This window comes from Streptomyces sp. NPDC054047 (assembly GCF_055585065.1).
The window spans coordinates 1-56,525 of the sequence record NZ_JBVJKV010000006.1 but is presented as its reverse complement, the minus strand read 5'-3'; the positions used below and the strand labels follow the sequence as shown (position 1 = coordinate 56,525).

Annotated in this window: 51 protein-coding genes (1 of these 51 running past the window's edge); 16 read left to right on the top strand and 35 right to left on the bottom strand. The window is 70.4% G+C overall.

The genetic code is table 11. The features are described 5' to 3' along the window. The 4 genes from ACZ6ZP_RS22315 to ACZ6ZP_RS22300 form a co-directional block, all read right to left on the bottom strand. A protein-coding gene (locus tag ACZ6ZP_RS22315; RefSeq protein ID WP_469407991.1) for a glycoside hydrolase 5 family protein crosses the window boundary here: on the bottom strand, positions 1 to 356 show its beginning. 904 nt of this gene lie to the left of the window's left edge; the window shows 356 of its 1,260 coding nt (coding positions 1-356); its start codon is at positions 354 to 356; the stop codon falls past the left edge of the window. 91 nt (positions 357 to 447) lie between these two features. Next, complete coding sequence (locus ACZ6ZP_RS22310; RefSeq protein WP_351164464.1) at positions 448 to 1,269, bottom strand: carbohydrate ABC transporter permease; 822 nt, start codon at positions 1,267 to 1,269, stop codon at positions 448 to 450. Positions 1,270 to 1,403: 134 nt separating this feature from the next. After that, positions 1,404 to 2,342 (bottom strand): carbohydrate ABC transporter permease, encoded by a 939-nt coding sequence (locus tag ACZ6ZP_RS22305; protein ID WP_351164102.1) that lies wholly within the window; start codon positions 2,340 to 2,342, stop codon positions 1,404 to 1,406. Positions 2,343 to 2,369: 27 nt separating this feature from the next. After that, positions 2,370 to 3,653: an extracellular solute-binding protein gene (locus tag ACZ6ZP_RS22300; protein ID WP_351164463.1), complete on the bottom strand. Its 1,284-nt coding sequence runs from the start codon at positions 3,651 to 3,653 to the stop codon at positions 2,370 to 2,372. 275 nt (positions 3,654 to 3,928) lie between these two features. Here ACZ6ZP_RS22300 and ACZ6ZP_RS22295 point away from each other — a divergent pair, with 275 nt between their 5' ends. Continuing rightward, entirely contained in the window at positions 3,929 to 4,945 is a 1,017-nt protein-coding gene (locus tag ACZ6ZP_RS22295) for a LacI family DNA-binding transcriptional regulator (RefSeq protein ID WP_399983063.1), read from the top strand. A 60-nt stretch (positions 4,946 to 5,005) separates the two neighbouring features. Next, the gene (locus tag ACZ6ZP_RS22290) at positions 5,006 to 5,470 is read left to right on the top strand and encodes a hypothetical protein (protein WP_399983060.1); all 465 of its coding nucleotides are present in this window, start codon (positions 5,006 to 5,008) and stop codon (positions 5,468 to 5,470) included. A 347-nt stretch (positions 5,471 to 5,817) separates the two neighbouring features. Here ACZ6ZP_RS22290 and ACZ6ZP_RS22285 read toward each other — a convergent pair whose 3' ends face one another. The 8 genes from ACZ6ZP_RS22285 to ACZ6ZP_RS22250 form a co-directional block, all read right to left on the bottom strand. Continuing rightward, complete coding sequence (locus tag ACZ6ZP_RS22285; RefSeq protein WP_351164098.1) at positions 5,818 to 6,216, bottom strand: nuclear transport factor 2 family protein; 399 nt, start codon at positions 6,214 to 6,216, stop codon at positions 5,818 to 5,820. Between the two features lie 127 nt (positions 6,217 to 6,343). Continuing rightward, positions 6,344 to 7,990, bottom strand: coding sequence for an alpha-L-fucosidase (locus tag ACZ6ZP_RS22280; RefSeq protein WP_469407990.1), 1,647 nt, complete (start codon positions 7,988 to 7,990; stop codon positions 6,344 to 6,346). A gap of 68 nt (positions 7,991 to 8,058) precedes the next feature. Then, on the bottom strand, positions 8,059 to 9,945 hold the full coding sequence (locus tag ACZ6ZP_RS22275; protein ID WP_469408375.1) for a family 20 glycosylhydrolase: 1,887 nt from the start codon (positions 9,943 to 9,945) through the stop codon (positions 8,059 to 8,061). Between the two features lie 142 nt (positions 9,946 to 10,087). Next, the gene (locus tag ACZ6ZP_RS22270; RefSeq protein WP_351164096.1) at positions 10,088 to 10,354 is read right to left on the bottom strand and encodes a DUF4235 domain-containing protein; all 267 of its coding nucleotides are present in this window, start codon (positions 10,352 to 10,354) and stop codon (positions 10,088 to 10,090) included. After that, positions 10,351 to 10,788 (bottom strand): DUF3618 domain-containing protein, encoded by a 438-nt coding sequence (locus tag ACZ6ZP_RS22265; RefSeq protein ID WP_351164095.1) that lies wholly within the window; start codon positions 10,786 to 10,788, stop codon positions 10,351 to 10,353. Before ACZ6ZP_RS22265 ends, ACZ6ZP_RS22270 begins: the two co-directional genes overlap by 4 nt. Beyond that, positions 10,785 to 11,231: a phage holin family protein gene (locus ACZ6ZP_RS22260; protein WP_469407989.1), complete on the bottom strand. Its 447-nt coding sequence runs from the start codon at positions 11,229 to 11,231 to the stop codon at positions 10,785 to 10,787. Before ACZ6ZP_RS22260 ends, ACZ6ZP_RS22265 begins: the two co-directional genes overlap by 4 nt. 84 nt (positions 11,232 to 11,315) lie before the next feature. Continuing rightward, positions 11,316 to 12,302, bottom strand: coding sequence for a YihY/virulence factor BrkB family protein (locus ACZ6ZP_RS22255; RefSeq protein WP_351164093.1), 987 nt, complete (start codon positions 12,300 to 12,302; stop codon positions 11,316 to 11,318). A 156-nt stretch (positions 12,303 to 12,458) separates the two neighbouring features. After that, positions 12,459 to 12,632 (bottom strand): hypothetical protein, encoded by a 174-nt coding sequence (locus ACZ6ZP_RS22250; protein WP_351164092.1) that lies wholly within the window; start codon positions 12,630 to 12,632, stop codon positions 12,459 to 12,461. 307 nt (positions 12,633 to 12,939) lie between these two features. Between ACZ6ZP_RS22250 and ACZ6ZP_RS22245 the strand changes: the two genes are divergently transcribed. Further along, positions 12,940 to 13,773: an SDR family oxidoreductase gene (locus tag ACZ6ZP_RS22245; protein ID WP_469407987.1), complete on the top strand. Its 834-nt coding sequence runs from the start codon at positions 12,940 to 12,942 to the stop codon at positions 13,771 to 13,773. 16 nt (positions 13,774 to 13,789) lie between these two features. On the opposite strand, the gene ACZ6ZP_RS22240 is transcribed toward ACZ6ZP_RS22245, so the two are convergent. From ACZ6ZP_RS22240 to ACZ6ZP_RS22220, 5 genes are all read right to left on the bottom strand, one after another. Next, a complete protein-coding gene (locus ACZ6ZP_RS22240) occupies positions 13,790 to 15,277 on the bottom strand; it encodes an SDR family NAD(P)-dependent oxidoreductase (protein WP_469407986.1) in 1,488 nt (495 codons plus the stop codon). A gap of 70 nt (positions 15,278 to 15,347) precedes the next feature. Beyond that, the gene (locus ACZ6ZP_RS22235) at positions 15,348 to 16,712 is read right to left on the bottom strand and encodes a wax ester/triacylglycerol synthase family O-acyltransferase (RefSeq protein ID WP_351164460.1); all 1,365 of its coding nucleotides are present in this window, start codon (positions 16,710 to 16,712) and stop codon (positions 15,348 to 15,350) included. A 180-nt stretch (positions 16,713 to 16,892) separates the two neighbouring features. Beyond that, the gene (locus tag ACZ6ZP_RS22230) at positions 16,893 to 19,244 is read right to left on the bottom strand and encodes a GH92 family glycosyl hydrolase (RefSeq protein ID WP_361471842.1); all 2,352 of its coding nucleotides are present in this window, start codon (positions 19,242 to 19,244) and stop codon (positions 16,893 to 16,895) included. A gap of 165 nt (positions 19,245 to 19,409) precedes the next feature. Beyond that, the gene (locus ACZ6ZP_RS22225; protein ID WP_469408374.1) at positions 19,410 to 20,132 is read right to left on the bottom strand and encodes a hypothetical protein; all 723 of its coding nucleotides are present in this window, start codon (positions 20,130 to 20,132) and stop codon (positions 19,410 to 19,412) included. Between the two features lie 85 nt (positions 20,133 to 20,217). Beyond that, entirely contained in the window at positions 20,218 to 22,836 is a 2,619-nt protein-coding gene (locus ACZ6ZP_RS22220) for a PA14 domain-containing protein (RefSeq protein WP_469407985.1), read from the bottom strand. A 194-nt stretch (positions 22,837 to 23,030) separates the two neighbouring features. Between ACZ6ZP_RS22220 and ACZ6ZP_RS22215 the strand changes: the two genes are divergently transcribed. From ACZ6ZP_RS22215 to ACZ6ZP_RS22195, 5 genes are all read left to right on the top strand, one after another. Further along, positions 23,031 to 24,044, top strand: coding sequence for a LacI family DNA-binding transcriptional regulator (locus tag ACZ6ZP_RS22215; protein WP_351164084.1), 1,014 nt, complete (start codon positions 23,031 to 23,033; stop codon positions 24,042 to 24,044). Positions 24,045 to 24,188: 144 nt separating this feature from the next. After that, entirely contained in the window at positions 24,189 to 25,286 is a 1,098-nt protein-coding gene (locus ACZ6ZP_RS22210; RefSeq protein ID WP_351164082.1) for an ABC transporter substrate-binding protein, read from the top strand. Between the two features lies 1 nt (position 25,287). Then, positions 25,288 to 26,808 carry a sugar ABC transporter ATP-binding protein gene (locus ACZ6ZP_RS22205; RefSeq protein WP_469407984.1) on the top strand — a complete coding sequence of 507 codons (1,521 nt, stop codon included), beginning with the start codon at positions 25,288 to 25,290 and terminating at the stop codon, positions 26,806 to 26,808. A 197-nt stretch (positions 26,809 to 27,005) separates the two neighbouring features. After that, the gene (locus tag ACZ6ZP_RS22200) at positions 27,006 to 27,968 is read left to right on the top strand and encodes an ABC transporter permease (RefSeq protein WP_366464738.1); all 963 of its coding nucleotides are present in this window, start codon (positions 27,006 to 27,008) and stop codon (positions 27,966 to 27,968) included. Between the two features lie 29 nt (positions 27,969 to 27,997). Continuing rightward, positions 27,998 to 28,987: an ABC transporter permease gene (locus tag ACZ6ZP_RS22195; RefSeq protein WP_351164458.1), complete on the top strand. Its 990-nt coding sequence runs from the start codon at positions 27,998 to 28,000 to the stop codon at positions 28,985 to 28,987. Positions 28,988 to 29,009: 22 nt separating this feature from the next. Here the strand turns inward: ACZ6ZP_RS22195 and glgC are convergent, their stop codons facing one another. Genes glgC through ACZ6ZP_RS22175 form a run of 4 tightly spaced genes read right to left on the bottom strand, consistent with a single transcriptional unit; the run spans position 29,010 to position 32,961 of the window. After that, a complete protein-coding gene (glgC, locus tag ACZ6ZP_RS22190) occupies positions 29,010 to 30,230 on the bottom strand; it encodes a glucose-1-phosphate adenylyltransferase (protein WP_351164077.1) in 1,221 nt (406 codons plus the stop codon). A 22-nt stretch (positions 30,231 to 30,252) separates the two neighbouring features. Then, positions 30,253 to 31,419 (bottom strand): glycogen synthase, encoded by a 1,167-nt coding sequence (gene glgA / locus ACZ6ZP_RS22185; RefSeq protein WP_383821590.1) that lies wholly within the window; start codon positions 31,417 to 31,419, stop codon positions 30,253 to 30,255. Between the two features lie 52 nt (positions 31,420 to 31,471). Further along, a complete protein-coding gene (locus tag ACZ6ZP_RS22180) occupies positions 31,472 to 32,212 on the bottom strand; it encodes a (2Fe-2S)-binding protein (RefSeq protein WP_383821593.1) in 741 nt (246 codons plus the stop codon). A gap of 11 nt (positions 32,213 to 32,223) precedes the next feature. Beyond that, positions 32,224 to 32,961 (bottom strand): class I SAM-dependent methyltransferase, encoded by a 738-nt coding sequence (locus ACZ6ZP_RS22175; protein ID WP_351164074.1) that lies wholly within the window; start codon positions 32,959 to 32,961, stop codon positions 32,224 to 32,226. 423 nt (positions 32,962 to 33,384) lie between these two features. Between ACZ6ZP_RS22175 and ACZ6ZP_RS22170 the strand changes: the two genes are divergently transcribed. Beyond that, positions 33,385 to 34,401 carry a DMT family transporter gene (locus ACZ6ZP_RS22170; RefSeq protein WP_366464740.1) on the top strand — a complete coding sequence of 339 codons (1,017 nt, stop codon included), beginning with the start codon at positions 33,385 to 33,387 and terminating at the stop codon, positions 34,399 to 34,401. 99 nt (positions 34,402 to 34,500) lie between these two features. Here the strand turns inward: ACZ6ZP_RS22170 and ACZ6ZP_RS22165 are convergent, their stop codons facing one another. Then, positions 34,501 to 35,682 carry a transglycosylase family protein gene (locus ACZ6ZP_RS22165; RefSeq protein WP_361471868.1) on the bottom strand — a complete coding sequence of 394 codons (1,182 nt, stop codon included), beginning with the start codon at positions 35,680 to 35,682 and terminating at the stop codon, positions 34,501 to 34,503. A gap of 115 nt (positions 35,683 to 35,797) precedes the next feature. Beyond that, on the bottom strand, positions 35,798 to 36,769 hold the full coding sequence (locus ACZ6ZP_RS22160; RefSeq protein ID WP_351164070.1) for an acetylxylan esterase: 972 nt from the start codon (positions 36,767 to 36,769) through the stop codon (positions 35,798 to 35,800). A gap of 99 nt (positions 36,770 to 36,868) precedes the next feature. Between ACZ6ZP_RS22160 and gndA the strand changes: the two genes are divergently transcribed. After that, a complete protein-coding gene (gndA, locus tag ACZ6ZP_RS22155; RefSeq protein WP_351164069.1) occupies positions 36,869 to 38,311 on the top strand; it encodes an NADP-dependent phosphogluconate dehydrogenase in 1,443 nt (480 codons plus the stop codon). A 34-nt stretch (positions 38,312 to 38,345) separates the two neighbouring features. Here the strand turns inward: gndA and ACZ6ZP_RS22150 are convergent, their stop codons facing one another. The 8 genes from ACZ6ZP_RS22150 to ACZ6ZP_RS22115 form a co-directional block, all read right to left on the bottom strand. After that, entirely contained in the window at positions 38,346 to 38,540 is a 195-nt protein-coding gene (locus tag ACZ6ZP_RS22150) for a hypothetical protein (RefSeq protein WP_351164068.1), read from the bottom strand. Positions 38,541 to 38,635: 95 nt separating this feature from the next. Beyond that, a complete protein-coding gene (locus ACZ6ZP_RS22145) occupies positions 38,636 to 39,082 on the bottom strand; it encodes a nitroreductase family deazaflavin-dependent oxidoreductase (protein WP_351164067.1) in 447 nt (148 codons plus the stop codon). Between the two features lie 65 nt (positions 39,083 to 39,147). Beyond that, a complete protein-coding gene (locus tag ACZ6ZP_RS22140) occupies positions 39,148 to 39,807 on the bottom strand; it encodes an aspartate/glutamate racemase family protein (protein WP_383821599.1) in 660 nt (219 codons plus the stop codon). Next, the gene (locus ACZ6ZP_RS22135) at positions 39,801 to 40,148 is read right to left on the bottom strand and encodes a GNAT family N-acetyltransferase (protein ID WP_469407980.1); all 348 of its coding nucleotides are present in this window, start codon (positions 40,146 to 40,148) and stop codon (positions 39,801 to 39,803) included. The genes ACZ6ZP_RS22140 and ACZ6ZP_RS22135 overlap by 7 nt, the downstream gene beginning before the upstream one ends. Further along, entirely contained in the window at positions 40,145 to 40,585 is a 441-nt protein-coding gene (gene panD, locus ACZ6ZP_RS22130; protein WP_351164063.1) for an aspartate 1-decarboxylase, read from the bottom strand. The genes ACZ6ZP_RS22135 and panD overlap by 4 nt, the downstream gene beginning before the upstream one ends. Before the next feature lie 148 nt (positions 40,586 to 40,733). Next, on the bottom strand, positions 40,734 to 41,567 hold the full coding sequence (locus ACZ6ZP_RS22125; RefSeq protein ID WP_361471885.1) for an amino acid ABC transporter ATP-binding protein: 834 nt from the start codon (positions 41,565 to 41,567) through the stop codon (positions 40,734 to 40,736). Positions 41,568 to 41,572: 5 nt separating this feature from the next. Next, a complete protein-coding gene (locus ACZ6ZP_RS22120) occupies positions 41,573 to 42,358 on the bottom strand; it encodes an amino acid ABC transporter permease (protein ID WP_351164059.1) in 786 nt (261 codons plus the stop codon). 41 nt (positions 42,359 to 42,399) lie between these two features. Continuing rightward, positions 42,400 to 43,155 (bottom strand): ABC transporter substrate-binding protein, encoded by a 756-nt coding sequence (locus ACZ6ZP_RS22115; protein WP_366463627.1) that lies wholly within the window; start codon positions 43,153 to 43,155, stop codon positions 42,400 to 42,402. 445 nt (positions 43,156 to 43,600) lie between these two features. Between ACZ6ZP_RS22115 and ACZ6ZP_RS22110 the strand changes: the two genes are divergently transcribed. Beyond that, positions 43,601 to 44,212, top strand: coding sequence for a VOC family protein (locus ACZ6ZP_RS22110; protein WP_351164058.1), 612 nt, complete (start codon positions 43,601 to 43,603; stop codon positions 44,210 to 44,212). Between the two features lie 98 nt (positions 44,213 to 44,310). On the opposite strand, the gene ACZ6ZP_RS22105 is transcribed toward ACZ6ZP_RS22110, so the two are convergent. Further along, positions 44,311 to 46,206 carry an ABC transporter ATP-binding protein gene (locus tag ACZ6ZP_RS22105; RefSeq protein WP_469407976.1) on the bottom strand — a complete coding sequence of 632 codons (1,896 nt, stop codon included), beginning with the start codon at positions 46,204 to 46,206 and terminating at the stop codon, positions 44,311 to 44,313. 181 nt (positions 46,207 to 46,387) lie between these two features. Between ACZ6ZP_RS22105 and ACZ6ZP_RS22100 the strand changes: the two genes are divergently transcribed. Beyond that, positions 46,388 to 48,670, top strand: a complete 2,283-nt coding sequence (locus tag ACZ6ZP_RS22100; protein WP_469407975.1) for a glycoside hydrolase family 3 N-terminal domain-containing protein — start codon at positions 46,388 to 46,390, stop codon at positions 48,668 to 48,670. A 48-nt stretch (positions 48,671 to 48,718) separates the two neighbouring features. Here ACZ6ZP_RS22100 and ACZ6ZP_RS22095 read toward each other — a convergent pair whose 3' ends face one another. Continuing rightward, positions 48,719 to 49,576, bottom strand: a complete 858-nt coding sequence (locus ACZ6ZP_RS22095; RefSeq protein WP_361471893.1) for a GNAT family N-acetyltransferase — start codon at positions 49,574 to 49,576, stop codon at positions 48,719 to 48,721. A gap of 334 nt (positions 49,577 to 49,910) precedes the next feature. On the opposite strand from ACZ6ZP_RS22095, the gene ACZ6ZP_RS22090 reads away from it, so the two are divergent. The 3 genes from ACZ6ZP_RS22090 to ACZ6ZP_RS22080 all read left to right on the top strand — a co-directional run bounded on the left by ACZ6ZP_RS22090 (position 49,911) and on the right by ACZ6ZP_RS22080 (position 54,441). Then, positions 49,911 to 51,299, top strand: coding sequence for a family 2B encapsulin nanocompartment shell protein (locus tag ACZ6ZP_RS22090; RefSeq protein WP_361471896.1), 1,389 nt, complete (start codon positions 49,911 to 49,913; stop codon positions 51,297 to 51,299). Next, positions 51,286 to 52,827, top strand: coding sequence for a SufS family cysteine desulfurase (locus ACZ6ZP_RS22085; RefSeq protein WP_469407971.1), 1,542 nt, complete (start codon positions 51,286 to 51,288; stop codon positions 52,825 to 52,827). The genes ACZ6ZP_RS22090 and ACZ6ZP_RS22085 overlap by 14 nt, the downstream gene beginning before the upstream one ends. Before the next feature lie 78 nt (positions 52,828 to 52,905). After that, positions 52,906 to 54,441, top strand: a complete 1,536-nt coding sequence (locus ACZ6ZP_RS22080) for an AMP-binding protein (protein ID WP_351164052.1) — start codon at positions 52,906 to 52,908, stop codon at positions 54,439 to 54,441. 49 nt (positions 54,442 to 54,490) lie between these two features. On the opposite strand, the gene ACZ6ZP_RS22075 is transcribed toward ACZ6ZP_RS22080, so the two are convergent. After that, positions 54,491 to 54,871 (bottom strand): Zn-ribbon domain-containing OB-fold protein, encoded by a 381-nt coding sequence (locus ACZ6ZP_RS22075; protein ID WP_361471904.1) that lies wholly within the window; start codon positions 54,869 to 54,871, stop codon positions 54,491 to 54,493. Positions 54,872 to 54,982: 111 nt separating this feature from the next. Then, a complete protein-coding gene (locus tag ACZ6ZP_RS22070) occupies positions 54,983 to 55,690 on the bottom strand; it encodes a TetR family transcriptional regulator (RefSeq protein ID WP_361471907.1) in 708 nt (235 codons plus the stop codon). Positions 55,691 to 55,798: 108 nt separating this feature from the next. Here ACZ6ZP_RS22070 and ACZ6ZP_RS22065 point away from each other — a divergent pair. Further along, the coding region (locus ACZ6ZP_RS22065; RefSeq protein ID WP_469407969.1) for an electron transfer flavoprotein subunit beta/FixA family protein at positions 55,799 to 56,525 on the top strand (727 nt) is incomplete at its 3' end.

Here is a 56,525-nt window from a genome sequence, read left to right as displayed (position 1 = left end):
TCGGTGAAGATGTTCCGCCGGTGCCACGTCTGCGTCCAGGCCGGCAGGAAGTCGAAGCTCGACAGATGCCCCTGTAGTCCGTCGACGTTGACGTCGAGCCCGCGCTCGGCCGCGGCGTCGGCGAGGGCGACGAGCTGTTCCACGGCGCGCGGCCTGATCAGGGTGCGGTTGGGCTGGAAGTACGGCCAGATCGGGAAGACCCGGATGTGGTCGAGGCCGAGCCCGGCGATCGCGTCGAGATCGGCGCGCACGGCGTCGATGTCGAAGTCGAGCCAGTGGTGGAACCACCCCTGGCTGGGTGTGTAGTTCGCTCCGAAGCGCGGCGCGTCGGAGGGAACACGGGTCGTACGAGTCATGCGAGTCCTGGTTCTCGGGGGTGCGGGGGGCATCCGGTGCGGGGCCCGGGGTGCGCGGTGAGGCGATCGGAGTACGGAGTGCTGCGGCGGCTCAGCCCTTGACCGCCCCCTCGCCCACCCCGCGGAAGAAGTACCGCTGAAGACAGGCGAAGAGCACGATCAGCGGAAGCACGGCGATGACCGTGCCCGCGGCGACGAGCCGTTCGTCGTTGGCGAAGGTGCCGTGCAGGTAGTTCAGACCGATGGTGAGCGTGAACCTGTCCGGGTCGCTCAGCACGATCAGCGGCCACAGGAAGTCGTCCCACGCGCCCATGAAGGCGAAGATCGCCACCACGGCGAGCGTGCCCTTGACCGCGGGCAGGGCGATCCGCAGGAAGCGCTGCCAGACGTTCGCGCCGTCGACGAACGCGGCTTCCTCGATCTCGTACGGCAGGTTCAGGAAGGCGTTGCGCATCAGCAGGACGTTGAGCGCGGAGACGCAGGCCGGCAGGAGCACACCGATGAGGGTGTTGTTCAGGCCCAGCTCCCGCATGGTCGTGAACTGGGCGATGATGATGCCCTCGACCGGCACCAGCATGGCGAGCACGAAGACGATCGTGGCCGCACGGCGGCCCCGGTAGCGCAGGCGCGCGAGGGCGTAGCCGGCGAGCGTGGCGCCCACGCAGTTGGTCACCACGTTCGCGGCGGCCACCTTCAGGGAGTTGAACGCGTAGTCCCAGACGGGGATGGTGTCGGCGACCCGCTCGTAGTTGTGGAAGGTCGGGCTGCTCGGCAGGAACGAGGGCGGGGAGCTGAAGATGTTCTCGTGCGGGCCCTTCAGCGATGTGGACAGCTGCCACAGGAAGGGGCCGATCATCAGCGCGAGTACGGCGAGCAGGAGTGCGTAGCGCAGGACGATCTCCCACACGGGCATCCGGCGGCCGTTCTCGTCGGTGATCCGCCCGCGCCTGCGGGCCCCGTCCTTGCGGGCCTTGCCCTTGCGGAACCTGCCCTTGCCCTCCGCCTCGCGGTCCGCCTGCTCGGTCTCGCGCGTGTCCGTCGCGGTGCTCACGCGTCCTCCTTCCGGTCCGCGCGCAGCACGAGCAGCATCAGCGCGACGGTGACGATGAAGACGACGACCGAGATGGCCGACGCGTAGCCGACGCGGCCGGTCAGGCCGGTGCCGACCCGTTGCACCAGCATCACGAGCGTGGTGTCCTCGCCGGCCGGGCCGCCGTTGGGCCCGGCCATCAGGTAGACCTCGGAGAACACCTTGAAGGCGGCGACCGAGGACAGTGCGGCGACCAGGACCATCGTGGAGCGCACGGCGGGCACGGTGACGGTGAAGAAGCGGCGCACCGCGCCCGCGCCGTCCACCGAGGCGGCCTCGTGCAGCTCGCGCGGCACGTTGGCGAGGGCCGCCAGGTAAATGATCATGTAGTAGCCGAGGCCCTTCCAGACCGTGACGGCCATGGCGCTCAGCAGGAGCAGCCACTGGTCGCTGAGGAAGCCGACCGAGCCGACGCCCACCGCCTCGAGCACCGCGTTGACCAGGCCCCGTTCATCCAGCATCCACACCCAGATCAGGCCCACCACGACGATGGACGCGACCACCGGCGTGTAGAAGGCGGACCGGAAGAAGGTGATGCCGGGGATGTGCTTCTGGACCAGCATCGCGAGCAGCAGCGGCAGCAGGACGAGCGCGGGGACGACTCCGACGATGTAGAGCGTGGAGTTGCGGAGCCCGATCCAGAACATGTCGTCGTGCAGCAGCTCCCGGAAGTTGTCCAGGCCGACGTACTCCCCCGGGATCAGGGTCCGCTTGTCGGTGAAGGAGTTGATGAGCGTGCTGACGAACGGATAGAGGATGAAGATGCCGACGATCAACAGCCCGGGGGCGGCGAACAGCCAGGGACTGGAGGGCAGCTGACGCCGGATGCGGCGGCGTGGGCCGCGGTCGGCGGCGGTGGCGGCACGGGGAACGGTGGCGGTGCTGGAGCTTTTCATGGTGGTCGGTGATCCCGTGTCGTCGTCTCAGCTCTGCTTCAGCAGCCGGTCGCAGTTCTTGACAGCGTTGTCAAGCGCTTCCTTGGGGCTCTGCTTGCCCTGCAGCGCCCGGGCGACGCCGTTGCGCAGCTCGATCTTCATCTGCTCGCTGAACAGCACGGGCGTGTAGTTCACCGCGGTCTTGATGGACTTGGCGGCCGCGACGCGCACGCGCGTGTCGTCGGTGCCGTCCTGCTTGGTGAAGTACGGGTCGTCGAGCGAGCCCTCCGTGCTGGGGAAGATCGCCACCTTCTTGGCGAAGGACATCTGGCGCTGCGCGTCCGTGACGTAGTGGGCGAAGGCCACGGCGGCGGGGGTCTGCTTGGTGCGGGTGTTCACCATCACCCCCATCACGTACATGTTGTCCTTGCCGGTGTTGGTGATCTGCGGGGTGATCCCGATGTTCTTGTAGAGACCGGGTGCGTCCTTCTTGAACTTGCCGAGGTCCAGGGCACTTCCGGGGTTCATGGCGACGGCCTCGGTGAGGAACTTCTTGCCCGTCGACTCGGGCGTCGCGGTGAGCGCCTGCCGGTCCAGGGCCTTCGCGTCGTACAACTCCTTGTACTTGGTGAGGAGTTCGACGCCCTTGGCGCTGTTGAAGGTGAACTTGGTCCCGTCCTTGTCCATCAGCGGGACGCCGTAACGCCCGAAGTCCTCGATGGTGGGGACGTTGGCGAGCGTGGCGGTCTTGCCGTCCGTCTCCTTCGACAACTTCAGGGCGTCGTCGAAGAGTTGGTCGTAGGTCGTCGGGGGCTTGTCGGCGGCGAGACCCGCGTCCTTGAAGATCCGCTTGTTGTAGAAGAGCGGTCCGGTGTTCAGATACCAGGGGAAGGCGTACGTCCCCTCCGTGCCCGGTATCTGGTGGCTCTTCCACGCCCCCGGCAGGTACTCCTTCTCGTACTTCCCCGCGGCCTTGTCGAGGTCGAGCGCGAGTCCGGCCTTGGCGAGCGGGGCCACCAGGTCGGGCGAGACGTTGACGACGTCGGGGAGGGTGCCTGCCGCGGCGTCGGCGCTGATCTTGTCGGCGTAGCCCTCGCCGGGCTGGTCGACCCAGTGCACCTTGGTGCCCGGGTACTTCTTCTCGAAGCCGTCGACGACGCCCTCGAAGTACGACTTGAAGTTCGCCTTGAGGTTCCAGGTCTGGAAGGTGATCTCGCCCTCGACCTTGCCGGAGGCGTCGGTCGAGCCGCCGCCGTCACCTCCGTCACCGCAGGCGCTCAACGGCAGGAGCACGGCGATGACGGCGGCAGCGGCGGCTGCCCTTCGGGGCATGCGGGGGTGGTGGGAGATGCGCACGGTGAAACGGCTCCTTTGCTCGGCCCAGCGTGAGGCAGACCTTGCATGGAACTCCGGTAAAAAGTCAATGGATTCGTGGCACATTCCTTGCTCAACACGCCAACTGTGCAGCTCAGGGCGTTGCGTTGAACTTCTTGCGAGGATCGACTAATGCGCTTTAGAGTGGGCTGGCTCAAGCGCATTAGTATGCGCACGACAGGAAAGGGGCAACACCGGTGCAAGGCAAGCGGTCCCCGGCACGCCGGCCGACCATGAAGGACATCGCGCGCCGCGCCGGAGTCTCCGAGAGCGCCGTGTCCTTCGCGCTCAACGACCGGCCCGGAGTCTCCGAGCTCACCCGCGACCGGGTCCGCAGGGTCGCCGAGCAGCTGGGCTGGCACCCGAGCACGGCGGCGCGCGCCCTGTCCGGCGAGGGCTCGGCGACGGTGGGCCTCGTGGTGGCGAGGCCCGCCGGGACGCTGGGCGTCGACTCGTTCTTCCTCCAGCTGATCTCGGGCATCCAGGAGGTCCTGGCGGAGCGTCGACTGGGGCTGCTCTTCCAGGTGGTGGAGGACGTGACCGCCGAATGCGCGGTCTATCAGCGGTGGTGGGCCGAGCACCGGGTGGACGGCGTCCTGGTCGTGGACCCGCGCACGGACGACCCCCGTCCGGCGCTCCTCGACGAGCTCGGCCTGCCCGCGGTGGTGACGGGCGGTGTGCCCGACCCGGAGGCCCACCACCCCAATCTCTCCACCGTCTGGGCGGACGACGCGGGCGCGATGGCGTCGGTCGTGGACCACCTGCACGCCCTCGGACACCGCCGCATCGTGCACATCGCGGGACTGCCCGGCCTCGCCCACACGGAGCGGCGGATCCGGACGCTGCGGGCCGAGGCTGAGCGGCGCGACCTGTCCGAGGTCCGCTCGGTGACCACGGACTACTCGGACGCGGAGGGCGCCGCGGTGACCAGACGGGTGCTCAGCGCCGCATCCCCGCCGACGGCTCTCGTGTACGACAACGACGTGATGGCCGTCGCCGGGATCGCCGCGGCGTCCTCACTCGGCTTCGCCGTGCCGGCGGACGTCTCGGTGATCGCGTGGGAGGACTCGGCACTGTGCCGGATGGTGCACCCGTGGCTGACGGCGCTCTCCCGCGACACGGTCTCCTTCGGCCGCACGGCGGCCCGTGAACTCCTCTCCCTCCTGGACGACCGCCCGGCGGCCACGGTCCAGGTACCGCTGCCCAGCCTCATCGAACGGGAGAGCACGGGGCCGGTGGCCGGGAGCTGAAGGTGCTCTCCACCCCGGGGAGCAGGCCTGACTGTCGTGCCCCGCCAGTACGGTGCCGGTGTGGCGGACATCTACGAACTCTCGATGGCGCTGGACCTGCGTGACGACGTCTCCGAGGAGGAGATCGCCGAACTGCGGTGGCATCTCGGCCTGGGCTCCCGGCCGGTGGGGCCGACCATCGTGCGCGAGTTCCCGGTCGTGGTGGAGGACGACCAGGGCGAGCTGGTCACGGAGGACGACCCGGTGCCGCTCCTGGGGCGCCATGAGGCGGCCTTGAAGGTGGGCGGCGCTCTCACCTCCGTGCTGCTCCGGCGCGAGGACGGCTGGGCGCTGACCGCCCGGCAGGAAATCCACCCGGACGACTTCGACCGCGTCGACGAGCTGCTCACCTGGCTGGCGACCAAGGCCGGGGACCACCACGGGCGGTTCGACGGCTCCGTCCACATCGGATGGATCAGGTTCTACGAGACGGAGGAACCCGATCCCCTGACGGTACGGAACGGCGGCGTCGCGTGGCCTTGCTGAGCGTTTCGCCCCGTCTGCTCGCCACGACATTCAGCACCGGCCTCACCCGTCGGCCCGTCCCTCACCCGTCGGCCCGTCCCTCAGCCTGGCAGCCTGGGGAGAGGGACCGTGGAGAGGCCGAGTCTTCCCTCCCGGGGCCCGATGCCCGACCGGGCTGCGCCTTGAGCGCCGACAGGCTCCGTGAAGGATCTTGAGTTTGGTGTAATGCCGGGGCGATGGTGAGCGCGGATGATCGGCGCGGCTCGGCGTGTGGGGCGGGGGCGGGTGGAGAGATGGCGACAGCAGAACGTCAGGGTCAGGGTGCCGTGAAGGGGCCGGCGCGATGGGACTGGGAGCTGATGCCCCTTTCAGGGGGCGTCGTACCAGGAGAAGGCCGTGATCCTCCAGCCCTCCGGGGTGCGGACGAATTGGATGGTCTTGGTGCCGCCTCCCTCGAACGGCTCGCCGTCCAGTGTTCCGGATTTGCGGTACGTGCCGAACCGCGAGGCGATGTCGCCCTCGATCTCGGTCCGTTCGGAGGTCTCCCACTCGGAGAACTCCACCAACCGGCCCTCCGTCAGAAGCCGTTGGCGCGGCTCGATGAACTCGTCCACCGTGTAGACCGTGAACTGCGGGCCGGTCAGGACGATCACACCTCCCGGGACGAGCAGCCGGCGGATGCGGGCCACGTCGGCGGTCTTGCCGCCCACGTTGTCGAAGGCGCCGAAGAACTCGGCGGTCAGGGCGTCGATCTCGTTCTTGGACATGGCCGGGACGGTAACACCGCGCCGTGCAGGCGTACTTCGCCGGCCTGAGGTACGCGGACTTCGCCGGCCTGAAGCACGAGAACCCGGGGCCGCGCTCACGGGCGAGCGCGGCTCCCGGGCCGGACCTCTACACCCGTGACCGGTACAGCCCGAACTCCGCCAGGCGCACCGTCCCGCGCGACCCCGTCACCCGAAGCCGCCACTCCCGGGCCCGCACCGGCGCGGCCAGCGTCAGGACCCGGCTCGCCCCCACCGTGTCCACCTCGGTCACCAGGGACCAGCCGGCCCCGGTGGACGTCCGCGCCTCGATCACCGCGCGCTCCAGCCGCTGGCCGCGCCTGATGTCCTCCCCGAGCCGGATCCGGTCGACCTCGCGCGCCTTGCCCAGGTCGACCGTGAGCGTCCCCCGGGCGGGCGCCGGACACACCCACGCCGTGTCCGGGTCGGCGTCCACCGCGCACGAGGGACGACGGCCGTCGCCGCGGGCCCGCGCACCCCGCGCCAGGTCCTCCGGCAGTTCGCGCCCGATCCGCTCGCGGAACTCCCGCAGCCGCGCCACGTCCGCCTCCGGGAGCAGGCCCCGCTTGTCCGGCGGAACGTTGAGGAGCAGTACCGCATTGCGGCCCACCGAGCGGAACCAGATGTCCGTCAACTGCTCGACGGATTTCGGCTGTTCGTCCTCGTGGAAGAACCAGCCCGGCCTGATCGAGACGTCGCACTCCGCCGGCCACCACTGCACGTACTGGGCGACCGCCCGCGACTCCGCCAGCGCCGCGCGACTGCCCTGATCCGGCGCGTCGTACTTCAGGGCGTAGTCGATGCTCCCGTTCCCCGAGTCCTTGACGGGGACGACGCTCCACTCGTTCTCGCGCGCGAGCCCGCCCTCGTTGCCGACCCACCGGACATCCGGGCCGCGCACCGCGACCGTCGCGTCCGGGGCCAGGGCGCGGATGACCGCGTACCAGCTGTCCCAGTCGTACGTCTCGACCTTCTCCGGCGGGATGCGCCCCTGGGCCCCGTCGAACCACACCTCGTCGACGGGCCCGTACTCGGTGAGCACCTCGTAGAGCTGGTTGAGCATGTGCGCGCCGTAGTCCGTCGCGTCGAGCGTGAACGACCGCACGGCGGCCTCGCCCGCCCGGTCGTCGCCCGCCACCGGTGTGGGAATGGTGCGCCGCGAGCGCGCGCTGCCGTTGGCGTAGACGCCGTACAGGTACTGGTTCTCGTCGGCGGGCGAGATGTAGACGCCCACCTTGATGCCGTGGCGGCGCAGCGAGTCGGCGAACGAGCGCAGTACGTCGCCCTTGCCGCCCTGCCAACTGCTGCTCACCACACTGTGCTTGGTGTAGCGCGAGGGGTAGAGCACGAAGCCGTCGTGGTGCTTGACGGTGAGGATGGCGAGCTTGAAGCCGCCGTCGCGCAGGGCCCGCGCCCACTGGTCGGTGTCGAGGCCGGACGGCTGGAAGACGTCGGGGTCCTCGTCGCCCGTGCCCCATTCCAGGCCGGTGAAGGTGTTCACCCCGAAGTGCAGGAACGCGGTCTGCTCAAGGCGCTGCCAGGCGATCTGCCGTTCCGTCGGCCGGACCTGGGAGGCCTTGGTGACGACCTCGTCCGGGGAGTCGTCCGGGCCGATCGGGATGCGGTAGGGCGGTTCAGGAGCGGCGGCGGCGGCCGTCCCGATGGAGCCGGACGCGGCGAGCGCGAGGGAACTGCTCGACGCGGCGACCGCCGTGGTGACGGCGGCGGCCACGAAAAGACGTCTGCTGACAGTCATGGGGGTGCGGTCTCCCTGTCGGGTCTCGGGCGATGGGATCAGCGGGCGGTCGCTCGGCGGGTGATCGCTCAGCGAGCCGTCAAGGTCCAGGTCGCCGGGGCCTGTTGATCCGCCGGGTACTGCTGAAGCCGCCCGTCGTCGGCGACGCGCACGGACATCCGCGTGATCGCGTTCGTCAGCCGGTAGCCGCCCGCCGCCTTCGCGAGCTGCCACCGCTGGAGGGTGTTCTTCGCCTCGCACGTCTCGTGCGTGACCGAACTGCCGGGCTCCAGCGGCACGTTGAGGGTGAGCTTTCCGCTGCGGGTCTCCAGGCAGGTGCCGTCGGCCGCGGACTTCAGCGTGACGTAGCCGTCGGCGGTGCGCTTGATCTCGTAGGCGGCGGGCTCCGCGTGCCCCTTGGTGTCCCGCAGGGTGTACGTGCCGTCCGCCACCGGTGGCTTCGTCAGATCACGCCACCCGGGCGCGTGCCCGACGGACCTGGCGCGCGCGGTGAAGTCGGCGTACGTCGGGTCCGGGTGCGCGGACCCCCAGGTGACCTGGGCGATGTGACTGAGCGGCAGCGCCATGGAGGCGGCGACCTCGTTCTCGGTCTCGCCCCGTCCGTTGTCCGGCCACAGGCTGATCTTCGCGCCGGTGATGCCGTCCCGCGACGCGAGCTTCTCGCCCTCGAAGCTGCGCGGGTCCCACGCCTTGTCGTACAGCGCCTTGGTGTCGGTGTGGAAGCCGCCGCGGACCAGGTAGAGGGAGTACGCGGCGTTCTGCAACGGATGGCCCTGGGCGATGAGCTGGCTCGGCTTCGTCTTCACGTCGAGCCAGTGCTCCACGCTCGTGCCCGCCGCGACCGGCACGGTGTTGTCGCCGGTCAGGCCGTCGTTCCAGATGCGCAGCTGCTTGCCCTTGCCGGTCGCGTAGGCGTGCACGCGGTTGATGAAGTCGACGAAGGCGTCCTGCGGGGTCGCCTGGTCGCCGTACTTCCTCTTCGCGTAGTCGAGGATGTGGGGGTACTTGGCGAAGTCGGAGCCGAGCATGTACTCGTCGGCGCCCATGTGCCAGGACTTCGCGGGGAACACCTCGGCGTACTCGTCGATGAGGCTCGTGTAGTACGCGAAGGCCTCGTCCTTGGTGATGTCCAGGCGCGACGGCTGCGGTTTGCCGTCGGAGTCGGTGAGCTGGAGGTCGGTGCGCTTCTCCAGCCACGGGTCCATGTGGCCCGGGGAGTTGATCTCCGGGACGATCGTGACGTGGTACTTCTCGCCGAGCGCGACGATGCGGCGGATCTCGCTCTTGGTGTAGTAGCCCCAGCTGTTGGCCTCGGGGTGCTTGTCGCTCTTCACCTTGAGTTCGAGGAGCAGCTGGTTCTGCTTGTGGTACGCCATGTCGCGTACGAGGTTCTCCAGCCAGGGCGTCGAGACGTGGATGTAGCAGGCGCAGACACCCACACCGCGCTCCTTGTACTGAGGGACGTCGACGGTGCGTCCGGCCGGTACGCGGTCGCTCTGGGCGAGGAGCTGGAGGAGGGTGCGGGTGCCGTAGAAGGCTCCGGCCTCCGTCGCGCCGGTGATCTCCAGGCGTTTGCCCGCGCGGAGTTCGTAGCCTTCGGCGCCGAGGGGTGTGCGCGCGGGGGCGACGTCGAGCACGATGTCGCCGTCGCGCGGAGCGCCGCCGGTGACCGGCACCCGGCCCTCGCCCGCCGCGCGCAGATCGTCGGCGAGGGCGCGGGCCACGTCGCGTGCCGCCTGCCCGTGCGCGACGATCCGGGAGCCGGGTCCGTACGCGTAACTCCCCTTTCCCGGCGTCCAGTCGGCCAGGGCGGGGACCGTGCGGGGCGGGTCCGCGGCGGGCCGCGACGCACCGGCGGCCTGGGCCGCCGGGACGGGCGCCGCGAGCAGCAGCAGGGCCACCGCGGCGCCTCTCAGCCGGTGAAACCGCGCACGGGGCGCGAGCATCATGCGCATGTCAGTCATGACATCCGATGATTCAAGCGCCCCGTGAGGGTGTCAATGCATTGCTCGCGGCGGAGACTTGGACATTTGCGCTGCCTTATGCCGACCCATCGGATGAATCCGCAGGCCGCCTGTCAGCCGGGCCCGCCGTCCGTCAGCCCGGCCAGGTGCCCGTCAGCCGGCGCGTGGCGACAGCGCCACCGCGGTCGACGGCCGCCTTGACCACGGCGAAGATCGCACCCTGGAGCGTCGCCGCCAGCAGGATCTCGCCCCAGCTGCGGTGCTCGTCGGTGGCGTCGGGCGCGTCCTCGTCGTGGCCGACCACCTTCCACGCCTGTTTGAACAGCCCGCCCGCGGCCACACCGGCGAGCGCGCCGAGCGCCATGCCGACCGGCTTGTACGCGATCTTCGAGGCCTTCACACCGCGCTCCCCTGCTTACGCCTGCGTCGCAGCAGTACGTACGTGGCCAGCAGCGTCGCGCCACCGGCCGCGAGGACGGCGGTGCGGTTGTTGCGGACCTGCGCGGGGGCCTTGTCCTGCCACAGCTCTCCGGCCTGTCCGGCCGCGGCCTTGACCTGGTCCGTGGCGGCGGCGGCCTTGTCCTTGACCTGGTCGGGCACCTTGTCCTGCAGCACGTGGGCGGCCTCGGTGGCCTTCGCCACGGCCTGCCCGCTCAGCTCCGCGGCCTTCGTGGCCGTCTGGCCCTTGATCGCGACCGCCTTGTCCTGCGCACGGGCCTTGACGTCCGCCTTGGCCGCGAGCGCCTCGACCGTCTCTCCCAGGTCCTGCCGGGTCTGCTCGACCTTCGCGCGCAGTTCCCCGGCCCCGGCGGTGTGCTTGTCGGGATGGTTCATCGCTGTGCACTCTCCTTGATCTCTGCGGCATCGGCCTTGACGCTGCCGATGGCCTGCTCGGGGATCGGCGGGGCGGCCCGGCCGACTTCCTTCTTGCCGGTCACGGCCAGTACCGCGGCGATCAGACCGAGGACGGCGGTGACGATCAGCCCCGCCGCCCACACCGGAAGCGGCACCGCGAGGGCCGCGATCGCGGTGGCGACGAGAGCCTGCAGGGTGAGGAAGCCGACGAGACCGGCTCCGCCGAACAACCCGCTGCCCTTGCCGTAGCGCCTGGTCTTCTCCTTCATCTCCGCCTGTGCCAGACGCATCTCGCCGCGCACCAGCTCCGTCAGCTGCTGCGACGCGCGCTGCACGAGATCGCCGAGCGGCTCGCTGCCGGGGGCGCTCGCTCCGCTGCTGTCACGGCCGGTGGTGTGCGGACCTGTCTGGGCCATCGTCATCAACCTCCTGTCTGTTCTGCGGCCGAGTACCCCGATCTCCGGGATCGGCACATGGTCGGGGACCGCGATCACGGCGAGCGGTGTTCACTCCTCCATGCGCCGCCGGTCCTGCTCGTCCCACGCGCGGGTGTCGCGGGGCGGTACGTAGGGCTCTTCCTCGGCGGGCAGACCCCCGGCGATGGCACGCTGCCGTGAGAGCTCCGCGTCGAACTCCAGGCCCAGCAGGATCGCGATGTTGCTGAGCCACAGCCACACGAGGAAAATGATCACTCCGGCCAGTGCGCCGTAGGTCTTGTTGTAGGAACCGAAGTTGCTCACGTAGAAGGCGAACCCGGCCGACGCGATCAGCCAGATCACCAGGGCGATCACGCTGCCGGGGGTGATCCACTTGAAGCCGCGGCCCTTCACGTTCGGCGTCGCCCAGAAGAGCAGCGCGATCATGCAGGTCACCAGCACGACAAGGACCGGCCACTTCGCGATCGACCACACCGTCAGTGCCGCGTCGCCGACGCCCAGGGTCGAGCCCACGGTGCGGGCGAGGCCGCCCGTGAACACCACGATGACCGCGCTGACGACCGCGAGGACCAGCAGGACCACCGTCACGCCCACCCGGACCGGCAGCACCTTCCACACCGGCCGTCCCTCGGGCATGTCGTAGACGGCGTTGGCGGTGCGGATGAAGGCGCCCACGTACCCGGAGGACGCCCACACCGCCAGCACGATGCCGACCACCGCCATGAGTGAGCCGACACCGCCCTGGCCCTCCAGCTGCCGCACGGCGTCGCTGATGATGTCCCTCGCCGAACCCGGCGCGAGCTTCTCCAGGTTCTCCAGCAGCCAGTCGATGGCCGACTTCCCCACGACTCCGAGGAGGGAGACGAGGACCAGCAGCATCGGGAACAGCGACAGCACCCCGTAGTAGGTCAGCGCCGCCGCCCGGTCGGTCAGCTCGTCGTCCTGGAACTCCCGGACCACGCCGGTGATCACTGCCCGCCACGACCGCTTCGACAGCTGCGTCAGTTCGTCCGGCGCGCGGTCCGCGCTGCGCTCGGCATCCGATGTCCCGTTCATACTCCCCGGAGTAACCCGCAACCGCCGGGCCATGCGCGAGTGGGCCGACCCACCCGGAATCCGCGGTTCGCACCGCCCCCGGGGCGCCCGACGGCACCGCGCACGCCGCGTGCCCCCGGCCGGGTTCGGCCGGGGGCACGCGGCGAAGCGGAGGGATCAGTCGATACCGGGGAGGATGTGCGGCTCCGCGAGGTCGTCCTCGTAGCCGGCCAGACGGATCGGGGCCGCCTTGGCCCACGAGTCCAGGTTGCTGAGCTTGCGTGGGCCGCCGGCCCGGTCGCCGCCGCTCTCCGCCGGTCGCTTTTCCTGCTTCGTCAGATCTGGTGTCACCGCGCACTCCTTTGTGTCGCGTAACGGAAGGACATGGGCTGTTCGGTCGCGGTGGCGCCGTTGTTCGGGCGGGAGCGCGGCCACGGTTGCAAGCCTGTCCCGGGGCGGCTGAGGGGCGCTTGTGGATCCCCTGAGGGCCGTCCGTTCGCCTCAGATTAACCAAATGAGCAGGCGCGCGCTCTATGGGTTCGGCCGAAGGGGTGGATTTCAGACAGTTGATACCGGTGTGGGGGTGGCCGCCGGGCCGAAATCTCTTCAACGGGTCGGCCTTATGGGCCTTTCCAGGCCTCCATGGGACCGTACGCGGATGACTTCTGCGCAGGCACGGGAGGGCGCGGTGGCTCTGGTGACCGGAGCCTCGCGAGGGATCGGGCTCGCCGTCGCGCGGGCCCTGGCTCAGTCCGGTCATCGCCTTGTCATCACCGCCCGCGACCCGGACGCCCTGGACGCGGCGGTGGCCGAACTGCGCGCCGACGGCACCCAGGCCGTCGGATGTCCGGGCGGCGTGGCCGATTCCGGGCGGGCGGAGGCGTGCGTGGCCCTCGCGGTCCGGGAGTTCGGGCGGCTGGACGTCCTGGTGAACAACGCCGCGACGAACGCCCCCTACGGCCCGCTGATGGACGTGGACCTGACCCGGTGGCGCACGGCCTTCACGGTGAACGTCGAGGCCGCTCTGCGCCTGACGCAGCTCGCCTGGCGGGCCTGGATGGGCGAGCACGGCGGCGCGGTGGTGAACATCTGCACCGAGGGCGCCTCCCACGTGGGTCCGAACGTGGGCGCGTACGGCACCAGCAAGGCGGCGCTCCTGCACCTGACCGCCCAGCTCGCGGGCGAACTGGCGCCCTCGGTGCGGGTCAACTCCGTCTCCCCCGGCCTCGTCCGCACCGAGATGGCCCGCTTCGTGTGGGACGGCGCCGAGGAGCAGCTCGCCGCGAGCCTGCCGCTCGGCCGCATCGACAAGCCGCAGGACGTGGCGCGGGCGGTGACATGGCTGGTCTCGGATGCGGCCGAATGGGTGACGGGCGCGGATGTCCTGGTGGACGGCGGGACACGGGTGCGGGCCGCCGCCGGTACGACCTCCCCGTACGCCGTGCACGAGCGGCTGCGGGAGGCAGCGGGCGGAGCCACGGACAAGGCCTGAGGCCGCCCGCGCGTGGCTACCACTTGCCGGGTGCGTAGTCCTTCAGGAAGACACCGAACAGGTCGTCGCCCGCCTCGCCCCGCACGATCGGGTCGTAGACCCGCGCCGCGCCGTCGATCAGGTCGAGCGGGGCGTGGAAGCCCTCGTCGGCCAGGCGCAGCTTGTCGTAGTGCGGGCGCTCGTCGGTGATCCAGCCGGTGTCGATCGAGGTCATCAGGATGCCGTCGGTCTGGAACATCTCCTGGGCGCTGGTCCGCGTCACCATGTTCATCGCGGCCTTCGCGGCGTTCGTGTTCGGGTGGCCCGCGCCCTTGTAGCCACGGCCGAAGACACCCTCCATCGCCGAGACGTTCACGACGTACGAGCGGCCGCTGGACGCCTTCTTCGCGGCGTCGGCCATCGCCGAGCGCAACGCGCTGATCAGGATGAACGGCGAGGTGTAGTTGCACAGCTGGGTCTCGAGCAACTCCACCGGGGAGATCTGCTCGATGGTCTGCACCCAGGTGTTGCTGTCGACGACGTCCGGGACCAGGCCGCCCGCGTCGATGGCGGTGCCGTCCAGGTGCCGGGCGACGCTGGCGTTGCCCGCGACGAGGGCGAGGTCGGCGACCTGCTGGGCGTCCAGGTTGCTGGTGCCGACGGGCAGCGCGGCCAGGCCGTCCACCGCGCCCGAATTGAAGGCGCCGATGACGGAGTGGGCGGGCAGTTCACCGGCGGGCAGCGGCGCGCTCTCGCCGTCGACCAGGGCGGCGTACGCGGAGGGCAGGCGGCGTACGGTCTGCGTCGCGTTGTTGATCAGGATGTCGAGCGGCCCCGCGGCGGCGAGCCGCTCGGCGAGCGCGACGGACTGGGCCGGGTCGCGCAGGTCGATGCCGACGACCTCCAGGCGGTGCAGCCACTGCGCGGAGTCGTCCATCGCCTTGAAGCGGCGGATGGCGTCCTTGGGGAACCGCGTCGTGATGGTGGTGTGGGCGCCGTCACGCAGCAGACGCAGCGCGATGTACATGCCGATCTTGGCGCGGCCTCCGGTGAGCAGCGCGCGCTTGCCGGTGAGTTCGGTGCGGGCGTCGCGCTTGGACCGGTTCAGGCGGGCGCAGTCCGGACACAGCTGGTGGTAGAAGTAGTCGACTTCCACGTAGCGCGTCTTGCAGGTGTAGCAGGAGCGGGGGCGCTGGAGTATCCCCGCGATCCGGCCCTCCTCGGTCTGCGAGGAGGGCAGCAGACCCTCGGTCTCGTCGTCGATCCGCTCGGCGGAGCCGGTGGCGGTGGCTTCCGTGACGGCCTTGTCGTGCGCCGTCTTGGCGGCCCTGCGCTCCTGACGGCGGCGCTGCTTCACCGTCCGGTAGACCCCGGCCGTGGCACGGCGCACCGCGATCGCGTCGGGGTGGTCGACCTCCAGCTTGTCGAGCTCGTCGAGCACGCTGAGGCAGACGGCGAGCCGGTCGGGATCGATGCCTGGGCCAAAAGACTCCGCGGCCTCCGGGCCGTCCTCTGTCACCGTCATCGCCACTGTCCTCGCGTCACTCATGCCGCGGCTCGTCTGGGTGACCGCGGAAGCTCCAAAGAAGAGAACTTTACGTAGCGACGGGCCCCTCTACCAAACGCGGACGGTCTACGCACGCTTCGACGAGCCCCGCGAGCTCCTCCCGCACGCTGCGCGCGAGAACGTCCAGGTCCGGTACGGCCGCCGCGTCCGCGACCAGACCGAAGTGCACCCGGCCCCGGTACGTGGACACCGCGACGGCGAGCGCCTGGCCCCGGGCCAGCGGCGCGAAGGGGTACACGGCGGCGAGCGGGCAGCCGCCCAGCTTCAGGCCCAGGCTGGGCAGCGGGACGCTGGTGACGAGGATGTCGAAGAGCAGCCGGGCGGCCTGCGCGACGACGGGACCGCCGATGCGGTGGCCGAGCGAGGGCACATGATCGGCGAGCAGGGCGACCGCGCCCGCGCCGCGGCTGGGACCCGCGTCCTTGTTGCGGTCCATGGCGGCCCGCACCGTCCGCAGCCGCGCGACCGGGTCCGGATCGCCGACCGGCAGCCGCACCAGATACCCGGAGAGCCGGTTGCCCGGCGGCTGCGCCCCGCGCGGCCTGCGCCGGGAGACGGGGACCAGGGCGCGCGGCGCCACGCCCTCGCTGCCGTCGCCCCGCTCGTCGAGCCAGCGGCGCAGGGCTCCCGCGACCACGGCGATCAGTACGTCGTTGACGGTGCCGCCCACGGTCTTGCGCACCCGGTGCACGTCGTCCAGGTCGAGCAGCACCCCCGCGGTGAGCCGCGTACCGGTGGCCTGCGAGGTGAGGGCGACCGACGACCGCACGCCCAAGGTGGCGCGGGCGACCGAGGCGCCGATGTCCAGGGCCTGCCCCACGTCGCCGACGGTGTCGCGGACCAGGCCGGGCAGCTTGCGCGGGTCGGGCAGCCAGGACCACCCGGAGGCCTCGGGCGCCACGGGCGCGGGACGCGGGGCGGGCAGCTCGACGGGGTCCATGACCGCAGCGGCGAGCATCAGGGCGCGCAGCCCGTCCGCGAGGGCGTGGTGGAACTTGAAGAGCACGGCGAAGGAGGTGCCGTCGTCCCCCGGCAGCACATGCGCCTCCCACGGCGGCCTGCCGCGCTCCAGGGGGCGCTGCATGAGCGCGCCCGCCGCGGCGTGGAAGTCCCGCACGGGCCCGGCGATGCGGACGTGGTCCAGCGGGTCGAAGGCCGGCGCGGGCGCCCGCGCGGCCCCGCCGACCGGCAGCCAGACCGAACGTATCCGAAGCCGCAGCCCGGGCACGGTGGTCGCACGCGAGGCGAGCAGCTGGGCGGCGCGCTCGGCCGCTCCCGGCGAGTCGGCGTCGAAGACGCCAAGTGCGCCCAGATGCATGGGGTGTTCGGCGGACTCGATGTTCCAGAAGGCGAGATCGAGGGGTGCGAGCAGGTCGGATGGCTCAGTGGTCAGAGTTTTCAACGGGCTGCTCTCGCGTCGAGGACGATGCGGGGGATGGCATGGACGTGCAGTCAACCGCCGTTCCGCGATTACGGTCAAGTACGATCAAGCTACGCACAGTTAACAACAGGTTAAGGCCCGCCCCTCTGGGAGGGACGGGCCTGGCGGGACGTAAGTGGCTTATGTCTTACGTCACTTCAGCGCGGGCGGCGCCGCCTGCCGCGACGTCCCCCACTGCGAGGGCTTGTCGCCCACGGTGAAGGAGAGTTCACGGGTGTCACGGATGTCGTCGGTCGTCAGGTACGTCTTGCCGTAGTCGGCGCCGTCCGTGCTCGCCGACTGGATGTACCGGTTGGTGTCGGAGGTGCCCTGCGCCTTCACCGTGAGGCGCCCCTTCGGGTAGTAGCGGCGGTCGAGGGTGAGGTCGACGCGCTCGAAGACGGGCGTCGACAGACCCCACGTGTCCGTGCCGGGCTGGACCGGGAAGACACCGATCGAGGAGAGGACGTTCCAGGCGGACATGGTGCCGAGGTCGTCGTTGCCGGTCATGCCCGTCGGGGTGTCCGTGAAGAGCGTGAGCGCGGCGTGCACCACGTCGGTGGTCTTCCACGGCTGGCCCGTCGACAGATACGTGTACGGGGCGATGAGATCGGGCTCGTTCTGCGGGTTGTACTTGTCCGCGTTGTAGTAGTCGTAGGGGCCGTTGACCCACACCTCGCGTGCGGTCTTCGCCGGGTCCTTCAGGAGCTGCTCGTACGCGAAGAAGGAGTCGAGGCGGTCGTTGGTGGCCTGCTTGCCGCCGATGAGGTCGACCATGCCGGGCAGGTCCTGCGGGACCAGCCACTGGTACTGCCAGGACGTGCCCTCGTGGAAGCCCTCGCTCTTGGCCGGGTCGGCGGGCCCGGTGAAGGCACCGGCCGCGTCCCGCGCCCGGAAGAATCCCGTCGAACCGTCGAAGATCTTCCGGTAGTTCTGCGCACGGTCCGCATACCGCTCGGCATCGGCCTCGTGCCCCAGTTCGCCCGCCATCTCACCGAGCATCGCGTCCGAGAGGGCGTACTCCAGGGTCGCGGACGCGCCGTGGTCGTAGTCCGAGTCGCCGGGCTTGGCGTGCGGACGGCCCTTGATGTACGGCGCGAAACCGTCGCTCAGATACTCCTTGTTGGCCTCGCGGCCCACGGGCGCCGAATCGGCGGGCGGCACACCGTCCGCGTTCTTCTTCAGCGCGCGGTACGCCTTCTCCTCATACCCCTTGAGCAGACCCTGCTGGTAGGCATTGGTGAGGAACGGGGTGACCGGGTCGCCGGTCATGATGTTCGTCTCGACCGTGCCGTAGCCCCACTTGGGCAGCCAGCCGCTCTCCTCGTCGATCTTCAGGACGGAGAGCGCCATGTCACGGGACTCGTGCGGTGCGAGCAGGGACAGGAGCTGCGCCTGGGTGCGGTAGGTGTCCCACAGCGACCAGTTCTGGTAGTACGTGAACCCCCCGTCAGCAGAAGCGCGGTGGACCTTCTGGTCCCAGCCCGTGTACCGGCCGTCGACGTCGCTGCCGATGTTCGGCGCGAGGAACGACCGGTAGAGGGACGAGTAGAAGGTGCGGCGCACGGTCTCACTGCCGCCCTGCGCCTTCACGTCGTCGAGCCGGTCCTCCCAGGCCGCCCGAGCGGCCTTCGCGACACGGTCGTACGAACGCCCGCCCTCCGCGCGGAGGTTGAGTGCGGCGCCCTTGGCATCGACGTACGACAGAGCGGTGGTCGCCTCGACGGTTCGGTCCTTGGAGGTATCGAACCGGACGTACGCGCCGTTGCGCTCATCGCCCGCCGACGACGTCTTGGAGCCCGCGGTGACGGTGTCGCCCTTCCAGGTGCCCGACGTGGCGAAGGGGCGGTCGAAGCGCGTGATCGTGTAGACCGTGTACGGCTTGGTGTCCTGACAAAAGCCGCTGCCGGTGATCGCCGTGCGGACCGTACGGCTGTCGAGGATCTCGACCTTGGTGCTGCCCGTCTTGTGCAGTGACTGGCCCGCGTTGAGCAGGACGTTGGCCTTGTCGGTGGCGGGGAAGGTGTAGCGCTGCACGCCGGTGCGCTCGGTGGCGGTCAGCTCGGCGTCGATGCCGGACTTGAGGCCGACCCGGTAGGCGCCGGGGCTCGCCTTCTCGTCGTCGTGGCTGAACTCCGCCGCGTACTTGGCGTAGTCCGTCTCCTTGACGTCGCCCGTGGTGGGCAGCACCGGCAGGTCGCCGCCCAAGCCGCAGCCCACGCCCGAGAGATGGACGGTGGAGAAGCCGCGGATGTGCGTGTCGGAGTGGTCGTAGCCGGTGTTGTGCCCGGTGTCGGGCGAGAACTGGACCATGCCGAAGGGCACGGCGGCGCCGGGGTAGGTGTTCCCCTCGTTCTCGGTGCCGATGAACGGGTTGACCAGATCGGTCAGCTGCCCGTCCCCTGCCGGGGCGGCCTGGGCCGCCGGTATGGCGAGGGCTCCCCCGAGGAGCGCGGCCGCGGCCACCGCCACCCCCGTACCGCGTAGCCGTTGGGTCCATCTCATGGGTGGGAACGCCTCCTTGGACAACGTTGTCACAGCGCGGAACGCGATCATTCTTCGGGGGTGGTGGCGTACACGTCAAGAGGTGGGAGCCGGCGGCGGCCGGGTGGCCGGGGTGGCCGCCCGGCTGCTCGCGGGGCGGCCACCCCGGCCACCCGAGGCCCCGCGTCAGCCGGTGTGCAGCCACACCCGCAGCCGTCCGACCGGGGTGAACCCCTGGCGGACGGCGGCGTCCAGGCTGGTGCCGCTCTCGTATCCGACGACCGGCAGGTCCGGCCAGAGCCGGGCCGTCCGCGTCAGGCAGCCCGCCCAGGCGGACTCCTCGTCGGCCGCCGGCCCACCCGCCGCGAACAGGTTGGAGACACCGACCACGGACGCCCCGCGGCTCGCGATCGCGCCCGCCACGATCCGGCCGTCGGAGGAGGTTCCGGCCAGGAACGTCGTTTCTCCGGTGAGCAGTTCGGGACGGAACAGGCCGTCGCCCTCCTCGCCCTCGTTCCACGCCCTCTCCCAGGCGGGCAGCGAATCGGCGCTCTTGAGCGGCTCCCAGACGACGTCCGGGGCCATGGCCCCGGGAATCGCACTGCCCGCGTCCCGGTAGATCCATTGCGCCTCGAAGAGCACCTCGAAGCCCAGCGGCTCCAGATCCAGGCACGCGAAGCTGTCCTTGACGGAGCAGCCCGGTGACGCCGTGTCGATCCGCGCCACCAGATCGGCCGCCGACACGTCGGGGCTGAGCGTGACGGCGTCCGGATACAGCGGCGGGGTCCGTCGCGCGCTGCTCCAGGCCCCGGCGCGGAACTCCCCCGGTGTGCCGTGTGCGCGGCACACCTCGTCGCACCACTCGGCGTTGTTGCGGGCCGCGGCCCCGGCCCACTCGCTCTCGTCGATCACCGGGAGATCGTGCCAAGCGAACGGTCCTGCGTCCACGGGAAAAGCGCTCCGGCCCACCGGGCCGGAGCGCCTTCGCACCGGGTCAGGAACCCGAGCACCCCGCCGGGTCCGGCCGCGACGCGTCGCTGATCAAGGCTTCATGTGCCGCCTTGAGCCGCTTCACGTCGGGCTTGACGACCCTGCGGTCGTAGGTGAGCAGACCGTTCAACTCGCCCTCCACATCCGAGATCTGGGTGTAGACGGCGCCGTTGCCGCCCTTGCAGGCGAGCTTGTGCACCTCGTCGAGCTTGGTGAGGTAGTCGTCCGTGTACGTCGCCGGGTCCACGTCGACGTAACTCTGCTGGACCGACCAGGCGTGGCCCGGTACCGCGAGTCCGAGTCCGCCGTACTCGCCGTTGATCTGCGCCCGCACGCCGTCGGGCTTGGGCGGCAGGGCCGGGCTCGGGTAGCCGTGCTCGTCCATGATGTCGCCGGTGCCGCCGTCGCGCCCGAGGTTGAGGCCCGACATGCCGTTGACCAGGCGGGTCGGGTCCCAGGACTTGGCCTGGGTGGCGATGCGGCCCTCGTCGTACTGGCCCCAGCCCTCGTTGAAGGTGACCCACATGACGATCGACGGGTGGTTCGCGTGCTCGTCGATCATCTGCTTCATCTCGGACTCGTACTGGGCCCGGGCCGCCGTGCTCGGGTTGCGGCCCGCGCTCATCGAGGGCATGTCCTGCCAGACCATCAGGCCCAGCTTGTCCGCCCAGTAGAACCAGCGGTCGGGCTCCACCTTGATGTGCTTGCGCACCGAGTTGAAGCCCATCTCCTTGTGCATCTTCAGGTCGTACGCGAGCGCCTCGTCGGTCGGCGCCGTGTGCAGCCCGTCCGGCCAGAAGCCCTGGTCGAGCGTGGCCATCAGGAACTGCGGCTTGCCGTTGAGCATCGTGCGCGGCGTGCCGTTCACTTTCTCCACGGCGACGGTCCGCATGCCGAAGTAGCTCTTGACGTCGTCGCGCCCGACGGTGACCTTCAGGTCGTAGAGGAAGGGGTCGTCCGGCGACCACAGGCGCGGCTCGGCGATCTTCAGCTTGAGCGGTGTGCCCGTGCGTCCGCTCGCCTCCGCGACCTTCTTCTTGCCTTCGTACGCGACTGCCCTGACCGGCACTCCGTCGCGTACGCCCTTGGGCTCGACGGTGACCTGCTTGGCCGCCACGTCGGGGGTGATCTTGAGCGAGTCGGCGTGGTCGGCCGCCACCGGCTCCATCCACACCGTCTGCCAGATGCCGGACGAAGGGGTGTACCAGATGCCGCTGGGGTCCAGGCGCTGCTTGCCGACGGGCGGGTTCTCGCCGTCCTTGCCGTCGGTCGGGTCGTAGACGCCGACGATCAGTTCCTGGGTCCTGCCCGGCTTCAACGCGTCGGTGATGTCGGCGCTGAACTTGTCGTAGCCGCCCTTGTGCTCGGTGACCTTCTTGCCGTTGACGAACACCTCGGACTGCCAGTCGACGGCACCGAAGTTGAGCTTGAGGCGCTTGCCGTCGCCGACCTTCCAGCCCTGGGGGACGGTGAAGGTCCTGCGGTACCACATGCGGTCCTCGTGCCGTTCCAGGCCGGAGAGCTGGGACTCCACGGGGTAGGGGACGAGGATCTTCTCGGCGAGCTTCTTGCCGACCGGGGGCTTCTCGCCCTCCTTCGCCGAGGCGAACTGCCAGGAGCCGTTGAGGTTGCGCCAGGCGTCACGGGTCAGCTGGGGGCGCGGGTACTCGGGCAGCGCGTTGCCGGGGCCCACCTCGTCGGCCCACTTGGTGCGCAGCTGGTGCTCGGAGTGGTTGGGTCCGCTGCTCCAGAACGCGGCGACCGCCTTGCCGTCGTCGCCGCTCAGGCCGCCCTTGCCGTCGTAGCGGAGGTCGGCGGTGCCCTTCGCCGTGCCCTCCTTGTTGCCGACCACGGGCTCCTTGAGGCCCACCAGGAGGGCGCGCGGGTCCTTCGGGTCGGCCTTGACCGTGCCGATGGGCCACTTGGCGCCGCCGATGACCGCCTCGATGTGGGTGGCGAGGCCCGCCGGGGGCGCGGCCAGCTTCTGCGCGAAGTCGAGCTTCAGGGTGCGGCCGTCCTTGAGGACGGTGGCGGAGGTGGCGCCGTCGTAGTCGAAGCCGTCGGGGAGGCGGAAGGCCGACTGCGGGATCGCTTCCTTGGTGCCGCCGGGCTCGGTCCAGCGCAGGTGGAGGTTGGAGCCGCCGTAGTGCTCGAAGTACTCGACCTTGATGTCGTAGGCCTTGCCGGCGGTCAACTCGACCGGCTGCGCGGTCTGTTCCTTGTCCCAGTCGTCGACCCAGTGGTCGATGGCGAGCTTGCCGTCGACCCAGAGCCTGAAGCCGTTGTCGCCGATCATGGAGAAGGTGTGGGAGCCGGTCTTCTCGGGGACGACCTTGCCGGTCCAGCGGACGGTGGCGTCATCCGCCTTGCCGGTGGCGAAGGCCAGGCGCGGGTCGAGGTTGTCGAAGTCGATCTTCTGGTCGAAGCCGGTGGCCTTGAGCTCGTGGAAGTCGAAGGCTCCGGGCGCTGACTGGGTGTAGTACTCGCCCTTCAGGCCGTGGACCTCGGGGGGTTCGTCGGCGGCTGTCGCGGCCGGCACGGCGGTGAGTCCGGCGAAGGCGAGGGCGACGGTGAGCAGCAGTATCAGTCGCTGCCTGACGCGTCTGGGTCGGTTGGGGCGCACGGATCCTCCTTTGCTTGAAGCGGTGCTTGAAGGCTGAGGAAGGGGGTGGCGGCTCGCCGCCGCAGTCTGTACAACGAATCTGTACAACGTTGGAAGGAACGGCAGTTGGCATGACAGCACGCTCCCCGGCGCGCTGTCCAGGGCCATGACAAACACCCCAGGACAGGGGTGCACCTAGACGCAGGGAGCTGCACGTGCGGGTAAGCCTCAAGGACGTCGCGGAACGCGCGGGCGTCTCCATCAAGACCGTCTCGAACGTGGTGAACAAGTATCAGCACGTCACCCCGGCGATGCGGGCACGCGTGCAGGAGGCCATCGACGAACTGGGCTACCGACCGAATTTGACGGCACGTCACCTACGAAAGGGCCGTACGGGGATCATCGCGCTGGCCGTCCCCGAGCTGGGCAACCCCTACTTCGCCGAACTGGCGGGCGCGGTCATCGACGCGGCGGCCGAGCACGACTTCACCGTCCTCCTCGACCACACCCGCGGCGAACGCGAGCAGGAGGTCCTGGTCAGCCAGGGCTTCCGGGCCCGGGTGATCGACGGCCTGATCCTCAGCCCCCTCGAACTGGAGGCGGCCGACCTCCTGGGCCGCGAGGACGACGTGCCGCTCGTGCTGCTCGGCGAGCGCCAGTACGACCTGCCCTACGACCACATCGCGATCGACAACGTCGCGGCGGCCCGCACGGCGGTACGCCACCTCATCGGCCGCGGCCGCACCCGCATCGCGTATCTCGGCGCCCGCACGGACTCGGCGAACCAGCCCGCGAACCTCCGACTCCAGGGCTGGCGCGAGGAGTTGACGCAGGCCGGGATAGCCGCGCCGGACAACCTGGTGGGCCCGGTCGGCGGCTGGAACCGCTGGGACGGCGCGAAGGCGATGGCACGGATGCTGGACGCGGGGGTGCGGCCGGACGCGGTGTTCGCGTACAACGATCTGGTGGCCATCGGCGCGATGCGGGTGCTGCACGAGCGCGGTCTGCGCGTGCCGTGGGACGTGGCGGTGGTCGGCTTCGACGACATCGCCGAGGGCCAGTTCGGGGCGGTCACCCTCACCACGGTCTCGCCGGACAAACAGGCCATCGCCCGCCTCGCGGTGGCCTCGCTCCTGCGGAGTCTGGAGGGCGCGGGAGAGCCCGAGGGCCGTGAACTCACCGCGGAATTCCGCCTGGTGGAGCGCGAGAGCACGCTGGGCCGACGCTGAGCGCTCGGCGGTCTTCGCTTGCGCGGAGGGTTTACAGCCCTCTTTCAACGATGTAAAAAGCTCCCCGTACCGCCGAGTTGACCGTAAGTGCCGATCCTCCCGTGAGCGCTCTCAGCGCCGGGGCCGTGCCGTTTTGGGGACTCCATGAAGCCGACCACACGCCTTAGCCGCACCTCAGCGAGGACCCTCCTCGCCGCCGGCCTCGCCGCGAGCCTCGCGCTCGCCACCGGATGCGCCAAGTCCGAGGACGACGGCGACAAGAGCTCCGCGTCGCAGGACCAGGGCGACTCGGGCCAGGTCGTCTCGGAGCCGAGCGCGGGCAGCGGCCCGACCTGCGCGATAGACGCCTACGGCGGCAAGAAGCTCGACCTCGCGTCCGCCACCGTCGGCTTCTCCCAGTCGGAGAAGGAGGCCAACCCCTTCCGCATCGCGGAGACGGCGTCCATCAAGGCCGAGGCGAAGAAGCGCGGCGTCAAGCTGCTCACCGCCAACGCCCAGTCGCAGTTCTCCAAGCAGATCAGCGACGTCCAGGACCTCATCGCCAAGGGCGCCGACCTCCTGGTCATCGCACCGCTGAACTCCGACGGCTGGGAGCCGGTCCTCCGCGCGGCCTCCGCCAAGCACATCCCGATCATCACGATCGACCGCAAGATCAACGCCAAGGCCTGCAAGGACTACGTCAGCTTCATCGGCTCCGACTTCGTCGAGCAGGGCAAGCGCGCGGCGGACCAGATGATCAAGACGACCGGCGGCAAGGGCAAGGTCGCGATCCTGCTCGGCGCCGCGGGCAACAACGTCACCACCGAGCGCACCAAGGGCTTCGAGGACCGCATCAAGGAGAAGGCCCCCGACCTGAAGGTCGTCTTCAAGCAGACGGGCGAGTTCGCCCGGGAGAAGGGCCAGCAGGTCACCGAGCAGCTCATCCAGTCCAAGCCGGACATCACCGGGATCTACGCCGAGAACGACGAGATGGGCCTCGGCGCCGTCAACGCCCTCAAGGGCGCGGGCAAGAAGGCCGGTGACGTGAAGATCGTGACGGTCGACGGCACGCGCAACGCCGTGCAGGGCATCGTCGACGGCTGGATCGACGGCGTCATCGAGTCCAACCCGCGCTTCGGCCCGCTCGCCTTCCAGACCCTGGACACCTTCACCAAGGGCACGAAGGTCTCGCAGGACATCGTCATCAAGGACAGCGCGTACACGAAGGCCAACGCCAAGGCGGACCTCGGCAAGGCGTACTGAGATGACGGACGTCCTCTCGGTGACCGGCCTCACCAAGACGTTCCCGGGCGTACGGGCCCTGGACGGGGTCGACTTCACCGCGCGCGCCGGCGAGGTGCACGCCCTGATAGGCGAGAACGGCGCGGGCAAGTCCACCCTGATCAAAGTCCTCACGGGCGTGTACGCACCGGACGCCGGTGACCTCACGTACAAGAACCAAAAGGTCGGTTTCGCAACGCCCCTGGACGCCCAGCACGCGGGCATCTCCACCATCTACCAGGAGGTCAACCTCGTCCCCCTGATGAGCGTGGCCCGCAACCTCTTCCTCGGCCGCGAGCCACGCGGCCGCCTGGGCCTGATCGACTTCCGCCGCATGCACCGCGAGGCGGCCGAGGCCCTCAAGCGCCTCGGCATCAGCGTCGACGTACGCCGCCCGCTCCGCGAACTGGGTGTCGGCACCCAGCAGATGGTGGCCCTGGCCCGAGCGGTCTCGGTGGACGCGCAGGTCGTCATCATGGACGAGCCGACCTCCTCGCTCGAACCCCGCGAGGTCCAGACGCTGTTCGGCGTCATCCGCATGCTGCGGGACCGGGGCATCGCGGTGATCTACGTCAGCCACCGCCTCGAAGAGCTCTACGAGGTGTGCGACACGGTCACCGTCCTGCGCGACGGCAAGCTGGTGCACACGGGGCCGATCGCGGAGCTCGACCGCCTCCGCCTCGTCTCCCTCATGCTGGGGCGCGAGGTCGGGGAGGTCCGCGAAGAGGGCGTGACCAAGTTCTCCGGCGAACACGCGCCGACGACACAACCCATCCTCCGGGCAACCGACCTGACGATGCGCCACCACCTGCATGGTGTCTCCGTAGACATCCGCCCCGGCGAGGTGGTGGGCCTGGGCGGCCTCCTGGGCTCGGGCCGCAGCGAGACGGCAAAGGCCATAGCGGGCGCGCTGGCGCCGGACTCCGGACGCGTAGTGGTAGCCGACGCCCCCGTCCGGACCGGCTCGCCACCCGCCGCGATCCGGGCCGGGATCAGCCTCCTGCCCGAGGACCGCAAGGCCGAGGGAATCGTCCCCGGCCTCTCGGTCCGCGAGAACATCGCACTGGCCGCGCTCCCCGGCCTCTCCCGCTTCGGCCTGGTGGACGAGGCGGCGATCGACAAGGTCGTCGACACCTTCATGAAGCGCCTGCGCATCAAGGCGTCGGGCCCCCACCAGAAGGTGGGCGAACTCTCGGGCGGCAACCAGCAAAAGGTCCTCCTGGCCCGCTGGCTGGCGATGAACCCCAAGGTCCTCCTCCTGGACGAGCCCACCCGAGGCATAGACATCGGCGCGAAGGCCGAGGTCCAGAAACTCATAGACGAGTTGGCCAACGACGGCCTGGCCGTACTCCTCATCTCCTCCGACATGGAGGAACTCATAGAGGGCTCGGACCGAGTCATCGTCCTCAAGGACGGCAAGGTGATCGAAGAACTCACCGGTTCCAAGGTCACAGAAGACGCCCTCATGCGGGCGATAGCCACCACAGGGGGCCCCGATGAGTAACCCCCAACCCGCCCGCGGCCGCCGAACCGGCCGGAGGGGACGTGCCGGTATGTCCGCCCGGAGCATGGTTCGCGGCGCTCCGGCGCCGAAGTCCCCATGGGGCCCCCGGACGATAGCGAGGACGGACATACCGGCACGTCCCCGCCCCACCGACAAGCCAAGGCACTCCCGGAGCAGCCGGAGCGCTCGGAGCACCCATGACTGACCTGGCCCTGGGCGGCAAAGCCGCAGACCGTGACCGCATCCTCGTCTACCTGCAGAACTACGGCGTATACGTCGGCGTAGCCGTACTCCTCCTCCTCAACATCGCCCTGACCCCCCACTTCCTCTCCGCCGAGAACTTCCGCACCCAGGCAGTCCAGGTGGCCCCCGTCCTCATCGTCGCCCTCGGCATGGCGCTGGCCATCGGCAGCGAAGGCGTGGACCTCTCCGTCGGCTCGGTCATGGCGCTCTCCACCTCCCTGCTCTCCCTCTACCTCGGCTACGGAACATGGATCGCGCTCATCGTCGCGATCATCGGCGGCGCGGCCATCGGCCTCGCCAACGGCTCCCTCATCGCGTTCATCGGCGTCCAACCCATCGTCGCCACCCTGGCGTTGATGGTCGCGGGCCGCGGCCTCGCCCTCGTACTCCTCCCCCAGCTCAAGGACGTACGCGACCCGACCATGGCAAGCCTCGGCTCCGGCGCGGTCCTCGGCATCCCCTACCTCGTCCTCATCGCCGCCGCACTCGCACTCCTCGTGGCCTTCGTCGTCCGCCGCACCACCTTCGGCCGGCAACTCCTCGCCATCGGCGACAGCCGTCCCGCCGCCCGTCTCGCAGGCCTCCCCGTGCGGCGCGTCCTGATCCTGGTCTACGTCTGCTCCGGCGCCCTGGCCGCCGTCGCGGGCGTCCTGGCGACGGCCCGCCTCACCGCCAGCGACCCCACCTCGCTCGGCAACCTCATGGAACTGTCCGCGATCACGGCCGTAGTGGTCGGCGGCACCCCGCTCAGCGGCGGACGCGTACGCATCGGCGGCACCGTCGCGGGCGCCGTACTGATCCAGCTGCTCACCGCCACGCTCATCAAGCACGATCTGCCGCCCTCATGGACCCAGATCGCCCAGGCCGTAGTGATCATTCTCGCCGTCTACGCGGCACGGGAGAGGGGCAAGCGGTGACCGGCACCGTCCTATCCGAGGCCAAGCCCATGAAGAAGCCGCCGGGCGGGCAGACAGGCCCGAGCCGCTCCGAGCGCGTCAGCGCGCTCGCCCAGCAGCACGGCGCCCTGGTCACCCTGGTGGTCGCCGTCATCGCGGCGTCGCTCAGCTTCGACACGTTCCTGACCGGCGACAACCTGGAGAACATGGCGGTCTCCTCCGCGTTCCTCGCGGTCGTCGCGCTCGGCATGACGTTCGTGATCATCACGGGCGGCATCGACCTCTCGGTCGGCTCGCTCTTCGCCCTCGGCGGGGTACTGGCGGCCTGGGGCTCCCAGTACGGAACGGCGGTGGCGCTCCTCCTGCCGCTGGCCGTCTGCGGACTCATCGGCCTGGTCAACGGCCTGCTCATCGCCCGCTCCCGCCTGGCCCCCTTCATCGTGACGCTCGCCGCGATGCTGGGCGCACGCGGCATCCTCCTGTCCATCACCGACGAGGGCTCCAAGACCTACCTGGTCGACAAGGACTCGTTCTTCGCGACGCTCGGCCAGGGCAAACTCCTCGGAGTCGGCGCCCCGGTCTGGATCACCCTCGCCCTCTTCGTCGCCGGCGCCGTGGTGCTGCGCCGCAGCCGCTTCGGCCAGTACGTGTACGCGGTCGGCGGCAACGAGGACGCGGCGGCCCTCATGGGCGCCCCCGTGGCCCGCACCAAGGTCACCGTCTACACCCTCTCCGGCCTCTGCGCGGGCCTGGCGGGCGCGCTCAACGCGGCCTGGCTGGTCTCGGGCGTCACCATCCTCGGCTCGGGCATGGAACTGGAGGCGATCTCGGCAGTCGTCATCGGCGGCACGCTGCTGACGGGCGGCTTCGGATTCATCAGCGGATCACTGGTCGGCGTACTGCTCCTGAAGGTCATCCAGAACGTCATCAACCAGATCGGCTCACTGGACTCCGCGTACCAACAGGTGGTCAGCGGCGCCTTCTTGGCCCTGGTCGTGATCGCCCAGACGTGGCTGGGCCGCCGACGCCGGGTGCTGTAGGAAGCGCGGCTGCGAGCGAGGGCTACATGGGCACGGGCTGCCCCTTCCCCAGCGCGATCACGCCTCCCTTCGACACCGTGTAGAGCTCTTCGTCCCGCTCGGGGTTGACCCCGATCGTCGCCCCGGGCGGGACGTCCACGTTCTTGTCGAGGACGGCGCCCCTGACCACCGCGCCGCGCCCCACACGGACGTTGTCGTGCAGCACCGACCCCTGCACGACCGCCCCGTCCTCGATCGTCACGCCCGGCGAGAGAACGGAGCGTGTGACCTGCCCGCGGATGACGCATCCGGGGCTGACGATGGACTCGCTGGCGATACCGGCCGCGCAGAACTTGGCGGGCGGCAGACCGCCCGAGTGGGTGTAGATGGGCCAGCGCCGGTTGTCCAGGTTGAAGACCGGCTGGTCGGAGATCAGGTCCATGTGCGCTTCGTAGTACGCGTCGAGCGAGCCGACGTCGCGCCAGTAGCCGTGGTCGCGCGCGGTCTCCCCCGGCACGTGGTTGTCATCGAAGTCGTACACCTGGGCCAGGCCCCTCTCGGTGAGCATGGGCAGGATCGAACCTCCCATGTCGTGCACGGAGTTGTCGTCCTCGGCGTCCTGCTGGATGGCGTCGACGAGGGTCTTCGTGGTGAAGACGTAGTTGCCCATGGAGGCGAACACCTCGTGCGGCGATCCGGGCAGGCCCGGCGGATCGGTGGGCTTCTCCAGGAAGCGCTCGACGCGGGTGCCGTCCCGGGCGGGCGTGATGATCCCGAAGGACGCCGCGTCCGAGCGCGGCACCCGGATGCCCGCGACCGTCACCCCGGCCCCGCTCTCGAAGTGCTGGTTGAGCATCTGGCGGGGGTCCATGCGGTAGACGTGGTCGGCGCCGAACACCGCGATGTAGTCGGGCTGTTCGTCGTGGACGAGGTTGAGGGACTGCAGGATCGCGTCCGCGCTGCCCAAGTACCAGCGCGGGCCCAGGCGTTGCTGGGCCGGGACCGGGGTGACGTAGTTGCCGAGGAGGCTGGACATCCGCCAGGTGGTGGTGACGTGCCGGTCCAGGGAGTGCGACTTGTACTGGGTCAGGACGCAGATCCGCAGGATGTCGCCGTTGACGAGGTTGGAGAGCACGAAGTCGACGAGGCGGTACGTGCCGCCGAACGTGACCGCTGGTTTGGCCCGGTCGGCCGTGAGGGGCATCAGGCGCTTGCCCTCACCGCCCGCCAGGACGATTCCGAGCACCGAAGGTCCACCGCGCATCGCGCCGCCCCCTTAACTGGGATCACTTGGACTCGAGTAACTCCTCGTACACGTCGGTCGTGCGTCGCGCGACCGCGTCCCAGCCGAACTCCCCGACGGCGCGGTCCCGTCCGGCGGCGCCCATGCGGGTCGCGGCGCGCGGATCGGCGACCAGTTCGTTCAGGGCCTGCGCGAGCCGCGCCTCGAAGGCGGCCGGCTCCTTCTCCTCGTACGGGACGAGGAGTCCCGTGGTCCCGTCGGCGACGACCTCGGGGATGCCGCCGACGTCGGACGCCACGACCGGGGTGCCACAGGCCATCGCCTCCAGGTTGACGATGCCGAGCGGTTCGTATACCGACGGGCAGACGAACACCCGGGCGTGTGTGAGGAGTTGGACGATCTGCGGGCGCGGCAGCATCTCCGGTATCCAGTGGACTCCCCCGCGGGCGCGGCTCAGCTCCTCGAAGAGGGTGCGGAACTCGGCGTCGATCTGCGGGGTGTCGGGGGCTCCGGCGCACAGGACCAGCTGGGTGGCGGGGTCCAACTCCTTGGCGGCGCGCAGCAGATGGGGCACGCCCTTCTGCCGGGTGATGCGTCCGACGAACAGGACGTAGGGCCGCTCGGGGTCGACGCCCAGGCGTTCCAGGACGTCCGTGCCGGGGTCGGGGCGGTACAGGCCGGTGTCGATGCCGTTGTGGACGACGTGCACCTTCGCCGGGTCGATGGCGGGGTAGCAGCTGAGGATGTCGGCCCGCATGCCGCGCGAGACGGCGATCACGGCGTCCGCGGCCTCGACCGCGGTGCGCTCGGCCCAGCCGGAGAGGGCGTAACCGCCGCCCAGTTGCTCGGCCTTCCAGGGGCGCAGGGGCTCCAGGGAGTGCGAGGTCATGACATGCGGGATGCCGTGCAGGAGCTTGCCCAAGTGGCCCGCGAGATTGGCGTACCAGGTGTGGGAGTGGACGAGGTCGCACCCCGTGAGGGCTGCCGCCATGGACAGGTCCACGGAGAACGTGCGCAGGGCGTCGTTGGCGCCGTCCAGGGCGCCCCAGGCCTGGTGGCGTACGAGTCCGTCGTCGGCCCCCTGGTTTCCCCAGCAGTGCACGTCGACGTCGACGAGGGCGCCCAACTCCCGCGCGAGGAACTCGACATGGACTCCGGCCCCGCCGTAGACATCCGGCGGATACTCCCGGGTGAGCAGTCCCACTCGCACGCAGCACCCCCCGTCCGTCCGCCCCAGCCGCCGGTCGCCCGCCCCCTCATGGTCACCCAGAAGTGTCCGGTGGGGAAGAGGCCCGTACCGACCTCTGCGGCGGGCGGTCGAAGCAACAGTCCCCGCACAGACCGCCGTTGGGGCAGCGGTAGTAGAGACAGCAGCTGCGGCGGCGGAACGCGGTGCCGCGCAGGGTTCCGGTGCCGCGCAGGTCGGGGTGGTCGAAGAGTTCGGCGGCCAGGGCCCGCGCGCGCTCCCCCACGTCGGTACGTCCGGTGCGGCGCGCCCAGGTGTCCAGTTCGCGGGCGGCTCCGGCGAGCGCGGAGCCCGCGTTGCCCCACAGCAGCGGCGCGGAGACGCGGTGGCGCGTGCGCAGGGCGCCGGCCAGGGGTGCCAGGTGGCCGTCCTGGACGACGTCCCGGATGCTCGCGGCATCACCCGGCCGCGTCGTCGCCTCCGTCAGCCACAGGTCGTCGGGCGAGGTGCCGTCCGCGTCCCAGTTCAGCAGCGCGGGGTCGAGGTCCGGCACCCGGCCGTGCAGTGCGGCCGAGCCGAGCGCCACGGACCACAGCCGCGCCGCGAGCCCCAGCTGGGCCACCGACACGGCGACGCGCGCGTCGGGCGCCCCGAGCCGGGCGGCGACCTTGTCGACGCGGAACGCGAGGGGCGCGTCGTCCCCCGCGTACACCCGTGCCAGGGTCGTCACGTGGGCGCCGCCCGGCGGCGCACCCGTGCGCAGGGCGAAGAATCCGCCGACGGAGCCGAGTTCTGTCAGGTCGAGTGGGGCTGTCACGAGAGCAGAGCCTAGGCGTCCTTGCGGAACAGGGCCGTCCACAGGAAGGGCTCGCCGAAGTGCGCGGAGTCGGCCGGTTCGTCGCGCATGCGGCGCAGTTCGACCTCCGTGAGGTCGGAGAAGATCCAGCGCAGGGACTCCGGCGTGTAGGCCAGGCCGCCCCGGAGTCCGGACGCGCGGTAGAGGTCCGCGTCGGGCAACTCCGAGCCGGAGCCCGCCTCTCCGGCCGCGAAGCTGGTGAGGGCGAGGTGGCCGCCGGGGGCCAGGGCCCGGTCGAGCAGGGAGAGGTAGCTGACGCGGCGGTGGGGCGGCAGGTGGTGGAAGCAGCCGGAGTCGTGGATCAGGTCGTAGGGGCCGCCCAGTTCGGCCGCCGTCAGCGCGAAGGCGTCGCCGCGGTGGAACCGGATGTCCGCCCCGGCCTCGCGGGCCCGCTCCTCGGCCCAGGCGACGGCCGCCGGGGAGAGGTCGACGGCGTCCACCCGGAACCCCTGGGAGGCCAGGTACAGGGCGTTGCGGCCGGGGCCGCAGCCCAGATCGAGGGCGCGGCCCGGGGCGATCAGGCCCCGGTCGACGTACGAGGCGAGGTTCTCGTCCGGTTTCGCCACGAAGAACGGCACCGGCCGGTCGCGGTCGGTGTAGAAGCCGTCCCACCAGCTCGCCGCGTCGTCGGTCCAGCGGTCGGCTTCTGGCGCGAACAGGCCGTCCATGAGCTTCAGGACGTCGTCGACACTGCGTACGTTCCGGTTCATCCGGACCCCTTTCCACGGGGGTCAAGAATACGGTCGTCCGCCATAAAAGCCCAGGTCAGGCGGTATGGCGGGAAGGGCGCAGGCGCGCATTCGAGGCAGCGGGAGCACACTGGAGGGGCAGTACCCCCAAAGGGGTGAACAAGCGCGCCCACGCCGCGCCCAGTGGCCTGGACGGGGGCGTCGCGCAGGTCGCCCACGCAAGGATTTTCGAGTTCTTGGATGATTCACCGACCCGATACGTAACCCACCCGGGGGAGGACATCTGCCCGGTAGTACTCCATCGGCAGTAGGACCCAATGCCTGCTGAGGTACGACGACGTGGAGCGAAATCCGCGAGATCGTAGTGACTATGGAAGCCGACCGTTCGCCGCACCGGACGCCCCGGGCCCACCAGGGGGCGCACCGCATGCCGTGGAGCACCTCATGAGTGCCCTCACGCTCGCCGTGCTGCTCTCTCTCGTCTCCGCCGTGGCGTATGCGGGCGGGGCCATTTTGCAGGAGCGCGTGGCCGTGAGCACGCCGGAGCGGCGGTACGCCCCGATGTGCCGCGGCGCCTGGTGGGTCGCCATCGCGCTGAACGGCCTGGGTGCGCTGCTGCACGTAGTGGCGCTCGCGTACGGGCCGCTGAGCGTGGTGCAGCCCCTGGGCGCCCTCACCATCGTCTTCGCCCTGCCGATGGCCGCCCTCTTCGTGCGCCGCAAGGCAGGCGCCACCGCATGGCGCGGCGCGATCATGGCGACCGTGGGTCTGGCCGGGCTGCTCTCGCTGACGCAGTCGGCCGACGCGCAGTCCCTGGACGACGCCGAGCGGGTCATGGTGGCGCTGGTGACCGCGGGCGCCGTGGTGACGCTCATGGTCGTGGCGCACGCGGTGCACCGTCATCCGGTGGTGCGCAGCGTGCTGCTGGCCAGTGCGGCGGGCGTCGCCTTCGGCATCGCCTCGGTGTTCACCAAGACGGTGGCGGTGGACTGGGACGCGAACGAACCCCTGACGCATCAGGCGCCCAGCCTCGCCGTGATCGCGGTCCTGGCGATGGCGGGTGTGCTGATCTCGCAGGCCTCGTACCGCGGCGCGGGCCTGGCGGCGCCGCTGTCGACGGTGACGGTCGTCAATCCGGTCGTGGCGGCCGCGGTGGGCCTCACGCTCTTCGGCGAATCGTTCCGCTACGGCTCGGCGGGCACGGCCGTCGCCCTGGGCTTCGGCGTCGTCGCGGCGGGCGGTCTGATCCTGCTGACCACGGAGCGGATCGGCGCCGCGCAGGTTGTCGCGGCGTCGACGGTGCCGGTGGCCAAGGGCGGCCCCGGGGTCGCGGACCCGGTGGTTCCCGAGGCGCGGCCGGAGGAGCTGCCCGCGGTGCCCTCGCAGCCCGCGCCCGGGCCGCACCGGCGGGTGCTGTTCCGCCATGGCCATGGCCGCGGCCGCGAACGCATCGGCTCCTGAGCTCGCTGCGGCCCACCGAGGCCCGCACGGCCCGCCGAGGCCCGCACGTCCTGAAGCCCCCGGGGATTTCCCCAGGGGCTTCGGTCGTTCGGAGAAGCCTCAGATCCGCACGCCGCCGGCCCGCAGGTACGCGAGCGGATCGACGTCGGAGCCGAAGCCGGGGCCCGTGCGCACCTCGAAGTGCAGATGCGGGCCCGTGCTGTTGCCCGTGGACCCCGAGCGCGCGATGCGCTGCCCCGCGCCCACCTTCTGCCCGGCCTTCACGGTGAGCGCCGAGAGATGGCCGTACTGGGAGTACTTGCCGTCGGCGTGCCGGATCACCACTTCGTAGCCGTACGAGCCGCCCCAGCCGGCCGAGACGACCGTGCCCCCGGCGACGGACTTCACCGAAGTGCCGGTGGCCACGGGGAAGTCGACCCCCGTGTGGTAGCCCTTCGACCAGGAGCCGCCCGCCGCGCGGTAGGGCGTGCTGGGCGATGCGGCCACGGGTGCGGAGAAGCCCTGCGACGCCTGCGCGGGCTTCGCCTTCCTGGGCTCGGCCTTCGGCTGCTGCTTGGGCTCGGCCCGCTGCTTCGGCTCGGCCCGCGGCTTGGGCGCGGCCTGCGGCTGCGCGGCCTTCTTCTGCGAGGCCTGCAGCGCGAGCCGCTGGCCCGGCGTGATCAGGTCGGGGTCGCCGCCGATCGCCTTGCGGTTGGCCTCGTACAGCTGCCGCCAGCCGCCGCTGACCCGGCGCTCCTCGGCGATCCCGGAGAGCGTGTCGCCGCGGACGACCGTGTACATCTGGCCGCGGCCCGCGGTGGACTGCGGGGTCACTTCCGGCTTGACGTCCTTGACGTCGCGCTGGGGGGCCTTCGACGCCGCCTTCTTGGGCGCGCCCATCGGCGTGACGTCGGGCGCGTCGCCGCCCCGGGTCAGGCCCGCACGCTCCGAGCAGACCGGCCAGGCCCGCGGGCCCTGCGCCTTGAGGACCTTCTCGGCGACGGCTATCTGCTGGTCCTTGGTGGCGCGGTCGGCGCGCGGGGCGTACGCGGTGCCGCCGTACGCCTCCCAGGTGGACTGCTTGAACTGGAGGCCACCGTAGTAGCCGTTGCCGGTGTTGATGCTCCAGTTGTTGGTGGACTCGCACGCCGCGACCTTGTTCCAGGTGTCGACGTCGGCCGCCTCCGCCGTGCCGGTGCCCATCAGTGGCAGCGCCATCCCGGCGCCGCCCGCCGTGACGGTCAGCGACGCACGGTTGATCCGGTTCGGCTGATACCGGCGGTGCCGACCGCGTACGGCCATGGGAGCCCCCTCCGTCACACACTTCTCAGTCACGTCAGACACACGACAAGGCGGCAAGTTAGCCGCTTGGACCAAGCCGTGACAAGGGCGCGTGACCGAGGGGGCGGCGCACGGATCAGCCCTTCAAGTGCTCCGGGATCCACTGGAGTTGGACACTCTGCTGGTAGGGGCCACCGCCCTCATGATCATTGAAGGCGTACACCTCCATCGAACGCTCCGCACCGGCATAGGAGTTGTGCGCCGCGAACACGGTGGACGGCGGGCACGTCATGTCCTCCAGAGCCGCCGAGAAGAGCGCGGGCGCCGTGCCCCGGGCCGCGAAGTGCACGCCGTCGAAGTAGGAGAGCGTACGGAAGACGCGGTCCTCGACGCCCCGCCTCGCCTTCATGTAGAGCGCGATCTCGCGGTAGGGCGGCCGGTCGGTGATCGTCGTGGAGCGCGGGAAGTCGCACAGGAAGGGCACGTCGGCGGCGATCGCCGCCAGGTCGGGGACGAGCCCGCCGACGGCGAGCGTGATCCCGCCGCCCTGGCTGCCGCCGACCGCGGCGACGCGCGAGGAGTCCACCAGCGGATGGGAGCGGGCCGCCTCGACGGCGCGTACGCCGTCGGTGAAGACGCGCCGGTAGTAGTACGCGTGGGGGTCCTCGATACCGCGCGTCATGTAGCCGGGGACGGCGGGACCGCTGCCGACCGGGTCGGGGGTGTCGCCCGCCGAGCCGCCGCTGCCCTGGCCCCGGGTGTCCATCACGAAGTGCGCGAAGCCGGCCGCCGACCAGAGCAGCCGCTCGTGCGGCAGGCCGCGGCCGCCGCCGTAGCCGATGTACTCGACGACGGCGGGCAGCGGTTCGGTCGTCCCGGCGGGCAATATCAGCCAACCTTTGACCGGGTGACCGCCGAACCCCGCGAACGTCACGTCGAAGACGTCGACCGTGCTCAGGTGCGCGTCGTAGGGAACGAACCGGGCGTCCAGGTCGTGCTCACGTGCGGCCGAAAGGGTCTTCTCCCAGAAGGCGTCGAAGTCCTCCGGCTCGGTCGCTTCGGGCCGGTAGCGGCGCAGTTCGTCGAGCGGCATGTCGAAATGGGGCACGGGCGGCTCCTCCGTCGGACACAGTGTCGGGATGTCACGCTACGCCGCGGGGCAATACTGGCGGACACCACCGGCACTTCCACATCCAGGAGCCACGGCATGAGCAGCACGTCAGCCCAGATCGGTGTCACGGGCCTCGCGGTCATGGGGCGCAATCTGGCACGCAACTTCGCCCGCAACGGCTACACCGTCGCCCTGCACAACCGCACGGCGGCCAAGACCCACGCGCTGGTCGAGGAGTTCGGCCACGAGGGCGAGTTCATCGCCACCGAGACCGCCAAGGAGTTCGTCGCGGCCCTCGAACGCCCGCGCCGCCTCGTCATCATGGTGAAGGCGGGTGAGCCCACGGACGCCGTCATCCAGGAGTTCGCGCCGCTCATGGAGCCGGGCGACATGATCATCGACGGCGGCAACGCGCACTTCGCGGACACCCGGCGCCGCGAGCGTGAACTGCGCGAGCAGGACATCCACTTCGTCGGCACGGGCGTATCGGGCGGCGAGGAGGGCGCGCTGCTGGGCCCGAGCATCATGCCGGGCGGCTCCCCGGAGTCCTACGCCTCGCTCGGCCCGATGCTGGAGAAGATCTCGGCGAAGGCGAAGGACGGGTCCCCGTGCGTCACGCACGTCGGCCCGGACGGCGCGGGGCACTTCGTGAAGATGGTGCACAACGGCATCGAGTACGCGGACATGCAGCTGATCGCCGAGGCGTATCAGCTCCTTCGCGACGTGGCGGGCTACTCCCCCGCGCAGATCGCGGACATCTTCCGCACCTGGAACACCGGCCGCCTCGACTCCTACCTGATCGAGATCACGGCTGAGGTCCTCAAGCACGTGGACGCCGCGACGGGCGAGCCGTTCGTGGACGTGGTGCAGGATCAGGCCGAGCAGAAGGGCACCGGCCGCTGGACCGTGCAGATCGCCCTCGATCTGGGCGTGCCGGTGTCGGGCATCGCCGAGGCGGTGTTCGCGCGCTCCCTGTCGGGCCACACCGAACTGCGGGCGGCGTCCAAGGAGCTGGCGGGCCCGACGGCGCGTGCGCTGAGCGAGGCCGAGGCCGGGGCGTTCGCCGACCAGGTCGAGCAGGCGCTGTACGCCTCGAAGATCGTGTCGTACACGCAGGGCTTCCACGAGGTCGCCGCGGGCAGCGAGGAGTACGGCTGGGACATCGACCTGGGGGCGGTCGCCGCCATCTGGCGCGGCGGCTGCATCATCCGCGCCGCCTTCCTGGACCGCATCCGCGCCGCGTACGACACGCGCGCGGACCTGCCGAGCCTGCTCTCGGACAAGACGTTCGCGCAGGAGATCGGCGCGGCCCAGGACGACTGGCGGGCGGTTCTGGTCGCGGCCACCCGGCAGGGTGTCCCCACGCCGGGCTTCTCGGCGGCCCTCGCGTACTACGACGCGCTGCGCGCGGACCGGCTGCCGGCCGCGCTGACGCAGGGACAGCGGGACTTCTTCGGGGCGCACACCTATCGGCGTACGGACCGCGAGGGGTCGTTCCACACCCTGTGGGGCGGGGACCGCTCGGAAGTGCGGGCCTGATCCGAACGAGAGGACGTCTCGGCCTCCCCCGCCGTCAGACCGGCTTGGGCTCGGTCTCGGGCTCCGGTCCCGGCGGCGGGAGCGGGGTCGGCGGCGGATCCGGCGTGGGCCGCGGCACGGGGCCGGGACCCGGCCCCGGCACGGGGCGCTCGGGGTCGGGCACCGGACTCGGCCCGCCCGGGTCGGGGATCGGGCTGGGCGGCGTGGGCTCGGGGTACGGGACGGTCATGTCTCCTCCAGCGGGTCGGAGATCGGTCGTGTCCACTCTCTCCCGCCTCGCGTGCCCACGCCTGCCGAGTTAACGCGTCCTCGTGACGTCCGAACTCAGTCCTGGGTGCGGCGCAGCCGCACGACGGGGATGTCGCGATCCGTCTTGGCCTGATAGTCCGCGTAGGGGGCGAACAGCTCGACCAGGCCCGGCCAGACCCTGGCCTTGTCCTCGGCCGACAGAGTCTCGGCGCGGGCGGCGAACCGTTCCTCGGTGCCCACGCGGAGCCGCACGTCGGGGTTCGCGGCGAGGTTGCGGTACCACAGGGGGTGCTCGTCGGCTCCGCCGTTGGAGGCCACGATGAGGTAGTCGTCGCCGTCGCGGCCGTAGATGAGCACGGTGCGGCGCAGCTGCCCCGTGCGCTGTCCGCGGTAGTCGAGCAGCAGGCAGGGGGCGCCCTGGATCCGAGCGCCCTTCTTTCCGCCGGACTCCTCGTACAGGCGGGCCTGATCGGCCACCCAGCCGGTGGGACTGATCACGGCCTCTTCGTCCTGCTGCGCCATGTCCGCTCCTGTGAAGTCGTAGGGGTGAGCGGGAGGTGAGCGGTCACTCACCTCCCGCGATCAGCCTACGACGTGACACCCGCCCCGCACCGGTCAACTGCCGCGCGCAGTCCGAGCCTTGGGCTGGAGAGCACCGGGGCACGCAGGGTGGTGCGGTCCGCGGCGGACGCCATGGACGCCTGCGCCAGCAGGACGGCGTCGACGCCGTCCAGGGCGTCGACGGCGGCCACGATCCGGTCCACATATCCCTCGTGGTCACCGGCGGTGAAGCACTCCCAGGCGCCGTCCACCAGGACGGTGGTGACGTCGACGGGGTGCCCGGCGCGGGCGGCCTCCTCCTCGACGAGGGCCACGGTCGGCCCCAGGGTGCTGGCCACGGTGGCGACGACGGCCACGGACCGCCCGGCGGCCACGGCGGCGGCCGCCATCGGCCTATCGACCCGCAGCACCGGCACTCCGACGGCGGCGGCAGCGGACTCGGCGACACCGCCGATCGTCGAGCAGGTGCAGAGCACGGCGCTCGCCCCGTCGGCGGCGGCCCGTTCCAGGAGCTCCTGGACGGCGCCGGCCACCGCGTCCGGCCCCTCGGCACGGGCCCGCGCGAGCAGCTCCTCGTGGACGAGGTGGCGCAGCGCCACGCCCGGATGGTCCTCGTCCCGCAGCTCCTCGAAGACGGGGACGTGCACGGGCGAGGTGTGCAGCAGGGCGAGCGCCGGCGTCACCACGCGGCCGGGTCCGACTTCACCTTGTCCAGGGCTGCGGCGACCAGTACCCCCGAGGGGACGGGCGCCTCGTCGGGGTGCCGCTCGGCCCACTTCACGACGTACGGACACAGGGGCGCCACGGCGACGCCTTCCCGCGCCGCCATCGCGTACAGCTCCCCGGCCAGCGAACCCGCGATGCCCTCGCCCTCGTGCGCGGGCACCACTTCGGTGTGCACCGGCACCAGGGCGGACTCGGGGGCGTCCAGCGTGAAGTAGACGATCTGGCCGACGACTTCGCCGTCGGCGCGCGCTTCGAGGACGCCGCGCGCCCGGTCGTCGCGGATCTCGATCCCACTGCTCATCGGCTCTCCTGGAGTGCTGACACGGCCTGCGGGCTGCGCGCCATGTCGTCGGCGCCCGGCACCGGAGCCGCCGCGTCGTCGCCGAGGGCCACGATGCGGTTGTCCGCGCCGTCGACGTGCACGACCTTGGGCCGCAGGGTGCGTGCCTCGGCGTCGTCGACCTGGGCGTAGCTGATGATGATCACCCTATCGCCGGGGTGCACGAGGTGCGCGGCCGCGCCGTTGATGCCGATCACGCCGCTGCCGCGTTCGCCCTCGATGGTGTAGGTCTCCAGGCGGGCGCCATTGGTGATGTCGACGATGTGCACGAGCTCGCCGGGCAGCAGGTCGGCGGCGTCGAGGAGATCGGCGTCGATGGTGACGGAACCGACGTAGTGCAGGTCGGCCTGGGTCACCGTGGCGCGGTGGATCTTGGACTTGAATAGAGTACGCAGCACTTTGGACTCCTGAAAGACGGCTCCCTGCCAGCTTTTTGCAGGTCAGGGGCGCCTTTCACTGTACATCGGCCACCGTTCGAATCTAGGACTTTCCACAACATCGTGCGCTGCGGCGAGCAGGCTTGGAATGTTCGGCCCCGAGGCGCACTCAGCGGTCCACGCGCTTCTCGTGCGGTCCTGTGTCCGGGACCTCGCCCACCTCCGCCGCCGCAGGATCGAGTACGCGTGCCAGGAACGTCCGGGTCCGCTCGTGCTGCGGGTCGCCCACCACACGTTCGGGCGTGCCCTCCTCGACGATCACTCCGTCGTCCATGAAGACCACCCGGTCGGCGACCTCGCGCGCGAAGCTCATCTCATGGGTGACCACCAGCATCGTCATCCCCTCCTGGGCGAGCGAGCGCATCACCGCGAGTACGTCCCCGACCAGTTCGGGGTCGAGTGCGGAGGTCGGCTCGTCGAAGAGCATCAACTCGGGGTCCATGGACAGCGCCCGAGCGATCGCGACCCGCTGCTGCTGCCCGCCGGAGAGCTGCGCCGGATAGGACTGTTCCTTGTCGACGAGGCCCACCCGCGCGAGGTTGGCCCGCGCGATGCGCTCCGCCTCCTCCTTGCCGCGCCGCAGCACACGGCGCTGCGCGATGGTCAGGTTCTCCAGCACCCTGAGGTGCGGGAAGAGGTTGAAGGACTGGAAGACCATGCCGATCCGGCGGCGTACGCGATCGATGTCCACATCGAGGTCGGTGACCTCCGTGCCGGCCACCGTCACCGTGCCCGACGTGGGCTCTTCCAGGAGATTGACGCAGCGCAGCAGGGTCGACTTGCCGGAGCCCGAAGGGCCGATGACACAGACCACGTCACCGCGCCCGACCGTGAGGTCGATGCCCTTGAGCACCTCCAGATCGCCGAACGACTTGCGCAGCTCGCGCACCTCGATCGCCTGGCCCGAAGGTGCGGGCGCGTCGGGTGCCTTGTCCAACTTCATGGTGCTCACCTGGCTTTCGCCGTACGGGCCTCGAGCCGCCGCACCAGATGGCCGAGCGGGAGGGTGATGACGAGATACAGCAGTCCGGCGATCAGGATCGGGGTCAGGCTCTTGTGCTCGTTCAGCGCGTCCCGGCCGAAGTTGGCCAGCTCGAACTGGCCGAGCGAGAGGCCGAGCAGATACACCAGTGAGGAGTCCTTGGTGAGCAGGATCAGCTCGTTGGTCAGCGGCGGCAGCACGATCCGGAACGCCTGCGGCATCACGATCGACACCATCGCACGCCCCGGTGACATGCCCAGCGAACGGGCCGCCTCCGTCTGCCCCTTGGGCACGGCCAGAATGCCCGCGCGGATCGTCTCGGCCATATAGGCGGCGCCCACCAGGCCCAGGGACAGCATCACCGTGATGTTCATGTCGAGCGCGACCTCGAAGGCCAGCGGCACACCGAAGCCGAGCGCGATGAACACAAGCAGGGACGGAACGCCGCGGAAGAACTCGATGTAGGCGATCGCGATCCAGCGGTACGGAGGCACCGTGGACAGCCGCATCAGCGCGAGGACGACGCCGAGCCCCAGGCCGAAGCCGAAGCCGAGCAGCGTGTAGTAGGCGGTGTTGACCAGCGCGGTGGTGATCACCTCGGGGAACAGCGCCTTGGCGATCTCCACGTCGAAGAACGCCTGGCGCAGTGTCCCCCAGTCGGCCACCAGCGCGAACACGGCTACGGCGATGAACAGCACGGCGTACTGGACGCCGCGGAACAGCCGTGCCCGCCGCCGTCGGGACATGGACATACGTGCAGAACTCCTCTGGTCAGCCGTTTGAATGCTCGAGGTCAGCTCTGCGGAGTGGTACCGAACCACTTCTTGTAGATCTTGTCGTAACTGCCGTCGGCCCGGGCCTCCTTGAGGACCTCGTTGACCTTCGTACGCAGTGAGTCGTTGCCCGTGCGGAAGCCGATTCCGTACTTCTCACCGGTGTCGAACTCCGCGGTCACCTCGGTGTCCGGGTTGTCCTTGATGTATTCGAAGAGCACGCCGTTGTCGTTGATGCCCGCGTCGACTTTGCCGGCCTTGACCGCCGTGAGCAGCAAGCCGACGTCCTCGTACTCCACGAGCTCCATGTCGAGGCCCTTGCTCTCCTTCTTGGCGTAGATGCCGCCGGTGGTGGCCTTCTGGTAGCCGAGCTTCTTTCCCTTGAGATCCTCGAAGGTCTTGTAGGGCTGCCCCTTCTTGGTGATCAGCGCCTGGGTGGCGTTGAAGTAGGGGGCCGAGAAGTCCATGACCTTGTCGCGCTCGTCGGTGATCGTCATGCCTGCCGCGGCCAGGTCACACTTGCGGATGTTGAAGTCCTGGCCGGTTTCGATGCCCTCGAAGGGTGTGTTGACGATCTCCTGCTCGACCCCCAGTTCCTTGGCGACCAGGTCGACCAGATCCACGTCGAATCCGACGATCTTGCCGTCCTTCTTCGACTGGAACGGCGGATAGGGCAGATGCGTGCAGGTCTTGATCTTGCCGGACGAGACGAGCTTGATCCCCGAGGCGCCCTTGTCGCCGTCGCTGTCCGACTTGGTGCTGGTGCAGCCCGTCATCAGCAGGCCGGCGACTGCGGTCAGGGCTATGGCGGCCACCGGGGAACGAACGGACTTCGGGGGACGAGCGGACACAGGACCTCCAGGGCAGGCTCGAACCAGAGCGCGAGCGAGATCAACAGCGCTGTGTGCTGCGCAAGCTGCGGTGCATCCTGCCACCGGCCAGGGCTCTTGTCCCGCCCTCGGGATTGCGTATGGGTAACACACTCGATCTCCACCGCATCAACTCCCCTGTGTGAGCGGCAGATTGCTCTGCGTCAGGTTCCGGGTCGACGCCGAGCCCGTGAGGGGCGGCGTCCGTCAGGATCAGCGGCGCCACGAGCCGCATCGAGATCCCGGTCACGCAGACGCGCGACGGAGGGCCATGCGGGAAACGGAGGGCCATGCGGGAAAGCGATCAGGATCGGAGAAGCACCGGTCACCGAGCCCGCCTAGCGTGACGGACATGACCTCCATCGACTGCATCACCCTCGAGGTGGCCGACCCCACGGCCGCCGAGCGCTTCTACACGGACGCCTTCGGGCTCGACAAGCAGGTACGGCTGCGGGCCTCGGAGGCCCCGACGTCGGGCTTCCGCTGGTTCACGGTCTCGCTCGTGGTCTCCCAGCCGTCGATCGTCGACGGTCTGTTCGGTGCCGCGCTGGCCGCCGGGGCCACGGAGCTGAAGCCCGCGAAGAAGTCCCTGTGGGGCTACGGCGGCGTCGTACAGGCCCCCGACGGGACGGTCTGGCAGCTCGCGAGCTCGTCGAAGAAGGACACCGGCCCCGACAGCCGGAAGATCGACGAGATCGTTCTCCTGCTGGGCGTCTCGGACATGGCCGCGACCAAGCGGTTCTACGTCGACCGCGGCCTCACCGTCGCCAAGAGCTTCGGCAGCAAGTACGTCGAGTTCGACGGTTCGTCGAGTCCCGTCAAACTGTCGCTGTACCCGCGTCGCGGCCTGGCCAAGGTCGCCGGTGTCCCGCCGGAGGGCAGCGGTTCGCACCGGCTCGCGATCGGCGGCGACGCCGGGACCTTCACCGACCCGGACGGATTCGCGTGGGAGCCCGCGGCCTGACGCGAACCGGCCGCTGAGACCGCCGGGCGCGCACAGGGATCCCGCCCCGTCGTAAGCCGACGGAGCGGGACCGCAGGAGCCGACGACGATCCGCTCGCCTACACCGCCACCGCCGTCTTCTCCGATGTCCCCGCCGTGCCCGCGAACTGCGTGCGGTACAGCTCCGCGTACCGGCCGCTCACCGCGAGCAGTTCCTCGTGCGTCCCGCGCTCCACGATCCGCCCGGCCTCCACGACGAGGATCTGGTCGGCGGAGCGCACCGTCGAGAGCCGGTGCGCGATGACGATCGCGGTGCGGCCCTCCAGCGCTTCGGCCAGCGCCTCCTGCACCGCCGCCTCCGAGGTGTTGTCCAGGTGCGCCGTGGCCTCGTCGAGGATGACGACCCGCTGCCGGGCGAGCAGCAGCCTGGCGATGGTCATGCGCTGGCGCTCGCCGCCGGAGAGCCGGTAGCCGCGCTCGCCGACCACGGTGTCCAGGCCGTCGGGCAGGGAGCGTACGAGGTCTTCGAGGCGGGCCCTGCGCAGGACGTCCCACAGGTCGTCCTCGGTGGCCTCGGGCCGGGCCAGCAGCAGGTTGGCGCGGACCGACTCGTGGAAGAGGTGGCCGTCCTGGGTGACCATGCCGAGGGTCTGGCGCATGGACGCCGCCGAGAGGTCGCGGACGTCGACCCCGCCGATGCGTACGGCCCCGCCGTCCGTGTCGTAGAGGCGCGGAAGCAGTTGCGCGATGGTCGACTTGCCCGCCCCCGACGATCCGACGAGGGCCACGGTCTGGCCCGGCTCGGCGCGGAAGGACAGGCCGTGCAGGACCTCGTCGCCGCCTCGGGTGTCGAGGGAGGCGACCTCTTCGAGGGAGGCCAGGGAGACCTTGTCGGCGGACGGGTAGCCGAAGCGGACGTCGTCGAACTCCACCGTCACCGGGCCTGCCGGGACCTCACGGGCCTCCGGCTTCTCGTCGATCAGCGGCTTCAGGTCGAGGACCTCGAAGACCCGCTCGAAGCTGACGAGCGCGCTCATGACCTCGACCCGCGCTCCGGCCAGGGAGGTCAGCGGCGCGTAGAGGCGGGTCAGGAGCAGGGCGAGGGAGACGATCGCGCCCGCTTCCAGGGTGCCGTTGAGCGCGAAGTAGCCGCCGAGGCCGTAGACGAGCGCCAGGGCGAGGGCGGAGACCAGTGTGAGCGCGGTGATGAAGGTGGACTGCGCCATGGCCGTGCGGACGCCGATGTCCCGTACCCGGCGGGCCCGCGTGGCGAACTCCTGCGACTCTGCGCCCGGACGCCCGAAGAGCTTGATGAGGGTGGCGCCCGGAGCGGAGAAGCGCTCGGTCATCCGCGTGCCCATCGCCGCGTTGTGGTGCGCGGCCTCGCGCTGAAGCTTGGCCATCCGAGAGCCCATGCGGCGCGCCGGCACGACGAAGACGGGCAGCAGGACAAGGGCGAGGAGCGTGATCTGCCACGAGAGCGTCAGCATCACGGCCAGGGTCAGGAGCAGCGTGACCACGTTGCCGACGACGCCGGAGAGCGTGTTGCTGAACGCGCGCTGGGCGCCGATCACGTCGTTGTTGAGGCGGCTGACGAGCGCGCCGGTGCGGGTGCGGGTGAAGAAGGCGACGGGCATGCGCTGTACGTGGTCGAAGACGGCCGTGCGCAGGTCGAGGATGAGCCCCTCCCCCAGGTTCGCCGACAGCCAGCGGCCGAGGAGGCCGAAGCCGGCTTCGGCGAGGGCGATGGCGGCGATGAGCAGGGCGTACCGGACCACGAGGGAGGACTCGCCGTCCTTGACGATCGTGTCCACGACGTTGCCCGCCAGGACGGGGGTGGCCACGGCGAGCAGCGCGGTGACGACGCTCAGGAGGACGAAGTAGACGATGCGGCGTTTGTGCGGCCGGGCGAAGGTGCCGATGCGGCGCAAGGTGGCGCGGGCGAAGGGACGGCGGTCCTGCTCGGCGTGCATGACGCTCTGCAGCTGGGTCCAGGCTGTCGTTTCCATGCTCATGAGAAGAACGTAGAACCTCAAGTTTCCTTGAGGTCAAGCGTCGGGGAAAGGACCACCGAAACGAGACCCCCGCGCGTCCCTGCCGCGTCCCTTGACCCGCATGTAACAGGAACGTACTTTCGCTTCAACTCTTGTGGCCATCACAGAGGTTGTCGACTTCCTGACGCGAGAAGGCGAACACATGCGAGAGCTACGAAGGCGTACTCTGCTGTCCGCGATCGGCGGCACGGCCGTCGCGGGAGGCGGCTTCACCGCCGCGGGCACCGGAATCGCGCAGGCCGCGCCGGAGCGTCCGAGCCCCGTCGACCCGAAGATCAAGAAGCTGCTCGACCGTATGACTGTCGAAGAGAAGCTGGGTCAGTTGCAGCAGCTCCCCTGGGCCGTCAGCACGGGCCCCGGCGGCAGCGAGACCAAGGACGTCGAGGACGCGGCACGCGCCGGACGGCTCGGCTCGGTCCTGAACATCTTCGGCGCCAAGAGCAGCAACGCCCTGCAGCGCATCGCGGTGGAGGAGTCCCGGCTCGGCATTCCGCTGCTCTTCGGGCTCGACGTCATCCATGGACTGTGGACGACGTTCCCGATCCCCCTCGCCCAGGCGTCGAGCTTCGACCCGGAGGTCGCCCGGCGGGACGCCGAGGTGTCGGCGAAGGAGTCCCGCTCGAACGGCGTGCACTGGACGTTCTCGCCGATGATGGACGTCACGCACGAGCCGCGCTGGGGCCGCGTCGCCGAGGGCTGCGGCGAGGACCCGTACCTCACGACGGCGTTCGCCGTGGCCAAGGTGGAGGGCTACCAGGGCGAGAAGGGTTCGGGCCTCGACGCCAAGGACCGCGTCGCCGCCTGCGCCAAGCACTTCGTCGCGTACGGCGGGGCCGAGGGCGGCAAGGACTACAACACGGTCGACGTGTCGGAGTCGCGCCTGCGCAACCACTATCTGCCGCCGTTCAAGGCCGCGTTGGACGCGGGCGTGGCCACGGTGATGGCCTCCTTCAACACCATCAGCGGCGTCCCGGCCCACGGCAACTCCCACACGCTCACCGACGTGTTGCACAAGGAGTGGGGCTTCGACGGCTTCGTCGTCAGCGACTGGAACGGCGTCGACGAGCTGATCGCGCACGGTTTCGCCGAGGACGGCGCCGACGCGGCCCGCCTCGCGCTGAACGCCGGCGTCGACATGGAGATGGCGAGCACGGACCTGGCCGAGCACGGCAAGAAGCTGCTGAGCGGCGGCAGGATCAGCAGGAAGCGTCTGGACGAGGCGGTCACGCGAGTCCTGCGCCTGAAGTTCGCCCTTGGGCTCTTCGAGCATCCGTACGTCGACGAGGGCGCCGCCATCGACAAGCCGTCCGCCGATGCCCGCAAGGCCGCCCGCGAGACCGCCGCCCGCTCGATGGTGCTCCTGAAGAACGACGGCGAGGCGCTGCCGCTCAAGAAGTCGACCGGTTCGATCGCGGTCGTCGGGCCGTTCGGCGACTCGGACGACCTGCTCGGCACGTGGACGTTCCCCGGCGCGGCCAAGAGCTTCCCCTCGGGCAAGATCCTCGCGGCGGTGCGGGCCGCCGCCCCGCAGGCGAAGGTGACGTACGCGAAGGGCGTCGACGCCGATGGCACGGACACCGGCGGCATCCCGGCCGCGGTCGCCGCGGCCGGGAAGGCGGACGTCACCGTCGTCGTGGTCGGCGAGCCCCCGGCGATGAGCGGCGAGGCGGCGGCGCGCAGCGACATCAGCCTGCCGGGCGGGCAGGAGAAGCTGATCGAGGCGATCGCCGGGACGGGCAAGCCGTTCGTGGTGGTCCTGGTCAACGGGCGCCCGCTGACCGTCGGCGACTGGCTGAAGTCCGCGCCCGCCGTCCTCGAGGCCTGGCACCCGGGTCTCGAGGCGGGCAACGCCATCGCCGACGTGCTGTTCGGGAAGGTCGATCCGGGCGGCAAACTGCCCGTCTCGTTCCCGCGCACGGTCGGCCAGATCCCCGTCCACTACAACCACGAGTCGACGGGCCGCCCCTACAACGCGGACAACAAGTACACGTCCAAGTACCTCGACCTGCCCCCGGACCCGCAGTTCGCCTTCGGCCACGGGCTCTCCTACACCAGGTTCGAGATCGGCGAGCCGAAGCTGAGCCGCGACAGCGTGTCGGCGCGGGCGCTGCGCAAGGGCGACACGCTGGAGGTCTCGGTCACCGTCCGCAACACCGGTGACCGCGAGGGCGACGAGGTCGTCCAGCTGTACGTCCACGACATCGCGGCGAGCATCACGCAGCCGGTGCGCAAGCTGCGCGGGTTCCGCCGGGTGACCCTTGGGCCGGGCAGGTCGAAAGCCGTCCGCTTCCGGCTCGGCGCCGACGACTTCGGGTTCTGGACGAACGCGCAGAGCGGTGAGTTCCGTGTCGAGGAAGGGGCCGTGGACATCTACGTGGGCAACAGCTCCGAGGCCGAGGCGAAGAAGAGGCTGACGATCACGTAGCGGCAGCGGAGCGGAGGGCCGGGTCCCGGTTGGCCCGGCCCTCACCCGTCAGCCGAGTTCGAGCGTGGTCACGCCGAAGACCCGCTCCTGGGCCAGCTCGCGCACGGGCCCGGTGTACATGCGGGCGGTCTCGAACGTGGGCTTCATGCCGCGCGCCTCGGCCAGGGCCACGGCATGCGGCTGGGACTCGGGGACGTCGATGACGACGGGCACGTCGTCCGCCTCCGCCGTCAGCGCGTCGAAGACCTCCTCCGCGTCGGCGCGCGTATCGGCGAACAGGGGCCCGACGCGCAGGGCGCCGTGTGCCGGGCGGAGCACCCCGTATCCGGTGACGCGGCCGTCGACGATGCGGGCCAGGGCGCGGTGCCCCGGCGCGGTGAGCCAGGACTCCAGGAAGCGCGGACGGTCGGCGGGGTAGCACGCGGCGTCGTACGCGGTGATCGCCCGCAGGCCCGCGGCCTCGACCGGCAGGATCCGCGGGGGTCGTGGGAAACCGCCGGGCACGAGACCCGTGTAGCGGATGGTGCGGTGGGCGAACTCGAAGCCCGAGCGGCGGTAGTTGTCCTGCTGGGCGACCACGCCGTCGAGGCCGACGGTGCGGTTTCCCGCGTGGGCGATGGCGGTCTGCCAGGTGGTGATGCCGTGGCCCCGGCCGCGCAGGTCGGGGCGGACGAGGTAGAAGCCCAGGAAGGCGTACAGCTCGTCGTAGTTCACGACCGAGATCGCGGAGACCGGCTCGCCGTCGATGCGGCCGATGAAGAACCCCTCCGGGTCCTGCACGAAGAAGGACGGGCCGTCGCGCAGTCCCGGGTTCCAGCCCTCGTCCGCCGCCCATCCGCTGACGATCTGCCAGTCGTCGAGCGTCGCCCGCGAGATGGTGAGCCGCCCAGGGGCCGAGTCTGTCATCGCTGCACCCTTCGTACGGCGGCCGCGATCATCGGCCGCACCGCCATCATCCTGCCCGGGGCACGGCTCCGATACCCGATTCATAAGCGCTCCTTTCAGGGGTGCTCGGCTCCGGTATCGGGATGATTTGAGCCGGATATCTGCCGTGCGAGGAATTTCCGGAAGAGGCCTGGAAGGCTGGTCCGCGGGTGCGGGATCCACTGTCCATTCATTTCCGGCCTTTTCTCGACGAGCCCTGACAAACGACCACTTGCGGTCATGGAACAACGCGAAGACGATCGGCGCCGGATGCCGTCACGGCAGCCAGCAGAAACCGTTCTTCCAGGAGGTTCCAGTGAACGACCGGCTCGCACTCGGCCCGGATGCCGCACGGCAACTGGCGACGACCACCAAGACCACTCCGCAGATGCGCGGCATCACCCCGCGCTATCTGCTGCGCGCCCTGCCCTGGGTGGATGTCGAGTCGGGCACCTACCGGGTGAACCGCCGCCGGACGTTCGTGCTCGGTGACGACCGCATCACCACGTACGAGGAGAGCGGCTCGCAGCGCGTCGTCCCGGGCGACTTACGCGAGGTGCCCTACCTCCGCGACGCCGACGACGCCCTGCTCGCCGAACTGGCCGGCGCCTTCACCGAGGTCACCTTCGAGGCCGGGCAGGTGCTCGCCCAGGAGGGCGACCCCGCCGACCGGCTGTGGGTGATCGTGCAGGGCAAGGCCGAGAAGCGGGTGACCGGGCGGTACGGCGAGGACGCGCTGCTCGAAGTCATCGGCGACGGCCAGTTCTTCGACCTCGGCGCGTGGACCCGGACCGCCGCGATGCCCTACCGCGTCAAGGCGCTCACCCCGGGTGTGGCGCTCTGCGCGGACCGCAGCGCGCTCGCCGGGCTCGCCGACCGTGACGAGGCGCTGGGGGGTGCGATCACCGCGTACTGCGACGCGGACCCCGACACGCCCGGCGCCGAGGTGCCGGTGGACCTGAGCGCGGGGCACGTCGGCGAGCCGGACCTGCCGGGGACGTTCGTCGACTACGAGGACGCGCCGCGCGAGTACCACATGACGCTCGCGCAGACGGTGCTCCGCGTGCACACCCGGGTCGCCGACCTCTACAACGGGCCCATCGACCAGACCCGCGCACAGTCCAACCTCACCATCGCGGCGCTGCGGGAGCGGCAGGAGTCCTCGCTCCTGAACCACCCGGAGCACGGCCTGTTCCACAACGTCTCCGCCGGGCAGCGGGTCCAGGCGCGCACCGGCGCCCCCACCCCCGACGACCTGGACGAGCTCCTGACGCGGGTCTGGAAGCAGCCCGGCTTCTTCCTGGCCCACCCCAGGGCGATCGCCGCCTTCGGCCGTGAATGTACGCGGCGGGGCGTGCCCCCGGTGACGGACAGCCGCTTCGGCAGCCCGCTCCTGACGTGGCGCGGTGTTCCGCTGGTCCCGTCGGACAAGGTGCGGTTCTCGGGCGGCACGGGCGCGGGCCTCGGCACCACCGAGATCCTGCTGATGCGGACGGGCGAGGCCGAGCAGGGCGTGGTGGGGCTGCGTCCCGCGGGCGTCGCGGACGAGGTCGAACCGGGCCTGTCCATGCGGAACATGGGCGTCGACCAGAAGGGCATCACGTCGTACCTGATGACGGCGTACTTCAACACGGCCGTGCTGGTCGAGGACGCCATCGCCGTCCTGCAGAACGTCGAGGTGTCGAACTACCATGACTACTCCTGACGCCAGGGCGCGAGGGCTGGGCGTTCCGGGGCTGTCGAACCTGCCGGGTGTGACGGGGGTGCCGGGCGCGACGGGGCTGCCGGATCTGTCGGGTCTGTCGGGCCTGCCGAATGCGGCAGGAGCCCCCGGCGCGACGGGAGTTCCGGGCGTGACGGGGCTGCCGAGCTCGACGGGAGTTCCGGGCGCGACGGGAGTCCCGGGCTCGACGGCGGTGCTGCCGACGGCCCCCGCGGAATCCGCTCTCCCGGCCGCGACCCCGACCACCCCCGGCGCGGGCGCGCTCCCGCAGCTCCAACCCCCGGGGTTCACACCGGAGTCGGCCCGCCAGGACATCCCGATCCTGCACCGCACCGTCAACGGCCACCCCCTGGTCTGGCTCGACAACGGCGCCACCACGCAGAAGCCGCGCCAGGTCATCGAGGCGCTCGGCGCCTACTACGGCGCCGCGAACTCCAACATCCACCGGGGCGCGCACACCATGGCGCGCGAGGCGACGGAGATGTACGAGGCGGGACGGTCCGCGGTCGCCCAGTTCCTGGGGGCCGGGTCGCCGGACGACATCGTCTTCGTACGCGGCACGACCGAGGCCATCAACCTGGTCGCCCAGAGCTGGGGGCGGGACAACCTCGGTCCCGGGGACGACATTCTGGTGGCCGTCCTCGAACACCACTCCGACATCGTGCCCTGGCAGCTGATCGCGAAGGAGACCCGCGCCCGGGTCGTGCCGATCCCCCTCACGCCCGAGGGAGCGATCGACCAGGACGCGTACGCCGATCTCCTCTCCTCCCGCACCCAACTCGTCGCCGTCAGCCACGCGTCGAACGTCCTCGGCACGGTCCCGCCCGTGAAGGAGATGACGGCCCTCGCCCACCGCTACGGCGCCAAGGTCCTGGTGGACGGGGCGCAGGCCGTCGCGCACTTCCCGGTGGACGTGCAGGACCTGGACGCCGACTTCTACGCCTTCTCGGGGCACAAGCTCTTCGCCCCGACCGGCATCGGCGCGCTCTACGCGAAGCCGGAGATCCTGCGGGCCATGCGGCCGTGGCAGGGCGGCGGCAACATGATCGACTCGGTCGACTTCACACGGACCACGTTCGCGCCGGTCCCGCACCGCCTGGAAGCGGGCACGGGCCACATCTCGGGCGTGGTCGGCCTGCTGGCCGCCCTGAACTGGTTCACGTCCTTCGACCGGAACGCCGTCGCAGCCTACGAGAGCGCGCTCATGACGTACGCGCAGCAGGCCATGGCCACGGTGCCGGGCCTGGAGGTCCTGGGGTCGGCGCCCGAGCGGATCGCGGTCCTCACCTTCACGCTCGCGGGCCACGATCCGGCGGGCATCGCGGAGTGGCTCGACCGCGACGGCATCGCCATCCGCGCGGGCCACCACTGCGCCCAGCCCGCGCTCGCCCACTACGGCCTGGAGTCGGCCGCCCGCGCGTCGCTCGCGCTCTACAACACGTCCGAGGAGGTGGATCAGCTGGTGGCGTCCCTGCGGCGGCTTCAGGAGGCGCCACAGACGGCCGGGTAGGAAGGGCGTCGGGGGTCCGGTTTCCCGTACGGCATGGTCGGATAGGCGACGTACATCGACTGAGCTTCGGGAGGCAGGATGTTCGTCCCGTTCGGGGCCCTTGATTTTCTGGACCGCGCCACGGCCGTGTACGGGGACCGGGTCGGCATCGTCGACGAGCCCGATCAGCCGGCCGAGCCCTGGGAGGGGCTCACCTATCGGCGCGTGGGTGAGCTGGCGCGGGCCCAGGCCGCCGGTCTCGACGCACTCGGGGTGCCGCACGGCGCCCGGGTGGCGGTGGTCTCGCACAACAGCGCACGGCTGCTGACGTCGTTCTTCGGCGTCAGCGGCCACGGCCGGGTGCTCGTGCCCGTCAACTTCCGTCTCTCGCCCGACGAGGTGAGCTACATCGTCGCCCGGTCGGGGGCGAGCGTCCTGCTGGTGGACCCCGAACTGGAGGACCGCCTCTCGGAGGTGACCTGCAAGCACCGCTACACGCTCGGGGCGCGGGCGGACGAGGAGCTGTACCGCTTCGACACCGAGCCGGAGCCCTGGGAACACGACGAGAACGCCACCGCGACCATCAACTTCACCAGCGGAACGACCGCGCGCCCCAAGGGCGTTCAGATCACGCACCGCAACATCTGGGTGAACGCCCTGACGTTCGCGCTGCACGCCGGGGTCACCGACCGGGACGTCTATCTGCACACCCTGCCGATGTTCCACGCCAACGGCTGGGGCATGCCGTTCGCGATGGCGGGCATGGGGGCGCGCCAGATCGTGCTGCGCAAGGTGGACGGCGCGGAGATCCTGCGCCGGGTGGCCGAGCACGGGGTCACGGTGATGTGCGCGGCGCCCGCGGTGGTCAACGCGGTGCTCGCCGCCGCGCGGACGTGGAAGGGGGAGATCCCCGGCCGGGACCGGGTGCGCATCATCGTCGCGGGGGCTCCGCCGCCCACCAGGACGGTCGCCCAGGTCGAGTCCGAGCTGGGCTGGGAGTTCATCCAGATCTACGGCCTCACCGAGACCTCGCCCCTGCTCACCATCAACCGCACCCGCTCCGAGTGGGACGACCTCACCTCGCAGCAGCGCGCGGAGAAGCTGGTCCGGGCCGGGGCGCCCGCGCTGGGCGTGACGCTGCGGACCTCGGACGAGGGCGAGATCCTCGCCCGCTCGAACGTGATCCTGGAGGGGTACTGGGAGCAGCCGGAGGAGAGCGCTCAGGCGCTGGAAGGCGGCTGGTTCCACACGGGCGACGGCGGTTCGATCGGCGCGGACGGCCATCTGACGATCAGTGACCGCAAGAAGGACGTCATCATCACCGGCGGTGAGAACGTGTCCTCGATCGAGGTGGAGGACGTGCTGTTCAGCCACCCCGCGGTCGCCGAGGTCGCGGTGATCGGGGTGCCGGACGAGAAGTGGGGCGAGACCATCAAGGCCCTGATCGTCCTGGCCTCCGGCGCGCACGCCACGGAGGAGGAGCTGATCCGGCACTGCAAGGAGCACCTCGCGGGCTTCAAGGCGCCGACCTCGGTGGAGTTCCGCGCCGAGCTGGCCCGCACGGCCACCGGAAAGCTCCAGAAGTACAAGCTGCGCGGGCCCTACTGGGAAGGGCGCGAGCGGGGCGTCAACTGACCGCAGGCCTTGCCGGTAGCGCCACCTGCCGAAAGCCCCACCGGAAGCGCTACCAGTCGGTGCTCGTGTGCGTCTCGCAGAGCTCGAAGACGGCCTCCCCGGTCTCCGGATCGGACCCGGCCACGGGCCGCACACGCGCGCCGACCCACACCAGATGCGGTGATGCGCCCACGACACGGCAGCGGAACACGAACCCTTCGGGGAAGCGGACGAGGGACTCGTTGCGCGCGGTCCCCGTGTAGCGGTTGACCACGCTGGACTGGACGACGACGCCTTCGCCGTCGCTGCGCTCCGCCTCCAGATCACTGGACGCGCACACCGGACACAGCATGCGCCGGAAGGACGCGGTGCCGCACCATCGGCAGCGTCGGTAGATCAGGCCGGTTCGCTCGTGCTCTGTCGGCGCGACGCTCAAATCCTGCTGGGACACGTCTCGACCCCCTGCATTCGGCTCGGATGCGCCGCGCTCGGCGTCGACGCCTTCGCACCATATGGCACTGAGTGCCAGCAGGTAAAGGTACTGAGTGCTGCTTTCCGGAGTTCAGTCCTGGCCGAGGGCCGACTCGACGCGCTGCACGACCCGCCACATGGGGGCACGCTTCGACACCACCATCACGACGACCTCGTCGTCGGTGTCGGCGGCGGCCTCCCCGTTCGCCGCGGCGCTCCCCCACCCGTTCCGCACCAGTTCGAGCGCGTGGTCCACCGCGGCCTCGGCGTCACCGTCGCCGCCCGAACGCAGCCAGGAGCGCAGCGCGTTGTTGTGCGCGGCGACCACGGCGGCGGCGATCACCTCGGCGCGCAGGGAGCCGTCATCGGCCTCGGCGTAGCGGCCGCGGAGGTAGCCGGCCATGGTGCGTTCGTAGCGGCGCACCACCGACAGTTCGTACGTACGGAGGCCGGGGACCTCTTGGGTGAGGCGGTAGCGCTGCACGGAGAACTCGGGGTTCGTGGCGTACATGCGCAGCACGATCCGGGCCGCGTCGCACACGGCGTCCACGGGATCGGCGCCGTCGGCCGCTTCGAGGAACGCCGTCATGTCGGCCAGGCAGCTCTCGTGGTCCGGAAAGACCGCGTCCTCCTTGGACGGGAAGTACCGGAAGAAGGAGCGGCGCCCGACCCCGGCCCGCGCCACGATGTCGTCCACCGTGGTCTGCTCGAAGCCGCGCTCCAGGAACAGCTGGAACGCCGCCTTGGCGAGCACCTCTCGCATGGGGGCCTTCTTCGCCGCTCCGCGTGCCTCAGTCATGCGGGGAACGTAGCACCGTGACGGCACATCTGGCACTACGTACCTTTACAGGGGGTACTGAGTGCCATACCGTCGTCCTAACGAACCACACCAGGTAGGAGAGCCGGCGTGAGCTTGAGGATCGTTGTCACCGTGAAGTACGTGCCTGACGCCACCGGCGACCGGCACTTCGCCGATGACCTGACCGTCGACCGGGATGACGTCGATGGCCTGCTGTCGGAGCTGGACGAGTATGCGGTCGAGCAGGCGTTGCAGATCGCGGACGAGGCGGACGACGCGGAGATCACCGTGTTGACGGTGGGTCCGGAGGATGCCAAGGACGCGTTGCGCAAGGCGTTGTCGATGGGTGCGGACAAGGCGATCCATGTGGCGGACGACGATCTGCACGGCACGGACATCCTGGGGACGTCGCTGGTGCTGGCGAAGGCGATCGAGAAGGCCGGCTATGACCTGGTGATCTCGGGGATGGCGTCCACGGACGGCACGGCGGGTGTGGTGCCGGCGCTGCTGGCCGAGCGGCTGGGGGTGCCGCAGGTGACGCTGCTGTCCGAGGTGTCGGTCGCCGAGGGTGTGGTGCGGGGCCGCCGGGACGGTGACAGCGCGAGTGAGCAGCTGGAGGCGGCGCTGCCGGCGGTGGTGTCGGTGACCGACCAGTCGGGCGAGGCGCGCTACCCCTCCTTCAAGGGGATCATGGCGGCGAAGAAGAAGCCGGTGCAGGCCTGGGACCTCTCGGATCTGGACCTGGAGGCCGGGCAGGTGGGCCTGGAGGGTGCCTGGACGAAGGTCGAGTCGGCCACCGAGCGTCCCGCGCGGACCGCGGGCACGATCGTCAAGG

Bases quoted from the DNA above. Each gene is read 5' to 3' on its own strand.
- ACZ6ZP_RS22310 (WP_351164464.1), bottom strand. From the start codon at position 1,269: ATGCCCGTGTGGGAGATCGTCCTGCGCTACGCACTCCTGCTCGCCGTA.
- ACZ6ZP_RS22305 (WP_351164102.1), bottom strand. From the start codon at position 2,342: ATGAAAAGCTCCAGCACCGCCACCGTTCCCCGTGCCGCCACCGCCGCC.
- ACZ6ZP_RS22300 (WP_351164463.1), bottom strand. From the start codon at position 3,653: ATGCCCCGAAGGGCAGCCGCCGCTGCCGCCGTCATCGCCGTGCTCCTG.
- ACZ6ZP_RS22295 (WP_399983063.1), top strand. From the start codon at position 3,929: ATGAAGGACATCGCGCGCCGCGCCGGAGTCTCCGAGAGCGCCGTGTCC.
- ACZ6ZP_RS22285 (WP_351164098.1), bottom strand. From the start codon at position 6,216: ATGTCCAAGAACGAGATCGACGCCCTGACCGCCGAGTTCTTCGGCGCC.
- ACZ6ZP_RS22280 (WP_469407990.1), bottom strand. From the start codon at position 7,990: ATGACTGTCAGCAGACGTCTTTTCGTGGCCGCCGCCGTCACCACGGCG.
- ACZ6ZP_RS22275 (WP_469408375.1), bottom strand. From the start codon at position 9,945: ATGCGCATGATGCTCGCGCCCCGTGCGCGGTTTCACCGGCTGAGAGGC.
- ACZ6ZP_RS22265 (WP_351164095.1), bottom strand. From the start codon at position 10,788: ATGAACCATCCCGACAAGCACACCGCCGGGGCCGGGGAACTGCGCGCG.
- ACZ6ZP_RS22260 (WP_469407989.1), bottom strand. From the start codon at position 11,231: ATGACGATGGCCCAGACAGGTCCGCACACCACCGGCCGTGACAGCAGC.
- ACZ6ZP_RS22255 (WP_351164093.1), bottom strand. From the start codon at position 12,302: ATGAACGGGACATCGGATGCCGAGCGCAGCGCGGACCGCGCGCCGGAC.
- ACZ6ZP_RS22245 (WP_469407987.1), top strand. From the start codon at position 12,940: ATGACTTCTGCGCAGGCACGGGAGGGCGCGGTGGCTCTGGTGACCGGA.
- ACZ6ZP_RS22240 (WP_469407986.1), bottom strand. From the start codon at position 15,277: ATGACGGTGACAGAGGACGGCCCGGAGGCCGCGGAGTCTTTTGGCCCA.
- ACZ6ZP_RS22230 (WP_361471842.1), bottom strand. From the start codon at position 19,244: ATGAGATGGACCCAACGGCTACGCGGTACGGGGGTGGCGGTGGCCGCG.
- ACZ6ZP_RS22210 (WP_351164082.1), top strand. From the start codon at position 24,189: ATGAAGCCGACCACACGCCTTAGCCGCACCTCAGCGAGGACCCTCCTC.
- ACZ6ZP_RS22205 (WP_469407984.1), top strand. From the start codon at position 25,288: ATGACGGACGTCCTCTCGGTGACCGGCCTCACCAAGACGTTCCCGGGC.
- ACZ6ZP_RS22200 (WP_366464738.1), top strand. From the start codon at position 27,006: ATGACTGACCTGGCCCTGGGCGGCAAAGCCGCAGACCGTGACCGCATC.
- ACZ6ZP_RS22195 (WP_351164458.1), top strand. From the start codon at position 27,998: ATGAAGAAGCCGCCGGGCGGGCAGACAGGCCCGAGCCGCTCCGAGCGC.
- glgC (WP_351164077.1), bottom strand. From the start codon at position 30,230: ATGCGCGGTGGACCTTCGGTGCTCGGAATCGTCCTGGCGGGCGGTGAG.
- ACZ6ZP_RS22175 (WP_351164074.1), bottom strand. From the start codon at position 32,961: ATGAACCGGAACGTACGCAGTGTCGACGACGTCCTGAAGCTCATGGAC.
- ACZ6ZP_RS22170 (WP_366464740.1), top strand. From the start codon at position 33,385: ATGAGTGCCCTCACGCTCGCCGTGCTGCTCTCTCTCGTCTCCGCCGTG.
- ACZ6ZP_RS22165 (WP_361471868.1), bottom strand. From the start codon at position 35,682: ATGGCCGTACGCGGTCGGCACCGCCGGTATCAGCCGAACCGGATCAAC.
- gndA (WP_351164069.1), top strand. From the start codon at position 36,869: ATGAGCAGCACGTCAGCCCAGATCGGTGTCACGGGCCTCGCGGTCATG.
- ACZ6ZP_RS22150 (WP_351164068.1), bottom strand. From the start codon at position 38,540: ATGACCGTCCCGTACCCCGAGCCCACGCCGCCCAGCCCGATCCCCGAC.
- ACZ6ZP_RS22145 (WP_351164067.1), bottom strand. From the start codon at position 39,082: ATGGCGCAGCAGGACGAAGAGGCCGTGATCAGTCCCACCGGCTGGGTG.
- ACZ6ZP_RS22135 (WP_469407980.1), bottom strand. From the start codon at position 40,148: ATGAGCAGTGGGATCGAGATCCGCGACGACCGGGCGCGCGGCGTCCTC.
- ACZ6ZP_RS22125 (WP_361471885.1), bottom strand. From the start codon at position 41,567: ATGAAGTTGGACAAGGCACCCGACGCGCCCGCACCTTCGGGCCAGGCG.
- ACZ6ZP_RS22120 (WP_351164059.1), bottom strand. From the start codon at position 42,358: ATGTCCATGTCCCGACGGCGGCGGGCACGGCTGTTCCGCGGCGTCCAG.
- ACZ6ZP_RS22115 (WP_366463627.1), bottom strand. From the start codon at position 43,155: ATGACGGGCTGCACCAGCACCAAGTCGGACAGCGACGGCGACAAGGGC.
- ACZ6ZP_RS22110 (WP_351164058.1), top strand. From the start codon at position 43,601: ATGACCTCCATCGACTGCATCACCCTCGAGGTGGCCGACCCCACGGCC.
- ACZ6ZP_RS22105 (WP_469407976.1), bottom strand. From the start codon at position 46,206: ATGAGCATGGAAACGACAGCCTGGACCCAGCTGCAGAGCGTCATGCAC.
- ACZ6ZP_RS22100 (WP_469407975.1), top strand. From the start codon at position 46,388: ATGCGAGAGCTACGAAGGCGTACTCTGCTGTCCGCGATCGGCGGCACG.
- ACZ6ZP_RS22095 (WP_361471893.1), bottom strand. From the start codon at position 49,576: ATGACAGACTCGGCCCCTGGGCGGCTCACCATCTCGCGGGCGACGCTC.
- ACZ6ZP_RS22085 (WP_469407971.1), top strand. From the start codon at position 51,286: ATGACTACTCCTGACGCCAGGGCGCGAGGGCTGGGCGTTCCGGGGCTG.
- ACZ6ZP_RS22080 (WP_351164052.1), top strand. From the start codon at position 52,906: ATGTTCGTCCCGTTCGGGGCCCTTGATTTTCTGGACCGCGCCACGGCC.
- ACZ6ZP_RS22070 (WP_361471907.1), bottom strand. From the start codon at position 55,690: ATGACTGAGGCACGCGGAGCGGCGAAGAAGGCCCCCATGCGAGAGGTG.